We start from the raw sequence: 57671 nt of genomic DNA on the forward strand, positions 1-57671 counted from the left end.
GCTGCAAATTCCTGACAAAACAACCGCCTTTCCTATCCGCATGATTCCCAAAAAATGGTTCCTGAATCTGGATTCTCTAATGCCTTGATCAGCGTCATCTCAGCGTCTCATCAGCGGTTAAAATCCGGGCCTTTCATCCTCTGCCATGCTTTGGACTCCGGCGAAGTTCTTTCTCTGCCCCCTCTGCCCATCCCGCTCCTCTGCGGCAAAATCGAACGTTCCTGCGACCTCCATACATTATGGCGCATTCCAGAGTCCATCATTCCCATTGCCGAAAACAAACACCCTCTTTCGCCCAGCCTCCCCTCAGGAGCTTTAAACTTTAAACCTCAAACTTCTAACTTTAAACCACGCAGCCTTTCCCTCACCAACCCCGCAATCTCCTCCGGCGCCGCACACACTTGCGGCCCCACCTCCGCCGCCCGCCCGCCACGCTTGCCTCGCCTCCTGTCGCTCACACCATAGAGCCTGCCCATCTGCCTCAGCGCCTTGAGCCGCACCGACACCAAGGCCATCGACGGCGGCTCAGGCACAGCCCCGTCACCACCCTCGCTCTTCCCCGGCCCCTCACCAAACGACGCCACCACCGTCTCCCACAGCGCCAGCCCAACCCGCTCCCGCAACGCCACCACATCCTCCTTCGACCGGGGCAGCGGCGGTAAAATCCGGGGCGGCTTGGCAGCCTGCGCCACGCCCGCACACTCCGCACGGTGTTGCCGCCAGTATCGGCGCACCTCCCTCAGGCTCACCCTCAGCATCACGGCCACCTCCGGAAGCGGCAGCCCCCGGCGCACATGCAGCTCATACACCAGCCCCGGTCCCGTCACCCCGCGTCTCCTCGCCGCCCTCACCCACCGCCGCACACTCGCCTCCTTCACCGGCCGCCGCAGCACCTTGGCCCGGCTCTTGCGGCCCTTTTTCGCCCCAGAAGAAACAGCAGTCATCATCTCAAATAAAATGCAGTGTCATAATCTGGTAGCCATCGACCAAAAGCCCGGCCACCACGTCATACCACAAGCCTTGGGTCCGCATTTTCAAATTCAACCCCTTTTTTCAAAGAACCTCCTTCCCACTCACACCGTGCCTGCCCGGATGGATTGAAGTACGACAGACACTCCTGTCTGTCGATCAGCGCATCGCAAGCACCCCGGACCCACGAACCAAGTCCAGCACTCTTGGCAGAGTCTTACGACAGGCCTCCTCAACATTAAAAAAACTCAACTCAACGAAAAATGAGAACGGCCCATTAACCCGCCCCTCTCTTCCCATTCCTTTGCCAAAAACAACACCACCAAATCCCCCCAACAAAAAGCCCCGAGCCCCCTCTCAGGAACTCAGGGCAAACAATCGTCAACAACCGTCAAATCTCACCGCAGATTCACCGCGTCCCCGTCAATCGGGTAACTGCTTCCGGTCACAAACGACGCCTCGTCACTGCACAGATACAGCGCCAGCGCCGCAATCTCCTCCGGCTTCGCCATCCTTCCAATCGGCTGCGCCTCGCTCAGCTTCTGGAACATCTCCGCTTCCTGGCCCGGGTAGACCGGTTCTCAAAAAGATTGTCACTTTGATCCGGCGAGCGCAGCGGCCCCAGTGGCAAGGAGAGTGCGCCGCCTGCTATTAGAAAATAACAGGCAAGCGCTCGACGCCGCCAATGGGGCCGCTCCGCCGCCGGGCAAGGTGGCAAGATTTTTGAGGACCGGTCCAAGTCTTGGCCAGATACCCGTCCACAAACGGCGTGTGCACCCGCGCCGGAGCGATGACCTCGTTATCGCAGATTCACCGCACCACCGTCGATGGGGTAGGAGGAGCCGGTGACAAACCCGGCTTCGTCGCTGCAAAGGTAGAGGGCGAGGGCGGCGATTTCATCCGGCTTGGCCATGCGCCCAATCGGCTGCGCCTCGCTCAGTTTCTGGAACATCTCCGCTTCTTGACCCGGGTAGGTTTTGGCCAGATACCCGTCCACAAACGGCGTATGCACCCGCGCCGGAGCGATGCAATTGCAGCGAATGCCCTGCTTGATGAAGTCCTTGGCGATGGAGTAGGTCATCATGAGGACGGCCCCTTTCGTCATGGAGTAGGCGAAGCGATCCGCCAGCCCCATCTGGGCGGCGATGGAGCACATGTTGAGGATCACACCGTTGTTCTTCGCGGTCATGTGCACGAGCGCCGCCTGCGCGCACGCATGCACCCCCTTGATGTTCACCCGGTGGAGGCGGTCCATGTCTTCCTCGGCGGTGGTGAGGGCGGTGCCGATGTGGGCGATGCCCGCGTTGTTCACCAGCACGTCGATCTTCCCATGCGTCTTCGCCACTTCGTCAAAAATCGACTTCACCTCCGCATAGTTCCCCACATCACAGGCCGAACCCCGCGCACTGCCACCGGCAGCCACAATCTGGTCCACCGTCACCTGCGCCGCCTCCTGCTTGAGGTCCAGCACTTCCACATGCGCGCCCTGCTTGGCGAAAAGAATGGCGATGGCCTGGCCGATGCCTGAGCCGGCTCCGGTGATGATGACGGTTTTATTTGCGAGTGAGAACATGAGCGGGAGTAAACAGAGATGGAGCGTGCTTTTTTACCGCTTTCCTTCTTTTCAGCCAGTCAATTTTGAATTCCTAAGCGAAGGGGCCTCAGCCCTGCGCCATCCTGAAGCCGGAATTCAAAACGCGAATGATCGCGAACAGCCGCGAATGACCACGAAGCAGAATCACACCCAGCGCCCTTCGCGAGAGTTCGCGGACATTCGTGAACATTCGCGTTGGAAGCACCGGCTCAATCCTCCGATGTCCCATGGAGGGGAGTGATGCCTCAGGGCTGGTAGGGACGCGTTGTGCGCGTCCGTGGAATCCTTCGTCCCAGCGCTGTCTCGCGGCCCCTGCGCAGCGCATCCCATCTAGCGCTCCACCTCCCGCCGCGTTCTTTTTCATCCCACGGCCAGCGCGCTGCAGAAGGCGGCAAGGACGGCGCACCTTTTTGGATGGCCTGCGGGTGCCACAGACCCGAAAAGTGGGACGCGCACAACGCATCCCTACCATCCCTGAAGCCGGGATTTCAAACGCGAATGACCGCGAACAGCCGCGAATGACCACGAATCAGAATCAAACCCAGCGCCCTTCGCGAAAGTTCGCGGCCATTCGTGAACATTCGCGTTAGAAGCACCGGCTCAACAGCCGCCAGTCCTCTCCTTTTTTTGCATCCCTTTTTGCGCCTCTTTGCGGCCAACCATTCCGGCGCCTCTACTTCTTCCCCTTCTTCTTCCCAGCCTCGGGATCCACCGGCAGAAACGCCGCAAACCGGCTCTCAAACCGCTTGGGAATCACGCACTGAATCTCCGCGCGGCCCGTCTCATAATCCTCGCTCAGCATCTTCCCTTCCTGATGCACCAGCGCGACGAGATCCATGCGATCCAGCGGCAGGCTCAACGTGAGCCGCACGACGCGGTCGATCATGAAATCATGCAGCCGGTGCAGCAGATCCTCCATGCCCTGCCCCGTCTTCACCGAAATCAGCACCGCCTCCGCAAACTCGCGCTTCAGCTCCATGAGCCGCGCATCGTCGATCAAGTCCACCTTGTTGAGCACCAGCAGCACCTTCTTTTCCCCCGCGCCCAGCTCCGCGAGCACCTTGGACGTCGTCTGGTAAAACTCCACCGCCTGCGGCGAGCTCGCATCAATGACATGAATGAGGAAATCCGCCTGGATCGCCTCCTCCAGCGTCGCCCGGAACGACTGCACCAAATCATGCGGCAGATTGCGGATGAACCCCACCGTATCCGTCACCAGCAGCGGCTGACCGTCCGGCAGCTCCATGCGCCGCGTCGTCGTGTCCAGCGTCGCAAACAACTTGTCCTCCACATAGGCCTCCGCCGCAGTCAGCTTGTTCAGCAGCGATGACTTCCCCGCATTGGTGTAGCCCACGGTGGCCGCATGCGGCACCGGCACCCGGCTGCGCTCCTTGCGCATCGTCTCGCGCTGCTTCTTCACTTCCTCCAGATCCGCCTTCAGCTTGTCCAGCCGCTTGCTCGCCAGACGGCGGTCCACTTCGAGCTGAGTCTCCCCTTCCCCACGCGCCGCGCCCGCCCCGCCCCCCCCCCCGCCCGCGCCCCCCCCCAGGCGGTCCAAGTGAGCCCACATCCGCGTCAGCCGTGGAATCGAATACTCCATCTTGGCCAGCTCCACCTGCAGCCGCGCCTCCCGCGTCTTGGCCCGCATGTTGAAAATATCCAGAATCACCTCATGCCGGTCGATCACACAGATGTCCCCCTCGCTCTCCCACGCCCGCTGCTGCCCCGGGCTCAGCTCATTGTCCCAGACAATGACGTCCGCGCCCAGCTCCTTCGCCTGCTTCATCAGCTCCGCCGACCTGCCACTGCCGATCAGGTAGCGCGCCGTGTGCTCCCGCGCAAAAACCAGCTCCTTGCCGATGATGTGGATGCCCAGCGTCCCGACCAGCTCAGCGAGCTCCTCCAGCAAATCTGAAGCTTCCTGCTTCTGCCGCCGGTCAAAGTACGCACCGACCAGAAACGCATTCTCAACGGCATTGGGTTTTTCGCGGATGTCAAACATGGGGTTGCCAGTATGGACCACGCCAGCGCATTGCCAAGCTGCGTATTCCATGCCATGAACAGTCACATGACACGCCGCCTCCTCCTGCTCAGCCTCTGCCTCGGTCTCGCCGCCTGCGATTCCTCAGACACCGCCCCCCTGCCGCTGAACCTTTATGAGTGCGATGCCGGCGAAGCCGCCGTGCGCCATCTGATCACCCTGCTGCCCGATCTGAACCCCGGCGTGGCCAAAAGCTACTCCATCGTGCTCGGCGAGATCAACCGCGACGGCATGACCCCCGCCACTGACGACTTCACGAAACGCTTTGCCGATTTGAAGCTCAAATTCGTCAACGCCCAAAACCTCAAGGACATCGAGCCGGACCACACCATTGCGGATCCCGACACACGCCTTGCCGCATTCATCCTCCAGCTCCGCAAACTCCAGCCCACCAGCGCCAACACCTGGGACGCCGAAGCCGGCTGGAGCTACAAGAAGGAATACGCGCGCTACAAGCTGCAGCTCGAAGTCAAAGACGGCAAAACCCGCGTGGTGAAAGCCGAAAAGACCGAAAGCTCGTAGTCGCGGGCATCAATGCAGGGCGGTGCCGCTGTCATCCACGCTGTCCACATCCATTTGCCGCACTCGCTTGCGATCCCGTTCATTTTGAACGGCATTACGCAACTTTTCACGCACCCCCTCGACACCCGGAATGGCACGCATCGCGACCGTGGGAGTCGTGGCATCGGTCGTGATCATGGTCAGATTGCCAAGCCCGACCATGCGCAGCAGCAAGGGCTGCTCCATGGTGTAATCCCGCACCCGGAAAAGCTCCAGCTCATCCACTTTTTTATTGAGGATGCCTGCACGGATGCGCAGGCGCTGGGTGGTCAGCTCATAGGTGGTGGATTTGGTGACCCACCAGCGGATGAGCCACATGAAAAATGGAATGACGAGCGCCAGGTAGCCCAGCATTCCTACGCCCGCAGTCGCCAAACCGAACACTGTCGCGGCGAAGCTGATGCCACCGGCAAGCAAGATGCAGAAGAAGTAATACCAGAAGTGAACCCACTGGGAGGTATGGCCGGACCAGAGGGTGGTTTCCGCTGCCGCGGAAGGCATGGGGGCGTCGTCAGTGGGCATGTTGTGCGAGGGTGTGTGAGTTTGTGGATGCGATTGGAAAATCAGAGCATCGACCTGATTTCATCGAGCGCCTGCTTGGTGCGCTTGATGCCTTCGATCTCGGTGTGCTTGTCGCCTTCGTATTCGATGCCGATGTAGCCGTTGTAGCCGGCCTTGACGACGATGTTGATGAGGCGCTCGAAGTCGAGGGTGATCTCGCGGCCTTCGCGGCGGTCTTCGGTGTAGAACTTGCCGGCGCCGGTGTCCCAGTCGTAGGCCTTGGCGCTCATGCCTTTCTTGACCCAGGGCATGAACTCACGCAGGCCTTTGTAGGGGTTGTAGAGCTCGCCTTTGACGCGGTCGGTGTAGAAATTGCCGAAGTCCGGCAGGATGCCGACGCGGGCATGGTCGGCCGCTTTCATGACCCCCGTGAGCCAGAGGCCGTTGCTGGAGAGGCCGCCGTGATTTTCCACGACGACGAAGAGTCCGCGCTTGTCGCCTTCCACGCAAAGACGATGCAGGCCGTCCGCTGCGAGTTTCATCTGCTCGTCCCAGCTCAGCTTGTGATCGCTGGCGGCATTCACGCGGATGCTGTGGCAGCCGAGGGTGGCGGCGGCATCGAGCCACTTGAGATGATTTTCGATGGTCTTTGCGCGCTTGGCTTCATCGGGATCGCCGAGATTGCCCTCGCGGTCGCACATGATGAGCAGGCCTTTGACGCCTTCGCCTTCCTGGCGCTTTTTCATTTCGCCGAGGTAGGCGGCGTCTGTGGCCTTGTCGAAGAACATCTGGTTCACATACTCGACGCCGTCGATGCCCAGGCTGCGGGCGATTTTGCAGAAGTCGAGATGCTCATGGCGCTCGGCGCTGCCTTTGCCAAAGATGCCTTTGTTCAGCGACCATTCGGCCAGTGAGATTTTGAAGGGCGGCTGCTTGTCGGCGGCGATGAGAGGGCGGGAACCGGCGGCTGCAAAGGCGGTGGAGACGAGCTGGAGAAAGTGGCGGCGGGAAGTCATGGGTGTGATGGCACCCATTATGACGTGCGGAGCCGCCAAAGCTCCAGAAGAATTTTCGTCCCGGCTTTGTAACAAACTGGCTAGGCCGCCTTGCGTTCCACGCGCTTGCGCAGCATGGCGGCGCGCTCGCCTTTGACGACACCTTCGTTGATGGTGACGCCGCGTACGTCCATCCGGCTGGGCACGTCGTACATGACGTCCAGCATGATGCGTTCGAAGATGCTGCGGAGTCCGCGTGCACCGGTGCCACGTGTCACCGCCTCCTTGGACATGGCAAGCATGGCGTCCCGCGTGATGGAAAGCTCCACGCCATCCATGTTCATCAGTTTTGCATACTGTTTGATCAAAGCGTTTTTCGGTTCGGTCAGCACGCGCACGAGTTCCTGTTCCGTCAGGGACTCCAGGGAGCAAACCACCGGCAGACGGCCGATGAATTCCGGAATCAGGCCAAACGACAGCAGATCCTCAGGCTCGACTTCAAATCTGGATTTGGCCGTCTCGGGTTTCGCTGAATGGGAATTGACAAACCCCATGGTCTTGCCGCCACGGCGCCGTTCCATGAGTTTGTCGAGGCCCACAAAGGCCCCGCCGCAGATGAACAGAATGTTTTCGGTGTTCACCTGGATGTACTCCTGCTGAGGGTGCTTGCGCCCTCCCTGAGGTGGCACATTGCACACCGTGCCTTCGATGATTTTCAGCAGCGCCTGCTGCACGCCTTCGCCTGAGACATCGCGCGTGATGCTCACATTCTCGGTCTTGCGGCCGATCTTGTCGATTTCGTCGATGTAAACGATGCCCATCTCGGCACGGGCGACATCGTAATCCGCCGCCTGCAGCAGGCGCAGGACGATGTTTTCCACGTCTTCGCCGACGTAACCGGCCTCCGTCAGTGTCGTCGCATCCGCAATGCTGAAAGGGACGTTGAGAATGCGAGCGAGAGTCTTGGCGAGGAGCGTCTTGCCACAGCCCGTGGGGCCCATGAGCAGCACATTGCTCTTTTCGATCTCGACATCATTGGGGTCCGGCAGGGTTGCCGTCAACTTGCGAGGGGCTCCGCTGCCGGCACGTGTGGCCTGCTGCTGGGTGTGCAGGATGCGCTTGTAATGATTGTGCACCGCGACGCTGAGAACCTTCTTGGCCTGGGACTGGCCGATCACGTGCTGATCCAGCAGCGCGGCGATGTCCGCCGGGCGTGGCACCAGGAGTGCCGGCCCGCCCTCGGAATCGACCGAGCTTTCTTTGTCGAGAATGTTTTTACAGACGTGAATGCAGTTGTCGCAAATGTACACCCCCGGACCAGCAATGAGTTTTTTGACCTCTGCATGGCTTTTGCCGCAGAAGGAGCAGAGAGTAACATTGGAGCCGCGTGCCATGGTTTTTGGGGGTGTTGTAATGTCGCACGGAAGCGGGATGCACGTCAAGGTGCTGCTTCTTTAGAACGCAAAACAACCTGTTCTTTGTCATTCCGCCCATACCATGCTTTGAGTACTACGCCTGAAGCCGGTCGTGAGGTCAAAATGCTGTCCAGCGAAAGGGAACGATTTGCGAGCACCTGCCCCTTTGCGTCTTGGATTTCCCACTCCTGCCCCCTCAATTGCGGGAGCCGCTCCCAAGAAACCGCGTCCAAGCCCTGAATCACTGCTCCGGGTGGAACCTGAGCCGAGTCCATCAGCCAGGCCTGCGGGACGAGCGTTCGCAAAGCCACAAAGTGCTGCAGGCGCAATTCCTGGCTCCAAAATGAGCGCAGCGCCGGTAGATGCAGGAGTGCCTGCTCCAACGGAGCATGGGCGAGCGTTGGACTGCCCCCCACGAGTTTCAGCTTTGCTTGATCCTGTGTATAACTGAATGACAACCAAAGATCTGAGACAGCACCCTTCGCAGGGGCCAGCGACAGCCAGTACGCCAAAAAAGCACCTAATGGCCCTGCGATACGGCCCTTGGCAACACGCGCCTGCAAGACATCGCGTGCCGCCATCCAGCGCATGACGCGATAGCCGGCAGAATCGACCGCTTCGCGCTGTGATCGAGGTAGTTGTTCGAAAAAGTCTGGTATCATGGATGCTGCAGCCTCTGTCTAAATGCAGACAGTCACCCGTGAAAACGAGAGATTGCGGCGAAAAGATGTTTATGATAATTATATAACTCGTGTTGCTCTTCCCCGCCAGCCACCTCCGTCCGCAACCCCAGCCGAAGACCTGGATGTCTGCGGGCTTTTCACTTTTGGAACTGCTCACGGTTATCTGCCTGGTCGGCATTCTCAGCAGTATTTCACTTGGCTGGTACGGCGGGAACCAAAAGAATGTGATTGAGCGTGTGACCCACCAGCGGAATGCGCAGGAAATCGTTTCGCTCGGGGTCTATGCCACCATGGGAGGTGCGGATTTTGTGGTGCCAGGGGACAAACTGGCCACCGCCGCCAAGCTGATCGGCGGCGTCACCGGCCGGCAAGGGATGTGGAAGGACAAACTTTTCAGCCTCAGCAACATGCGCCCAACCGATCTGCCCGGAGCGCTGCCTTTTGTGAAATTCGAGTCCGACCTGCTGCTCTATGACCCCGAAGGGCTGCAGCCTTGATCCGCTGAATTAATCAACACTCACTTCCACATTCAAAGTGGCGGGCAGCTTCGATGCTTCGACTGGATTGGCCGCAGCCGGTTCATCAGGAAAAATCACCACGATCTCGCGGATGCCTTCCTGATCGTGCCGTTTTTGTTCCTTGAGCACCCAGTGCTGGACAAACTTGGCCACCGAGGTGCGGCTGGCTTCGCGCACATGCTTGATCTTGCCCGGCACCGCCGCACGGCGTTCAAGCATCGGAGTCAGTCCTTTCTCCAGTTCGGCCATGTTCTCCGCCGCATTGAACCGCAGCCAGCCCGCCTCGGACTTTTTCTCCATTGTCTCCGTGCGGATGGCCGGCGGCAGCGAAGGCCGGATGGCGGGCGCTACCACCACGCAGCGTCCGTTTTCGACCGTGAGCTTCCATTCGTCGGACAGCTTCAAATGGTAACGATAGACCACCATCGCGCGGATTTCCGCCACGGTGGTGCCGAGGTAAACGGCATCGTTGAACAAGGTCTTGGTGTCATACTTCGTCACCGTCTCCTCGGTGTCCAGCGTCGCCAGTTCCAGCACGTCGCCCTGAGTTGAGGCGATGCGTTTCACGTTTTCATGAAAACTCTCGGTGATGGTCCGCTTCTGGAAGTGCTCTGCCAGCCACTTCATGCCAAAGCCCGAATCCACCACCTTCCATGCGACGACTCCGCCGGTGACCACCACCGCCAGAAAGGTCAGGGCCAGTATGGAGAAGCATCCAGGCCCGCGTCGCTGCGCGGGTGCTGGAGCAGAATTCGGTTCAGCCATGGAATCAAGAGTGAGTCAAAGACACCTGAACATGCCGCCTAAGGCTTACGCTGCCAATTACGAATCTGGTAAAAAGCTCACCTTGACGATCTCCCGCAGTCCCTGCGAGACTGGCGACGCATGAAGTCCTCATTTCTCTCACGCGCTGTGCTGCTGGCCTGTCTGGCGGTTTTCTCCATCTCCCAAGCGCAGCAGCCGGAGGCATCAGCCCCTAAGCAGCCGACGGCAGAGGAGATGAAGCAGATGATTCAAAAGCGCATCGATGAAATCGAAAAGCTCGGCTGGACGCGTCAAGGCAAGGGCAATCTCGGAGGCAAAGCGGAGGTCGCCATTCCGCCGGGCTATCGTTTCACCTCCGGCGAAGGGACGCGGCAACTGATGGCCATGTATGGCAACCCACCGACCCAGCGCGAACTCGGCATGCTGGCGACCGAGGGCCTGGGCCCATGGATCATTTTTGAATTCGATGAGTCCGGCTATGTGAAAGACGACGAGAAGGACAAGATCGACGCGGATGACATGCTGGCGAAACTGCGCGAGGGCCAGGAGCAGGGGAACGAATACCGCCGGGAGCATGGCATGGCTGAGCTTGAGATTCTGGGGTGGGTGGTGCCGCCCCGTTACAACGAAAAAACCCACAACCTGGAGTGGGCCACACGTTTGAAGTCCGTCGGCAGCGAGGGGATTTCCATCAACTACAACACGCGTCTTCTTGGACGCACAGGCGTGATGGAAGTCACGCTGGTCTGCGAACCGGAGGAAATGGAAAAGATGATTGCCGAACAGGAAAAAATCCTCACGGGCTTCAGCTACATCGAAGGCCAGCGCTACGCTGAGTTCCGCGAAGGAGACAAGGTGGCCAAATACGGCCTCACCGCGCTGATTGCCGGCACCGGCGCCTTTGCAGCCGCCAAGATGGGTCTGTTTGGCAAGCTCGGGCTGGTCTTCGCCAAGCTGGGCAAGGCGGCGATCCTGCTGGTGGTGGGGGTGCTGGCCGGCTTGAAAAAACTCTTCAGCAAAATCTTCGGCTCGCGTCAGCCGCCAGGCGAATAGCGCATGACCGACGGCCAGACGCTTCTCGCAGTCTTCGTGCTGCTTTATCTCATCGAGTGCCTGCGCCTCGTGCCATCCAATGCCTGGATGGCTGCGGGCACGGGCAAGTCGGGCTGGAGTCCACTGCGACCATGGATGCGGCTGCAAATCGGCAGCGGCTCGCCCCTGCTGCTCTCTCCTCTGCCGCCCATGCAGGCGCATGCTCTGGCGCTGCCATGGCTGTTTGTGCCCGAGCAGGATTCGCTGCGTGTGCGACTGACCGACAGCATGAGCGTCAGCATCGCCTGGGACAAGCTGGCCCCGCGTGTCGAGGAAAGCACGCTGCATCTCGATACCGTCACCCGTGTGCGCCTGCCCTCCAAAACGCTGGCTGAACTCTGGCAGCAGCGGCTCGCTGAATGGCGAGGCCTCACACCCGAGCAGCGCCGCAGCGCGTTTCTCAAGCACGCCCGCACGACACTTGACACGAAGTCTGCCAACACAACCGCCACGGCCACGGCGCAGTTCACCCGATCCCTGCGGCTGTGTGCCACGATCCACTTCATGTGGTGCTTTGGCGTGATGAGTGTTTTGTATCATCGCTTTGGCGACAGTCTGATCGTGCTCGCCGCTGCGGGTGTGCTGCTGCTGGTGCAATTCACTCAGTCCTGGCTCTTTCTGCGCAGCACCCGGAAAAGCCGCGTCCTTGTTCCGCATCGCGGCTGGCGCGCGCTCGGGATCGCCTTCCTGCCGCAGCTGTCGATGCGTGCCTTTGATGTCGTGAATCTGACCACGGATGCCGAACCGCCGCATCCGCTCGCCTGGCGCGGGCTGCTGGATGACAAGCGCTGGCTGGAAAGTGCGCGACTGTTTTGGCGTGAGTCACGGTACGTTCCCGGCTGGCCGCAAGACGAGTCGCTGCCGCTCGAAGCCGAGGCACTGGAAAAATTCTTCCGCCATGAAGGCATCGCAGAAGCTGATTACGATCCGCTCCCAGCGGCAACTCTTCCTACCTGCCCGCGTTGCGGTGCGGAATACCAGAAGGGCATCACCGCCTGCTCCGACTGTGGCGGCGTGGAACTGCGGCAGCCGGCGGTGTAATACCACGCGCAGTTGAAAATGGGCCTGCGCAGGATCAACAGCAGAGGGTCATCGGATGAAAAAATGCCATGCAGCCGCAGGTGTCGTAGGACGGTCGTGGCGAAAGCCCGCCCGTCCGTGAGCGTATTGCAGACACCCCGGCATGCGAATGTCCTCGCAGTCGGGCGGTTTGGCGGAGAACGTGACAGAGCATCAGAAGGCCTTCGACGCCAAACACGACCAACCTACGGCCGGAGCGCCGCGTTTTTCGTCTGCGTGAGAACCTGTTTGCAGCAACAGGAATGCAGACCTGTTTACAATGACTCTTAGCATAAGCTGCATCAAGGATTGGTAACGTGGCGCAGCATCCATTCCGACATCTCTGCGTAGATGGGGAAATCAGTGATCAGCACATTGTCGTGATCCGCGCCGGGGATTTCAATCCAGCGTTTTTCGATGCCGGATGGCAGCGCGTCATAGAGACGACGTCCACACTCGATGGGGATCACCCGGTCTGAAGTGCCATGCGCGACAAGCACCGGGCATTGGAGCTGGGGAACCAGAGCCAGGGAGTTGGCCGCACTGACGTCCATGTGCGCCTTTCTTTGATAAAACCAGCCCGTCATGTGGCTCCAGACTGAACCCAGCCAATCCCCCACCCAGCCGGAGGTCTGATGACGCACCACGTGGTCCAATGAATCGAAGGTGGAAACCAGCACGGCCGCGCGCCATGGCGCATCCTTCCCCACGGCTGAGCGGATGCTGACCGCACCGCCCATCGACAGCCCCATGATGCCTGCGGGTTGCGGATTGAAGCCGAACTTCGACGCGGCCTCATGCAACGCCAATGCCGGAAGGTGGGCCTCCCGCACGCCATAGCAGGCGGTTGTTCCTGGATGGTCCCCATGCCCTGGCATGTCGGGCAGAATGCAGCGAAAGCCCACGGCGCAGAAACGCTCTGCGATGAGCAGGTAATCCTCCTTTCGACCGCGGCGGCCATGCACGAGCACCAGATTTCCCACCAGACTGCCGGGCGCTGGCAAAGGGAGACCTTTCAGCGTGAGCTGCTCACGAATGACCTGCCCGCGCTTTCCAAGTGCGCCCTGCGGATCCGGCTCACAGACGAGACAAGGGGTGCCATCAGCACAGGTGAAGGATTTCAAAGCCACGCCATGCAAGGCCGGATGGGACAGAAACTCATGGTGATAATCCTGGAGCGGCCTGCGTGGCGGATGCGCCAGCTGATCCGCCGCCAGCCAGCCGGCGAGCGGTGGCACCAGCAGAAGTGCGGCTCCCAGGATGACTCGTCTTCTTTTCACGGGCCGATGATGAGCAAGATTGTGCCGAGTGCCAATCTTGTTATGTTCATAAAAGCAGAATATGAACCTTTCCAAACTTCTTCAATTCCTTGCCATTTCGGTGCCCGCTCTGCTGGCCAGCTGCGCCAAGCCTGCGTATGAGATGCGAGGATATGCCTCCTACATCGCGGATCAATATGCAGGCCAGTACACCACCTCGGGGTCCATCTATCACCCCCAGGGCTGGACCGCAGCGCACAACACCCTGCCCTTCGGCACGGTGGTCAGGGTGAAGAACCACAGCAACGGCCGCACAGTGAACGTGACAGTGACCGACCGCTTTCCCTATTACCCGAACCGCGTCATCAATCTCTCCCGCGCCGCTGCTGAATACATTCAAATTCCCCATCACCAGCTCGGTGATGTGACTGTGACGGCCAAAACGATTGCTGGTGGCACGGCCCCGGCGGCAAATTACTCCTCTCCACCAGCATCCAGGCATGGCGGAACAGCGCCAGCCACCTACGGGGCTCCGCCACCTTCACCCCGTATGACAAAACCTGCGGTCAGACCCTACTCAAGGCCCACGTCGGTTCCACCCGCAGGATACGGCACCAGCGCGCCGCCTGCGGGCATCCCGCCTCCGCCGCCCGGTTATCGTTAATCGGCTGAAGGCTCCTCCGTCTTTGCACTGCGTTCGATCCAGTCATAGAGCATCGGCAGCAGCAGCAGCGTGAGCAACGTGGAGCTGATGATGCCGCCGATGACGACGGTGGCGAGCGGGCGCTGCACCTCGGCTCCCGCTCCATGCGCGAGGGCCATGGGCACGAAACCGAGCGCGGCGACGAGCGCGGTCATCATGACGGGGCGCAGTCGTGTGGCGACGCCATTGAGAACGGCATCGCGGACGCTCATGCCTTCCTCACGCAATTCGTTGAAGTAGTTCACCAAGACGAGGCCGTTGAGCACCGCGACACCGCTCAAGGCAATAAAGCCGACGGCGGCAGTGATGCTGAAGGGCATGCCGCGCAGTTCCAAAGCAATGATGCCGCCGGTCAGCGCGAGCGGGATACCCGTGGCGACGAGGAGTGTCTGGCGGATGCTGCCGAAGGCGAAGAAGATGAGCATCAGGATGAGCGCCAAGGCGGTGGGCACCACGATGAGGAGACGAGCACGGGCTTCCTGGAGATTTTTAAAAGTGCCGCCGAATTCGAAGCTGTAGCCCTCGGGGAAGGTCACTTCTTTTTTGATGCGCGCCGTAGCCTCGTTGACGAAGCCTTCCATGTCGCGGTCTTTCACGCCGACGAGCAAGGCCGCGCGGCGTTGCGTGCGGCTGTGGCGGATGGGTTCCACAGTTTTCTCCGTGCGAATGTCCACCGCATCTCCCAGCGAGAGCATGCCGAAGTCGCCAACACGCAGGGGCAGGCTCTTCATGATCTCCTCCTTGGCACGATCCTCCTCGGGCAGGCGCACGACGATGTCACGCTTGCGATTGCCTTCGACGACCTGACCGGACACCTCCCCGCCGAGGCCGGCTGAGACGGCATGATTGAGCTCGGCAAGAGGGACGTTGTACTTGGTGAGGATGTCGCGCTTCACCTGCATGACGACGGTGCTGGTGCGACCATCTGTTTCAAGCTCAGCGGATCCGCCCGGAGTGTTGTTGATGATGTCACGAATCTGGCTGGCAAGCTTTTCGAGCAGGTCAAAATCGATGCCATAGATGCGCACGGTGAGCTCGGCCTTGGAACCTTCCATCATTTCATTGAAGCGTGTCTCGATCGGCTGGCCGAATTCGATGCTCTGGTCTTCGTGCTCGCTGAGCGCCTCCTTCTCGATGGCGGCGCAAAGTTCGGCCTTGCTGGTGGGAAGGCCGGGGCCTTTGGGCCACTCGGAGACGGGTGTGTAGAAGACGTAGAAATCCGTTTCGTTTGGCGGCATCGGGTCGGTGGCGACTTCGCTGGTGCCGCTTCGGGTGAAAAAGCTGGTGACCTGCGGAAACTTTTCACGCACCATCTTGCCAAGCACAAGGTCCTCATGCAGCGACTCCTTGAGGCTCATGCCGACTTTGCGGTAAATCATCCCGGCAATGGAGCCTTCGTCCAGCTTGGGCACGAACTCGGCCCCCAGAGTGCTGAAGCGCCAGCCGCAGAACGCAAAGAAGGCGACGGCCAGAAGCACCACCGCCCAGCGCATTTTGATGGCGGCGCGCAGCATGGGCTGGAACACGCGATTGAGAGCTGAGATGATCCAGTTGTCCTTTTCCGCGACATTGCCGCCGAGGAAGAACGAGCACATCGCGGGCATGAGCGTCAGCGCCAGCAGCAGGGCACCGGCGAGCGCAAAAATCACCGTCACCGCCATGGGGCGGAACATTTTTCCTTCGGTGCCCGTGAGCGTCAGAATCGGCAGATAAACGATGGTGATGATGAGCACCCCGAAAAACATCGGGCTGGCCATCTGCTTGCTGCCGGCGAGCACTTCGCGTGAACGCTCTTCTTTGGTGAGAATTCGTCCGAGGTGATGCTGCTTGACCCCGATCCTGCGGATGATGTTTTCGACCATGACCACGGCACCGTCGATGATGAGACCGAAATCGACCGCGCCAAGACTCATCAAATTGCCCGACCAGCCTCCCTGCACCATGCCACAGATGGCGAACAGGAATGACAGCGGAATGGCGAGCGCCACGATCAAGGCCGCACGCCAGTTTCCAAGCAGGATGAGCAGGACGACGATGACGAGCACGGCCCCTTCGAGGAGGTTTTTTTCCACGGTACCCACAGTGGCTTCGACGAGATCAGAACGTTCGTACACGACAGTCACATCCATGCCTGCAGGCAGCTTCTCCTTCAGCTCCTCCAGCCGTGGTGCCACACGATGGCAGACCACTCGTGCATTCTGCCCCATGAGCATCATCACGGTTCCGAGCACGACCTCTTCACCGTCCATGGTGGCCGCACCGCCGCGAAATCCGGCGCCCCACTGCACCTTGGCCACGTCCTTCACCCGAAGCGGCTCGATGGCAGCACCGAATTTGATCGGCAACATGGCGATTTCCTCCGCTGTGCTGACACGGCCCACACTGCGAATGGTGAGCTGCTCGCCGCCGCGATTGATGACGCCGCCGCCAGCGTTTTCGACATTGCCACGGATGATGGCGGCGAGTTCGCCCACGGTCATGTTCGCCGCCTTTAATTTATCGAGCATGGGCTCAACGGTGACCTGCCGCTGGTGACCGCCGTTGCTGTTGATCTCGGCGACGCCTTGAACGACGCGCAGGTGCGGTTTCACGATGTATTCGTGTGTCTCCCACAGACGCATGAGGCCCTCATTTTCATCAGCGGGCTTCTCCTTGGCCCCCTTCTTCCAATGGAGTGTGTAGTAGAAGATTTCACCGAGCCCCGTGCTGATGGGGGCGAGGCTGAGCGAACTGCCCGGCGGGAGATCGCGCATCACGGCGGTCAGACGCTCGGTGACGAGCTGGCGAGCACGAAAAATGTCCGCACCGTCTTCAAATTGAACCGTGACCTGGCTGAGGCCAAACTTCGTGATCGAACGCGAGTCGAGTACGCCGGGCATGCCGGAGAGCGCCATTTCGATGGGGCGGGTGACGGCGCGTTCGGACTCCTCAGGAGCCAGGGCTGGCACGGCCACGTTCACCTGAACCTGCGGGCCGGTGAGATCCGGCACCGCATCGATGGGCAGGTGCATGAGTGAATACAAGCCCGCACCGAGCAGGCCGAAAGCCCCCAGCAACACGAGGGCACGCTGGCGGACAGAGAATTCGAGAATGAAATTGAGCATGATCGCAAAAGATGAGGTTCAAAATGCGATGCGGCCTATTTCACCAAAGTGCTGCCCGTGAGCTGCTCAAGCTGCAGACGTGCGTCCACAGCGCCGAGCTGTGAGGTGAGCACGGCTTTGACGGAGGCGATGTACTGACGTTGCAGCTCCGTGTAAGTCGCCAGCGGCAGCGCGCCCAGACGATAGTGCTCATCGGCTTCTGCTGCCGCTTTGCGAAAGCTTTCCAGCGTGTCAGCCGGCCATTTGGCAAGCTCCTCGGTATGGATGCGGTAATGGCTGGCCTGCGCAGCAACGTCACGCTCGAGCTGGCGCATCTGGGCAGTGAGCATGACCTCCGCCTGCACCTCCTTGGCTTTCGCGGTGTCGATGGCCCCCTTGTTGCGGTTCCACAAGGGCAGCGGAATGGAAACACCGATGCCCACCTGGGCTTCCCGCGTGAACGTCGTCTGCTTCTGGAGGTAAGTCTGCACGGTGATGGACGGCCAGCGCTCGTTTTTGGCAAGAGCCACATGGTAGCCCTGCTGCTCCACATCAATGAAGCGGGCACGCAAAGCGAAGTTTTTACGGCGTGCCTCGGCCAGCAGGAACTCGAGAGGCGGTGGTGGATTGAGCACGAGATCTTCCATGCGCAGCTCCAGCGGATGTTCGGCTTTTTCACCCAAAAGCTGGTTCAGTTCAAAGCGGGCGGCGGCCAGTTCATTGCGCGCGAGGGTGGCCTCCGCGCCGAGAGTGAGCGCGCTGGCTTGAATGATGCGAGCCTCCAGGCGCGGCGCGGCACCGGCAGGATCACGCTGCAGAAGCACCGAGGCGAGGGACTGGAAGCGCTTTGCCACTTCATCGGCGGCACGGGTTTGCTCCTGCGCGGCCAGCAGCTTCCATGAGATGGTTCGCACCCGGCCGGCAAGAGCCGCACGAAACTGAGCGATCCCGAGCTGGGCCAGCTCAATGTCTTTTTGTGCGATGGCCTTGCGCAGGGAAAGGCGCCCGGGCCAGTCGAAAGTTTGCGTGAGCTGCACCGCCCAGGTGGGGCCATCGGTGACTTGGTTCGTGGCGAGATCGCGAATATGCCAGTTGCCGACGCCGACCATCAGGTCCGGGTTTTTAATTTCGCCCGCCTTGGTTTTACCACCTTGGGCGACATCGATCTGGGCCTCGTAATAACGAAGCTCCGGGTGTGTGGCGAGAGCCTTGAGAACGAGGGAATTGACAGAGACGGGCTCCGTTTCGCCCCTGGAGGGCAACTGGAGACAAACAAGCAGAGAGAGAAGAAGAGAGGAAAGTTTCATGCGCGTGATTTGAGAATAGATGATGAGTCATGGGCCAGGCGGATTCATCCGCAGCATGTGCCCGCTATGTCCGCTTTTGCGGCCCCGGAGATTCAATCCATTGCTCAACAACGCATGACGGTCCGGCCAGCCTTCAGGGCAAGGCCATGCGACCATGAGGTTCTCTGCGAGCGCCCGGCGGCAGCAGCCACCACAGGCTTTGCGAGGCGGCAGTGGGCCACGACATGCGCAGGGGCCGCTGCTTTGGCGATGCCTTCCGTGGATGTCATGAGTCGCTGCGCACGTGAAGCGTCATCGACTTGTTTGAATGCCAGGACGTGGTCCGCCGCATTGGATGCAGGCGCTTCGGCAAAAGCCACCAGCACTCTGCAGAGGGCGTCGTGCTCATGAATCGTGAGCTCAGCGGCGGACTTGCCTGCATGAGAAAGCACCACCGTCAGGGCTCCTTTGTTGGACACACCCACCTTCACAGCGTGATCACCGTCAATCATAGCCGCCGCCATGCAGATGGCCGGTGCGATCCCATGAGAGGACAGCATCCAGCCAATCAGCAGCAGCAAATGCACCAACCGGACGAGCGGCTTGGAGTCATGGCGGTGAGATTTCATGCGTATATGTAGGACAATAACGCACAGCCCGGCAGTTTCCAGCATGAAAAATTAACCAAGCCCGTGCCCTTCAGGCGGGTCTGCGGGCGTTTCCGGTTCATCCAGCTTTTTTTTCTCATGCAAAGATAAGAACGGCTGGTGATCCGGGCCTTCGATGAGAACGTACTTGCTGTGCAGGCCTTCTTCGCCGGCATCAAAATGGGGGTAAAGTACCGGAAGAATGAAAAGGGTGAGCAGGGTGGCCGTGATCAACCCCCCGATAATGACGCAGGCAAAGGGACGTGCTGTTTCCGCACCGACGGCATGGGACAACGCCGCAGGCAGCAGGCCCAGGGCCGCCATGGCGGCGGTCATCACGACCGGTCTCACACGGCTGATGGCCCCCTCCCGAACCGCCTCGGCCATGCGCATGCCTTCCTTGCGCAATTCACGAATGCGCTCGACCAACAGCACCCCGTTCTGCACCGACACACCAAAAAGAGCGATGAAGCCGACCAAGGCGGAAACAGACATCGCCAGCCCCGCCAGCGGGAGTACAAGAATTCCCCCCACCGCCGCAAAGGGAACATTGAGCAGGATGAGGGTGGCGAGCTTCGCGGAATCAAACGCGGTGAAGAGCAGGAAGAAAATCGCCACGAGGGTGATGGGCACGACCAGAATCAGACGTCGCACGGCGCGCTGCTGGTTTTCGAATGCACCGGTCCATTCCAGGCGAAACCCCTTGGGCAGCACGACCTGCGCATTGACCTTCTGCTGCGCTTCAGCCACCAGGGTTCCCAGATCGCGCCCACGCACCGCGAGCTTCACCGCCGTCAACCGGGCGTTTTCTTCGCGATAGATGCGGGCAAACCCGGGCTTCACATCCACAGAGGCCAGCGCCCCGAGCGTGAGTCGTTCGCCATCGGATCCAGACACAGGAATGCGCCGGATGCCGTCTATGCTGGCAACGGAGCGCGGAATCATTTTGACCACGAGATCAAAGGTGCGCTCGCCTTCGAGCACCTTGGTGGCGACGGAACCGCCCATCGAGGTCTCGATGACAGACTGCACATCCGTCATCGACAATCCAACACGGGAGATGGCATTCCGGTCCACGGCAATCTGCACCTGAGGCTGGCCCATGAGGCGGTCAGTGCCCACGTCCGCGGCACCCGGGACGGTGTTGAGAATGTCCACGATCTGATCCGCAAGCTGCTGGAGTTTCTCGGGTTCATCCCCGAAGATTTTCACACTCAGCTCGGACTTCACGCCGGAGATGGCTTCATTGACGTTGTCCTCGATGATCTGGCTGAACTGAAACTGCACGCCGGGCACTTCGATGTTGAGCTTTGCTTTCATGGCTTTGACGAGGCCATCCCGCTCCTTGGCGGTCTTCCATTCCTCACGCGGATAAAGATCCACGGAGGTTTCACTGACATCGAAGCCGTTGACGTCCGTGCCATCGTCCGGGCGGCCATTTTGAGTGATGATGGATTTGGATTCCGGGAAGGAGGCGAGCACACCACGCATGCGGCGCATGATCTGGGCGGACTCGGAGGGCGAGATGGTCTGCGGCAGGAAAGAGCGGATATAGAGGGAGCCTTCGTCCAGCTTGGGAAGGAACTCCGTGCCCGTGTGAGAGGAGACCACACCCGCAAAGGCCAGCATGACCACCCCGCTGAGAACGACCATGCGGCCATGCTTGAGCGCCCAGCCAAGCGACGGGCGGTAGATGCGCAGGAGAAGGCGCACGAGCCATGACTCATGCTCTCCTGGCCCCTTCTTGAGCGCGTAACTGGCCAGCAGCGGCACAATGGTCAGGGCCAGAATGGTCCCGGCAATCAACGCAAAGGTCAGAGTGAGAGCCATCGGCTTGAAGATTTTCCCCTCAACACGCTGCATGGTGTAGAGCGGCAGGAAAGCGGTGAGGAGGATGGCTTTGGAAAAGAGGATGGGGCGCCCCATCTGCCCGACGGCCTTGGGCAGGAGTTTAAACAGGGACTCTTTTTTGTCCCGCCGCTCATGCATCATGCGCAGCAGATCTTCGATCACGACCACGGCGGAATCCACGATGATGCCGAAGTCGATGGCCCCCATGGAAATGAGATTGGCTGGAATGCCGCGCAGATCCAGCATGAGGAAGGCGCCCAGCAAGGACAGCGGCACCACGGCGGCGACCACGAGCGCGGAGCGGATGTTTCCCAGCCCCAGAAACAAAATGAGCACGAGCAGCACGAGGCCGATGCCATCCGCCATGTTTTTATGCACGGTGTGCAGGGTGCGGTTGATGAGATTGGTGCGGTCGTAATGCATGTGGATGTGCACTCCGGCAGGCAGAAACTTGGTGTTGATGATGTCGATCTTTGCCCGCACGCCTTCGAGCACATCCGTGGCGTTCTCCCCTTTGCGGAGCATGACAATGCCCTCGATGGCGTCATCCAGTTCGTAATTTTCAGCAGGGATGCTGCGCCCCACACGCCCGAGGCGAAGCTGTTCGCCGATGAGGACGCGGCCCAGGTCTTTGACGCGGATGGGCGTGCCACCGCGTGTCTCCACCGCGATCAGCCCGATGTCTTCAAGCGACTGCACAAAACCGAGGCCGCGCACAATGAACATTTCAGGCCCATGCTCGATGTAGGCGCCGCCCGCATTTTTGTTCCCGGCGGAGAGTGCATCGAGCACCTGGCGCAGCGAAATGTCATAGGACAGCAGCTTCATGGGATCGATCAGCACCTGATACTGCTTGGTGGCACCACCGAAGCCGATGACATCGACGACCCCGGAAACCGTACGCAGCTGGCGCTCCACGATCCAGTCCTGAACGGCGCGCAACTCGGTGGAGGGCATGCTCTTCGGCGCATCCAGCGTGTAACGGTAAATCTCCCCGACGGGTGTGGTGTCTGGCGAAAGGCGGGTGTCGGCATCCGGCGGCAGATTCACGCTGGAAAGCAGCTGGAAAGCCATGTTCCGGCAGTAGGCGCGGTCGGCATCATCATCGAAAACGATGGTGACCTGCGAGAGCCCGAAGAGCGAAACCGAACGGATGGAGGACCGCTTGGGAATGCTGTTCATGGCATTCTCAATGGGCACCGTCACGAGACGCTCCACCTCTTCGGCGGCACGCCCCGGCAGCAGCGTGATGATCTGCACCGAAACATTGGTGACATCGGGATAGGCCTCAACCGGCAGGCGGTTGAAGGCCAGCGCACCGGCAAGCACAAAAAGCACCATCAGCGCAAAGGCAATGGGCCGGTGTTTAAGAACGTATTTGGTCAGCGTGCCCATGGTGTTTAGTGTTCAGCCTTCTCTGAGCTGGCGTTTGCGGTGCTGGTATTGGCATCAAGGAGGCTCTCCAACACGAGCGCCCCTTCAGAGACCACGGCTTCATCGGCATTGAGTCCTTTGCTGACGAAGACATGCCCGGCATCCTCCGCAGCGGTGGTGATCTGGCGCATTTCAAAGTCACTCTCTGATTGGCGCACGAACACGCAGGCCTTGCCCTCGCGCAAAAAGACCGCCTTGACCGGCACCTGTGGCATCCGGGGCACCTGGGTAATGACATTGACGTCCACATACATCTGCGCCTTGAGCAGCTTCTTGGGATTCGCCACGGAACCTTTGGCCACCACAGTGCGTGTTTCCGGATTCAGCGACTGCCCGATCACTGTGAGCACGCCCGGGAAGACCTGATCTCCATAGGCCCGGGAACGGATTTCCAGCTTCTGCCCCACCTGCAGGTTCGACAAATCCTGCTCGCTGACATCCAGATGCACCCACAAGGATTCAGGATCTGAGATGATGAACAGTGGAGCGGCCACCACAGCCATGCCTGCCAGCATCTGATCAGATCTCACCTCCTGCCCCGGCTGCACATTGCGATCCACAATGACTCCATCCATGGGCGCTTTGAGTGCAAAAGCACCGTTCACGTCGCCTCCGCGCCCGCCCCAGACGGCGAGGCGCTCCACGGCACGGTCGCGCTCTGATTGAGCGTCATCAAAAGCATTCTGTGCCGTATCCAGTTCTTTCTGAGGCAGCACGCCCTGCTTCAGCAAATCCCGGGTGCGATCCAGCACTCTCTTTGCCAGCGCCAGATCCGCCTCAGACTTCACCGCGTCTGCCTGGGCCTGGCCAAAATCCGGCGATGTGATGCGCGCCAGCTCATCCCCCACTTTCACCTTCTGCCCGCGCGCCCCTTTGATGCTGGCCACACGTCCGGCCAGAGGAGAGAAGACATTGGTGGTGACGTCCTCGTTCCACACCAGCTTGCCGGTGAGGTGCAGGATCACGGTGTCGTTCTCCTTCGCCTGCTGAACTCCGATGGACTTCAGCTGGGGATCACCCGCCGTGAAAATCAGATGGTTCTTTTCCACTTTGACCGGGAACCGGTCTATCTCCACGACCGGAGCGGGTTTGCAGGACGCCAAAAGCAGCGCCAAAAGCCATGAGTATTTGATGATTTGCATGAATGAGCGGGGGTCAGAAGTGGATGATCCAGATGCCGGCGGCGCGATGCAGTTCAATGACCGCGCGGGCATGGTCGCTTTGGGCGCTGTAAAAACTCTGCCAGACCTCGTTGGCCTTGCGCTGGGCATCCAGCAGCTCCAGCAGCGAGGAGCCGCCGCGCTTGTAGCTGACGACCCGCTTTTCCAAAGCGGCATCGACATCCTTCAATACGCCGCCTTGATAAAGATCCACCCGCTCACGTGCGGTGCCATAGAGGGAAAGCGCCCGGCGAACGTCCACTCCTGCCTGCACTTCTGCAGCGTCAAGGTCCAGCTGTGACTGGCTTGCCTGAGCTTGCGCAGAGGCGATCCCGGCCTTGTTGCGATTCCAAATGGGAAGCGGCAATGAGAACTGCATTCCCATCATGTTGTAATTCGGCTGCGGGGAGGTCGTGTTGCCCGAGTAGGTGCTGTTGGTCCAACCCACCCCCACGGTCAGATCGGGAACACGATTGGCCTTTTCCAGTTTGATGTTTTCGCCTGCTGCATCACGCCGGTGGCGCATGGCCACCAGATCCGGGCGGTTGCGGATGGCGCTGGAAAGCAGTTTGAGCAGATCCGTGCTCTGAGGTGTTACTTCCAAAGTTCCCACAGGCTGCCAGTGAGTGCTGGAAAACTGCGGCCCCAGAAAGGCATTGAGACCAAGCTCAGCGTTGGTGGCCTGGGCCTGCGCATTGAGCAGCTCGGCCTCGTACTGGCGAACTTCGACCCGTGTCTGCAACAGATCCACATCACTGATGTCTCCCGCCTTCTGACGTTCCTGCTGGGCCTGCAGCAGGTCCCGCAGCAGGGAGGCGGTGCGCTGGTACTGCGAAGCCACCTGCCCCATGGCAATGGCATCTGCATAAGCACCCGAGGCATCCAGGCGCAGATTTTGCAGGAAACTCTGCAAATTGGAGGCCACCGCCGCATAGTTTTTCCGGGCCACCAGCTGTCGTTCGCGCCGCTTGCCGCCGAGCTCGATGGTTTGTGATATATACCCGTTGTAAAAACCCGGGAGCTTTTGTCCGCCGCTGTTTGAAATGTCCCGCATGTTGCCGATTTGCAGCACCGGGTTTTGAAAAACCTTCGAGGCCATGATCGCCGCCTCGGCGATCGACACATTGTAGCGCTGTGACGCATAGCCGAGGTTTGAGGCCGCCACTTTAGCCAGGTAATCCTCCAGCTTGATCGGCGTGCGCCGGGAGGTGGATCGGGTCAGCTCCGCGAGACGCTCCGCCGAAGGTCCGCCGGCATCCTCCGGCATGGCAGGGGGATTCGCAGCAGCTGCCTGGATTTCCAGACCCAGCGTCAAGAGGAGAAGGTAAAGGCAGGTTTTCATGCAAGATGGACTCAAGAATGACATTTGAGAGGGGAAAGTTTGACCCATGGGATGCGGCGTCATGCGCGTATTCAATTCACTGAAGGAGTTTGGAGGGAGCAGAATGATCCATGACCGAAAATCGCGGCCGGTTTTTCAGGCAGGGTGCCGTGAGAGAAGACACCGCCTGTCCATGAACTCAAAGGGGTGGTGCAAAACAGCCACGCATCTGACGGCGGCAGCTTTGACAGCGGACAGTTTGCTTTGTGTTCTTGAAAAGGCGCGGCTCGATCAACCTCGGATTCAAAGGGTTACTTGAGTTGCTGCTTCCGCAATGCCTCATTGCTCCAGAGTTCCCCAAGAAGAACATCTCCATTCAGCACCTGCACATGGTAGCCATGGTAGCGATGTCCAGCCTCCTCGACGGTGATGGAAGACCTGCCTTTGCGCTCAGAATGCATGGGCGTATAGACAAAGGCCACCTTGGGAGTGGTCAGGTCTGCATACCTGCCGTTGGCATCCACACTGATTTTGATATCGCCAGATTTCTCGACCACAATGCTGTCCGCACCGCGCCGAAGGTTGGCGGCAAACAAGGTCCATTTCAGCGTCACTCCTTCCAGCCTGGAGCAAGAGGGGTTGGTGTCACGCACATTGAGCCAGAAAGCGCGGGTGACTTCGGCTTTTTTCTTGTCGGCGGTTTTGTTTTCGCTGGAAGCTTTAACGTTGAGCATGATCGAACCGGCAGACGCAACGCCGGTAAGAAGCAGGCTGAGAAGAATTGAAAGAATAGTGTTCATTAACAAAGAAATTGAAAGACATGATCTCGTGGAAAAAAGTAACTGCGGCATGGACTGACAGAGACCCAATCGGCCCGGCCGTGATGTGACAATGGAAGCTGAAGCAAACAATCTGCTCACCAGCCCGCGTATAGCATTCCCCATGCCTGTCTATGGCATTCCCGCTGCCTGTTTAGAGCACACCTGAGATCTGCTCTGCAGCATTTTCGTGCATCATCATCAACAGCATTCTTTGCACAACCACCGGTGCCGGCGGACTCCTGAGCAGACTTTAACGATTGCAACTCCTTCGAGCGACAAAACGAAGTCTGAAGTCAGACGTTGAATCACTAAATTCACTCCTGACAAAAGGAACGAGTCGCATTCCGTGAATGTATTTTCACGCTCAAAGTCCTGCTTCAATTCAACGTCGTCATCATCCAAAACACAGGCAAGGCTGGACGGCCCCTTTGCCTCTGAAGCACCATGCGAGGTGCACAACTCCACCCCAAGCGTGAGCAGGACGAGGATGGATGGGATGTACAGGTACCAGCGCATTTTAGGATCAACTTTACGAGTTAACGCGAGGTTGTCGTGGTGGCTATCACAAGCTTTTTATTATTTGCTTATCAAGTGTGAGCCAATTCTTTAGACTTCATTCATCAGGCAAGGCCCGCCAATTTGTTCCGCAGCTTGCTCATCAAGACAGCGTTTCCTTCCAGTTCTTCCATCAGCAGGGTGAGCACGTCCAGCGTCTGACGACTGATGTGGTGCTCCATTCCCTCCACATCCTCATGAACGGTTTGCGGATCAAGCCCGAAACCCGCCAGCAGTCGAGTCAAAACCTCGTGCCGCCGAGCGATTTCAGCCCCCACCTTGTGGCCTTCTGCGGTCAAAACCACGCCGCGATACCTCTCATAGACCACAAAACCCTCGGCATCGAGCTTCTGAATCATGTTGGTGACGCTGGCCTGTGAAATCCCCAGGTTTTTGGCGATGTCCACCACGCGGGCATACCCCTTCCCTTCGATGAGATTATGGATTTGCTCCAGATAATCCTCGATGGCCGGCGAGTGAACATGCGCGGTGGTTTCTTGTCGCTTGGCAGACATTTCTGAATTTTAGCCGGGCTGCCAGTGGAGGCAAAGCGAATCATCTCGCCGCAAAGTTAGCCCAAGCTAAAATTAATGCTTGCGCCTTAGTCGGACCCATGTTGTTAGTCCCACCTAACTTTTTTAATGCGCACAAATATAATTACACTCACCTGTCTCGCGCTCTCAGCGGCAATGCTGTGCGCCGCTGAACAGCAGCCGGTGCGTCCGCTGAGCACCGACCGACCAGACCAGACCGAGTCCGCTCACACGGTCCCGAAAGGCTGGTTTCAGGTCGAAAGCAACCTCATCTCCTTCACCCGCAGCCGGCAGGCGGGTGAGAGGTCTGATGACACCTCTTTCTGCGACTTCATTTTTAAATACGGCATCACTCACAACACCGACCTGCAGATCGGCTGGGCGCCCCGGCTGCTCCATCGCAGTGAAGACGCTGAAAGCGTGCTGATCGGTGAAAACAGCGGCAGCGGAGACTTGTACCTCCGCATGAAAACAAGTCTCGTTGGCAACGACGAAGGCCCCTACGCCCTGGCTCTGCTGCCATGGACCAAGGCCCCCACGGCCACTCAAGGCCTGGGAAATCAGCGTTGGGAATATGGCCTCACCATCAATCAGGAGCTCGACATCGGCGGTGGCTGGGAGCTCGGCTCTAGCATCTTCCTCTCCATGGCTGTCACAGACCACCAGACGCGCTATTTCGAGCCCGCCTTCACGATCGCGATCGGACGCGACCTGACAGAAAAACTCGGCTTTTATGTGGAGACCTACCAGGGCTATCTCACGGACGAAGGCCGCTACTGGCAGTCATCCCTGGACGGCGGCTTCACCTATCTCGTCACATCAAACCTGAAATTCGACGTCGGCGCAAACTGGTACTACAACGCCCAGGAAGCCATCAATCCCTTTGTCGGCGTGTCTTTCCGCTTCTAATTCTACACCCATACCCATGGAAAATACTCCTGACACAGGCTGGCGCTCACGCGGAGGTGATTCGTTGCCCGAAGTCTTCCGCTCCATCCATGTTCCGAAGGACGGTTCCTTCTGGCGCAAAATGCTCGCGTATGCAGGCCCCGGCTTTCTCGTCTCCGTCGGCTACATGGATCCCGGCAACTGGGCGACGGATCTCGCGGGTGGCGCACGCTACGGCTACACGCTGCTCTCGGTCATCCTGATTTCAAACCTCATCGCCATCCTGCTGCAACACCTGTGCGTGAAACTCGGCGTCGCCACGGGCCGGGATCTCGCGCAGGCCTGCCGGGATCATTACCCACGGCCGGTCGTGTGGGGCCTGTGGTTTCTGTGTGAGGCGGCCATCGCCGCGTGTGATCTTGCCGAGGTCGTCGGCTCCGCCATCGGTTTGCAGTTGCTCTTTGGCATCCCGCTTGTCTGGGGCTGCGTCATCACCACGCTCGATGTCATGATCGTGCTGCTGCTGCAAAACCGCGGCTTCCGCTACGTGGAGGCGCTCGTCATCACGCTCATCCTCACCATCGGCGGTTGTTTCGCCGCCGAGATGTTCTTTGCCAAACCGGACCTCGCGGGCATTGCCGCCGGCTTTGTGCCTTCTGCCTCCATTTTGAAGAACCGCGAGATGCTGTTCGTCGCCATCGGCATTCTGGGAGCCACGGTCATGCCTCACAATCTCTACCTGCACAGCTCCATCGTGCAGACGCGCAACTTTGCCCGCGATGATGAAGGCAAGGCCGAGGCCATCAAGTTCGCCACCATCGACTCCACCTTTGCGCTGATGTTTGCGCTCTTCATCAACGGCGGCATTCTCATCGTAGCCGCCGCCGCGTTTCATACCAGCGGACACAGTGATGTGGCCGAAATTCAGGAAGCCTACAAGCTGCTCAGCCCTGTGCTCGGCGTGGGCGTGGCCAGCACGCTGTTTGCCGTGGCTTTGCTGGCCAGCGGGCAAAACTCCACCCTCACCGGCACCCTCGCGGGCCAGATTGTGATGGAAGGCTTCCTCAACATCCGCCTCAAGCCCTGGCTGCGGCGTTTGATCACCCGCCTCATCGCCGTGGTGCCGGCAGTGTGCATCATTGGGTATTTTGGTGAGGATAAAACCACCGACCTCCTCATCTGGAGCCAGGTCATCCTCTCCATGCAGCTCAGCTTTGCCGTGGTGCCGCTGCTGCGCTTCACGGATGAAAAGGCCAAGATGGGCCGCTTTGCCAATCCGGTGTGGATCAAGATCCTCGCCTGGGCCAGCGCCGCCGTCATCATCGTGCTCAATTTCAAACTGCTCTTCGATTTCTTCGCCCCGCAGTCCTGGATCAACGCCCTCGGAATCTAACGCCATGTACCGCAAAATCCTCGTCGCCCTCGATACCGGCGCTTCCGATCTGGAACTGCTGCCCGCCGTCACCGCCCTCGCCAAGCTGATGCAAAGCGAGCTGCTCCTCGTCCACGTCGCGGACGGCTGGGCCGCGCGCAACTTTGACCAGCTCAAGCTCGCGGAATCCGAAGAGATGAAGCAGGACCTGAGCTACCTCGAAGCCACGGCTGAGAAACTGCGCGTGGAATCCAATCTCACCGTCAACATCCTCCTGGTGCTCGGGGAGCCGCCTGATCAGATCCTCAAAGTCGCTGCTGAAGAACGCATCGACCTCATCGCCCTCGCCTCCCACGGCCACCGCCTCATCGGCGACATCATCCATGGCAGCACCATCGACGCCGTCCGCCACAAGGCAAACGTCCCGCTGTTCGTGGTGCCGCCGAAGCGCGCATCTTGACGAAAGCGCAGGCCCCCGCCATATCAGCGGTCTTATGCGCATCCTTTCCGGCCTTCAACCCAGCGGCAGACTCCACATCGGCAATTTCTTTGGCATGATGGAGCCTGCACTCAAGCTGCAGCATGAAGGCGACGCCTACTATTTCATCGCCGACTACCACTCGCTCACTTCCGTTCAGGACGGCAAGGCGCTGCGAAGCTACGTCCGCGAGCTCGCCGTCGATTTCCTCGCCTGCGGTCTCGATCCAGACAAATGCGTCTTCTTCCGCCAGAGCGACGTGCCGGAGCATTGCGAGCTCTCCTGGATCCTTAGCACCGTCACGCCTATGGGCCTGCTGGAGCGCTGCCACAGCTACAAGGATAAAATCGCCAACGGCATTTCGCCTTCGCACGGCCTCTTTGCCTATCCCGTGCTCATGGCGGCGGACATCCTGATCTACGACAGCGATGTCGTCCCGGTGGGCAGAGACCAGAAGCAGCATGTCGAGGTCACCCGCGACATCGCCATCAAGATGAATGAAACCTTTGGCGCAGGCCTCTTCAAACTGCCCCAGCCGCGCATCCAGGAAACGACTGCGGTCGTCCCTGGTCTGGATGGCAAGAAGATGAGCAAGAGCTACAACAACACCATCCCGCTGTTTGAAGAGCCCGGGCCGCTGAAAAAGAAGATCATGGGCATCCAGACCGACTCCACGCCGGTCGAAGCGCCCAAGCCCATCGAAGGCAGCAGCATCCTGGCCCTCTACAAACTCGTGGCCTCACAGGCTGACTACGATGCGATGGTGGCGGATCACCTCAAAGGTGGCGTCGGTTATGGCGACTTCAAAAAGCGCCTCCTGCAAGGCGTGACCGACTACTTTGCCCCTTTCCGCGCCCGGCGTGACGAAATCCTCGCCGACAAAGGCTACGTGGACAAAGTACTCGCTGAAGGTGCTGAGAAAGCCCGCGCCGTCGCACGCAAGACTCTCAGTCGTGTGCGCGATGCGGTGGGCCTGGGTTGATATCCTCTAGCGTTTCTTTTTCTTCTGCTGCGCACGCTTGTGGCCATGCCCCGGCTTGCGCGGCGCCGCCGAAGGCCGCTTTGGATCACGGCTTGATGGCCCACGCCGATCCTGACGTTCCGAATCATTGGAACGCGTCGGTTTGCCACGCTGCGGCACGGGCATGAAATCCACCTGCTTCTTGATGGTGTCTACCTTGTAGATCTGCACGACGAGGTTGTCGCCGACGCTAATGACTTTGCGCGTGTGACGCCCCGTGATCTGGCGAGTGGCGGGATCAAAGACATAGAAGTCATCCTGGATCGCGGAAAGCGGCACGCCACCGCTGAGGCCGAGATCAGGCACATCAACGAAGAAGCCAAAGTTCCGCACATCGGTGACGAGCGCGACATAGGGCTGCGGCTTTTTCGAGACCAGCTGCGCCTTCAGATAGGCGTAGAGTTTGACCTCCTTGCTGTCGCGTTCGGCATCCGACGAATTCTTCTCAGTCGTACTGATGTGATCCGCAATCTGCTTGGCAATGCCCACCTGCAGCTCGACCTTGTCGAACAAGGAGCGGTGCACCACGAGATCGGCGTAACGACGAATCGGCGAGGTGAAATGCGTGTACTTCGTCTTGGCAAGGCCGTAATGACCGAGCGGCTCCACGGCGTAACGCGCACGCATCATCGAGCGCAGGAAGCCGATTTTCAATGCTGGTCCAATCGGCAGATCATCCAGCCGGCTCAGCAGCTTCTGCACCTCCGGGCGATGCGTGAGATTTCCGCACGGCACGCGATGGCTCAGCACATCTTCGCGATAATCATTGAGCCGCTTTTCCTTGGGCGATTCATGCACGCGATACACAGAGGGCCGGTCCAGGCCCATGAGGCGACCCGCGACGGCCTCATTGGCCAGCAGCATGTACTCCTCGATCAACTGATGCGAGACATCGTTCTCAATGCGTTCGATGCGCAGCACCTTGCCGTGTTCGTCGAGGCGGATTTTGTTTTCCGGGAAATCGAGATCCAGCGAGCCGTTCTTGAACCGCAGGTGGCGCACCTTCTGCGCCATCGCATGCGCATCGTGCAGCATCTGCTCGGTTTCATTGTTTGGCGGCACCTGGATGGCGGCAAACGCCTCCTTGTAGGTGAAGCGTCGCTTTGAGCGGATCACGGCGGCGTAGAATTTCGAGCTGACGACGTGGCCATCCTTGGACAGCACAAACTCCACGCACTTCGTCAGACGATCCACGTTCGGCTTGAGCGAGCAGAGCTCATTGCTGAGCGCTTCAGGCAGCATCGGGATCACACGATCCACGAGGTAGGTCGAGTTGCCGCGCTTCCGGGCCTCGATGTCCAGTGCGCTGCCCGGCATCACATAGTGCGACACATCGGCGATGTGAACCCAGAGCAGCCACTGATCGCCCTGCTTCTGAAGGCAGATGGCATCATCAAAGTCCTTTGCATCATCCGGGTCGATGGTGATGACGTTGTGCGAACGGCAGTCAACGCGTCCGGCACACTCCTGCGCGCTCGGCTGATTGTCGGGCCGAGATTTGGCGATGGTGCTGGCTTCATGCAGCACGTTCTTCGGAAAGTGCAGCGGCAGATCGTAATGACGCAGCACGGAGAGCATGTCCACGCCCTCTTCATCCGGCGGACCGAGCACCTCGATGATCTCGCCCTCAGGCGCAGTTTGCTTGGAATCCCATTGGGTGATTTCCACCACCACTTTGTCTCCCACGTTGGGCTTGCGGCCCACATCACGCGGCTCCGAGACATAAATCGCTCCGGGCAAACGCGGATCATCCGGCGTCACATGCAGGAACTGCTTCGAGCGCTGCAGGGTGCCCACGAACTGTGAACGCCTGCGCTCCAACACCTTCACCACACTGCCGATCTTGTCCTGCTGCCCCGGTCTGACGTCGAGGCGAACCAGCACACGGTCGCCATGCATGGCGGTGCCGGTATTGCTTTCCGAGATGCCAATTTCAGAGATCCCCGCTTCATCCGGCTGCACAAAGCCACGGCCGCCCCGCGTGATCTGAATCACCCCGGGCACCAGATCAGCTTCCTTCGCCACAATGTAGCGATTGCCTTTCGTGCGTACGATTTTACCCTGTTTCTCCAGGCTTTTGAGCAGGCTTTGCAATACCTGCTGTTGATTGGGCTTCATGCCCATTTGGGAGAGAAGCTCTGGCACATTGGAGGGTATGTATTCCTCACTGCCGAGCAACCTCAGTAGTTTCTTATCCATCTTTTTCTTAACTATCTAATCAGGCTACATTCGCATGCCGAATGATTCCGTCAATGAGAATTCGGTGGCAGCCGGAATTCACGGTTCAATCGCAGCTTCAATTTCCGCATCACTTCATCCAATTCCTCACGCACCGCGACCAGCTCTGGCTCCAGTGCTTGATTGACTGGTGTTGAAGCCACGCGCTCGTAGCGTTCCACCAGCGCCTGACCATCCTCACGCAGTCCGCTTTGTTCGATCAATCCACGCACCCGCTCCACCAGCGCACGCGTTTCAAAGATCATCTTCATCGTCTCAGCCTCAGTGGTTTCACCGCGTTCCAAACGTCCCAGCTGCTGGCAGTTGAAGAGCCGGCAGCGCACCGGCCGCTGCTCATAAACGGTGCAGCGTTTCTCCCGCAGCGCGGAGCAGGGCTGCTCCATGTAATACTCCCCGCCCCGGCAGCGAATCTTCAGCCCCAGCTTTCCCAGCTCCGCCGGCACCTCTCCCGGCTGCATCCGCACGATCTGAAACATCGTCCCGTCACAGCACATGCCACACGCCGTGCACAGGCGGGTGGCTGCTGAGGAAAATTCTTCCGGGATCATGCTTAAGTGTTAAAAGCTTTTCCCTGATCAAATCAACCCCAGCTATTGCCAAACACCCGGACATTCCGGTAAAAGCATGACATGCCTCCTCGCATTGTCCTTTGTCTCCTGTTGTTAGGCTTCACTTCCTCAGCACAAACAGCGGCAGTGGTGGTTCCAACGCCAGCCCAACGTTACCTGGACATCCTCATCAAGCGCCCACAGCCAGGCACGATCTTTGAGCGCTTCTACGCCGCGTGGCTGGAGGAAAGCTCGACCGCAGAACTGGGTGCCTTTCTAGAATCCACGACGAAACTGCCTGCGGCAACGGCGGCAGATCATCTGCTGCTTGCCGTTTTTCATTCGCATCGTGGTGATGACCGTGCGGCGCTGACGGCCTATGAAGCGGCGTTGAAGCTAGATCCGGCCAACACTTCCGCATGGATTGAGCGTTCACGGCTGGAAGCGCGTGCGCTTGATTTCGCCGCCGCTTTGCAATCCCTCGATGAAGCCGTGAAAGCGAAGCCGGATGCCGCCGGCACGATGGAGATCGGCAAGCTGCGCGGCCGTGCGCTGCTGCGTCTCGGCAAAAATGAAGAGGCCTTGCGCACCTGGAAGGGACTGGCCGCCGCACACGCGGGAGATGAGGATCTGTCCGAAGAGCTGATCGATCTGCTGGCCGATGAAGGCCAGTATGAGGCCGCTCTCGAAACTGCGCAGGCCTTGATCAAGCGTTCCCGTGATCCGGTGGCGCGGACTTTGCGCCAGCTGCGGCTCACGGACATCCTGCTCCTCGCGGAACGGCGCGACGAAGCCCTGAAAACCCTGAGCGAAACTTTGGCCGCCACCGGCTCCGACTCCTGGGTGGAGGGCGATGTGCTGGGCCGCATCAGCCGCGTGTTTCGCATGAGCGATGATCTGGCCGGATTTGAGAAATTCATGGCCGACCTCGTGAAGGAAAACCCGCAGCGTGTGGCCCTGGCCTGGCAGCATGCACAATTACTCGGGGAGACCGGGCAGAAAGACGCCGCACTGAAAGAGGCACGTGCGCTGCTGCAGTCGAATCCGGGACGGCGCGATCTGCAGGAGGGATTTCTCGACCTGCTCGAATCACTCGATTTAGTCAAGGAGGCGGTCGAGCAGGCGCAGGCGCTGACACAACAGAACACCGCAGACAAAGAAATGCTCGTGCGGCTGGCCAGCCTGCAGCACCGCGCCAAGGATGATGCCGCCGCGCAGTCCACGCTGGAGCGTTTTCTCAAGCTGCCAGGAGCCGCAGAGGCGGATCATCTGCGTGCGGCACGACTGCTGGAAAACTGGGAGGATGCACCCGCCAAGCCCGGCAGCCCTGCGGCCCTGGCGTATGCGCGTCTGGTGGAGAGCTTCCCCGCCAGCCTCTCCGCGCAGGAAGCCCAGGCGCATTACCTGCACCGCAATGGCCAGCGTGATGCCGCGCTGGCGATCTGGACGCGCCTGTCAAAGTCCGCTGCGCTGGAGGACCTGCTGCGCATCACTCAAGCGCTGCAGGCCAGGCAGGAGTCACGCACGGCGCTGGATCTGCTGGCACCGCGTGAGCAGGACTTCACCCAGGAGCCGCGCTTGTATGCGTTGCTGGTGCAGCTGGGCATCGCCAACAAGGAAGTGGAACGTGCGCTGCCCTGGGCGCGCAAGCGCCTGCGCCTCGCACAGGATGCGGAGAGCATCGAAACGGCCGTGAAGGACATCCTGCTGGTGCTGCGCAGTGATGAGTCCGGCAAACTCTCCGCAGCGGTGCAACAGGAACTGCAAAGCGAGGGCTCCGCCCCCATCCAGCACCGCTGCCTGCTGGCGGCACTGCTTGAAAATGCGGGCAAAAATACCGAGGCGGAAAAGACGCTGAACTCGGCACCGGCAGAGGACCAATTGATCGCGCTGAACCAGCTCGCAGTGTTGTTTCAAAACCGGCAGGAGTGGGAAAAAGCAGCGCAGACACTGCAGAAGGTGATCGCGCTTCCAGGAGCACGCACCACGGCCCGTGTGCAGCGCATGGTGGATTTTTACCGCCGTGCGGAAAAGCCGGAGCAGGCCCTGACCTGGATCGCCGAATGGAAAAAACTATCTCCCAGCGCCGTGCAACCATGGCTGGATGAATCCCGTCTCTTGACCGCGCTGAACCGCACGAAGGACGCGCAGGCCCTGCTGCGCGGTGCTTTGCGCAAGTTTCCTGACTCCATCGAGGCGGCATCCAGCTATGCCACGCTTTGCCTGGAAAACGGCCAGCCGGATGAGGCGGAGCGCACCTATCTGGCGCTGTATGAAAAGACCACGGATGCGACCGCACGACTGCGCTTGATCGGCCCGCTGGCGCTCGCGGCACAGCAGCACAACAGCCTGCCGCGTCTCATCGAAAACTTCCAGCAGCGCCAGAAACAGAACCGCGCCAGTGCGCAGCCCTGGCTCGCCCTGGCGGAGATCCACCGCAGCACCAGCAGCGATGAAGAACGCCGCCGCTGCCTTTACGAGGCATCGCGCCTGCGACCGCAGGATCTGGCACTGCTGCTCGAAATCGCCCGCAGTGAAGAGGAGATCGGCCTCACCGCTGAAGCCCTGCGCACGCTCGAAAGCGCCGCCAAACTCGACAAGACCAGCAAGACCCGTGAGAACATCGCGCGCCTGCAAATCGACAGCGGGGATGCGGATCTTGGCTATCGCATGCTGTTTGAGATCGCGGGCGGCAGTCAGATGGACGCGCGCGCCATCGAACAGATGGCGGACACGATTGCGGAAAAGGGCGAGTGGGAACGCGTCATCTCCTTCTTGGAAGCGGTGCTGGAGAAACATCCGAAGGACTACCGGCTGCATTACCTGAACGCCGTGGCCTTGGAAGAAGCTGGGCGCGAAAAAAAGGCCGTGCGTGCCTTCATCGAAATCATGGGTATGCACGAGGAACTGCCGGGAGTGCTCAGCACGGGCCGCAGCATCGGGCTGCGCCAGCAGTATGATTCCATGTCACTGCCACCAGGCACCGAGGACTGGCTGGTGCTGCCAGCCATGGTGCAGGCGGCTTACATTCACCGGCAGAAGCAGGGCGGCCGTGCGAACTACGGCAGTTACAACCCCTTTGGCAGCACCGCCACCAATGGCCTGCCGGCGAATGGATTCATTCAGCAGGCACCCGGCGTCACCGAGTCTCCCGTGCTCGCGCTCGCCCATGTCCTGCAGATGGTTTCCATGTGGGATGTGGCGGAGCGTGAACCGACATTGCGCAGCCTCAAGCAGGCCGGTGTGAGCGATGCTCCGCTGCTGCTCATAGCCGCGGAGAATTCGCCGCAGCTGGTCATCACGCCCGAAATGCTGGCGGATCAGCCACAAAATGCCGCGCTGCATGCGGCGTGGCTGATGCAGAATCAAAATGGGGATCCCTCCGAGCTGCGGCCGATTTATGAGAACGCCTTCAAGCTCTTCCAGACCAGCCATCCCATGCTTGCTCTGCGCACAGCGGCGCTGGCATGGCGCACCGCCGGAGACCAGTCCCCTGCCTGGGTGCGGCGCATCCTCGCCATCTGCCAGGCCCAGCCAAAGGCCGATGCTGCGGAGATGCAGACGCTCATCAGCATGTTGCGCACCCAGTCTGACCTCTTTCCCCAGGAGGCTCAACGCGCCGACGTGATCAAACTTGGCAGGGAGGAGGTTGCAGCGATCATCACCTTTTTGAAACAGTGGCTGCGCTCCATTGACGACCAGCAGCCCTATTACATCGCCGAAGTCATCTATGCCTTGGGCGCTATGAAAGACTGGGAGGGCGTGGTGGAAATCATCCAGCATCGGCTCAGCCTGCCAGACAAGCCGCAGGTCCAGAACCCGGCGGTGACACCCTCAATGCTGGCAGGCCGGGGACGTGGTTACTATCGTAATTTTCAGCCGTCCCCCATGCCGGTGCCTGTCGCCTCGCTCAAGCTGCCGATGGAGGCCCTCGCCTGGTGTTCAAGACTCTCGGCACAGCAAGTGCACGAAGAGAACTCCATTAACGAAGCACAGAAGAAATGGGTCCAAGAATTTCAGGACGGCTTGAAGCCCTTCATTGAAAAGACCCGGGAGCCGCGGCTGAAGCTCGTTCTCCGGCTCATGGCAGGCGAACAGCAGGCCATGCTCGATGAACTGAAGCCGCGTCTCGCCACCAATCCCGCGCTGGATGATCTGCTGCTCGCCGGCTGGCTCTCCGAGCAGCTGAACCAGTCCGATCAAGCACTCGCCTTTTTCCAGCAGGCCCAGCCGCTGGCCACCGATGCGGCACAGACCTTCCAGCTCGACCTTGCCATTCTTTTTCATGCGCAAAGCCTGCTGCAGCAGCCGGACAAAGTGGAAGTCACAACACTCCTCCCCAAGGTGAAGCCGGTGATCGAACATCTCTCCCAGACCGCCGCCACCCAGGAGGAGAAGTACCAGCTGGCGCAGACGATGAACTCCTTTGGCATGGAGGAGGAAGCAGAGAAGATGGTTCAAGCGGCGCAGGGGAGCAGCGTCAGATCGCGCCAACAAAGAATGCCGGTGGTCGCCAATCCCTACTCACGCAGCTACTCCTACCGTCAGCAGCAGCAGAAGCGGCAGGTGTCCACCGAGGAACTGCTCAAGAAAGGCGACCAGGCGGGTGCCATCCAGGAAATCGTCAGACAACTGCGCCTGGCGATTCAGGGCTGTCTGAATCCGCAGAACAGTTCCAGCGCCCATCACCAAATTCATGAGGTCATCAATCTGTTCACCAAGTACAAGCTGACGGATCAGGTGATGGAAACCTTGCGAACCGGTGCAGGATGGAAGCCCCGGCAGGAATACGCGGTGCTGCTGGAACATACCGGGCTCGAAACCAAGCCCGCCATTGACGCGCATCGCGCCGTGATCGCTGCCAATCCGCGTGCTTTTGCCTCGCACGCGCGTCTGGCCAGCCTGCTGGCCAGGGAGGGGGACTTCAAGACTGCGCTGCAGCATTGGAAGCTCCTGCCTGAAGTCACCCAGGCGATGTATCTGCCTGCGCTCATCCATGAGTTCAGCGAGAGCAGCAGCATCTCCATTCCACGGCCCGCCGCACTTTCCGGACTGCTCTCCACATGGCTGCGCTCCCTGCCAGCGAATCGTCCACTGCCCGCCAGTCTCACGCAGCATTTCATTCAGGCATTGAACAGCATTCAGAACAATGATTCCGGCCAGAACCTGTCCTTCCCCGCCCTGTGGGATCCCTCCACAAAGGAGAACTCCCGCAACAATCGTCGTTGGGCCTTCAATGACGATGGCACGCTCATGCTCACGGCTGAAAGCCAGAAGGCCAGGGACGAGCGGCGTGCAGCGCAGGACCAGCTCTGCCAGGCCATGCTGCAAATCCCCGAACTCGCAGTCATAGGTTTCGCTCCGCTCGGAGGACTGGCCATGTTTGAAAACCGCAGTCTCGTCGAGACAGAAAAAATCGCGCTCGATCTGCTCAGCCTGCGCGCCATGCCCAAGGTGAAACGGCGGCTCATGGCGCAGGGCGGCTATCAGGGGTACAACGGCGGCACCGATCCCATCTCACCACTCGGCAGCCTGTTTGCCACCGCCGAGCGCATCGCCATGCCGGTGCCTGCCGTGTTCGCGACTTACAGCGCCGCGCTGCGCGGGGATCAGCACACGCTCGATGGGGTGATCTTTCCCGCCATTCTCAAAGCGGAGGGCAAATCCATCGCGGAGTACTGCCGTGCTTATGCTGCTGTGCTCATGGCGGATGAAGCACACTTTGTCTCTGCTGCATCTGCCTGGCTCAAACCACCGGGCAAAGGCAATTACTCTCACCGCAGCCAGCAGCATGGCGGGCCACTGGATGAAATCGTGCAGCAGTGGCAGAGGCGGAAGATCAAAGAGTCTTTGAACGAGCTCATCCTCTCTCAATATGCCCTGCCGACCAACGGCTACTTTGGCTACTCGCTCCAAGTGGTGAATGCCTACATCTTTGCTCTCGGTGAGCGTGATCCGGAGGCATTGCGCAGCTTTGTCCACAGTCTGCGTGACCGCTGGATTGGCGCCACACCTGAACTACGCGCCAAAAACATCGCTGACTGGCGCGAATACCAGCGGCAGCAGCAGCGCGGCGGCAGGCTTTCCGCTCAGTCTTCCCGCACCCTGCAGGTCGTGCAAGGTTACATCCAATGGCTGCAAAATCTGCTGCAGGACCGCCGCGGCCTCGGGCTGATTGAATTCGCCATGGAGGACGGCCTCGACAACTCGCCAGAGTGGTTGCGCCAGATCGCCGCCAATCATGCTGGAAGCGACCGCATTCGCTCAGCGGAGGAATTTCTGCACAGCGCCGCCGCCGTCGGCTTTCTCGGGGATGCCGCCCATTTCCGCGCCTATGATTTGAGCGAGGACCAACGGCACAACACTTGGCTGGGCAATCTCATCCGCCAGTGGCGCGAGCGCTCGAGCGACGAGCTGCTCAACGCCACCCTGACCCTGCTAGGCAAACGCAAACCCAGCTTCGGCGCCGATCTCATGCAGGCGTTGCTGCTTAAAAACAGCCGCACGATGCTGCAACTGGACGGTAAACCGACTCCGTTCGAAGTGGCGCAGGTCACCAAGTTCCAGTCACTCAATGATGAAGGCGGCTTCGCCTTGCGTGGTGCCGCGCTGCAGGTGGTCCTGCCACGGTATGCGAAGGAGATCGCCACGATGAGCGCCGTCAGCCAGCTCGATCTCTCCCTCCTCCTGAGAGACGAGTTGCGCGGCTATCCGCAGCCGGATCGGCTGGGAGAAGAACTTACCCGCGTCCTCGCGCCGCTGCTCAAGATCGAAAACATCGAACTCACACGCAAAGTCGACGAGGTGCTCGCCGCCAAGACCTGGAGTGATCTGCATCAGCAGGAATACCAGTTCACCCAGCAGTTTCCAGCCCTGCTGCGTGACTTTGCCGAGATCGACAGCGCCAAAGCTGACACCGCAGCGCGTCACGCCGTCGAACTCCTGCGCAGCAGTCCCGAGCAGAAGCAGGCTGTGTTGCAGAACAACCGTGAAACATCTGTACACCGCCTGCTGACAGCACTCGCCCGAGTGCCGCAGATGCTGCACACCACGATCGCTCTCGCGGAGCAGGAAGGCTTCTCGCAATCGAGCAACTGGACCTCCAACCTTCACAGTTTCGTGCTACAGTCACTGCATCAGCGCGAAAATATCCGCTTTATATTTTCCGGTACTCCTTGGGTCGCTGAGGCTGCGGAATTTCGTGATTTTAAATCCGAAAACAACCAGGAGCCGACGCTGCTCTCCAGCATTATCTACCGGATCGAAACGAGCAGTGAACTCCAGCCTGTGGTTCATGACATCCTGAAGAAACAACCTGCCACCTTTGGCACCGAATTGCTCGTCGCGTTTCTGCAAAGATCCCCGGATGATGACACGGACGCCCGCAGTTTTCACAGCAGCAGGCACCCGGATGCCTCGTTCATTCTCTCCTTCATCCAGAAGCGCCGCGATGATTTCGCCAGACTCAAACCCGAATCAGCCGCCAATCTTCTGGCCATGCTCAATGCCCGCATGCCCGATTTGGATCAAAAGCTGGAGCAGGACGCCGCGCTCAAAGAAGCTCTGCAACCATTGATCAGTGCAAGTGCGGCTCAATTGGAGACCGACATCGCCCGCTGGATGCAGATGACTAGTCTGAAAAGCTCCGGCAGCCAGGGCTATGAGGCCATCCAGCATTGCCTGCCATTGCTCGACCGCCTCGCTCAAAGAGACAAGCCGCGCACCATCGCCCTGCTTGATCAGGTCAGCAAACTCGTCGCGCAGCAGGATGCGCTGAACAACCGCGGCGGCAGCCGCATGCAGCCCCATCAAACCCAGGTGGCCCAATGGCTGCAAAATGCCGCCGCCGTGCCGGAGCTATATCGCGAAATCATGCAGCGCGCCGAAGAAATCGGTGCGGCCAAGGATGCTTCATGGATGGAAAACATTCGGAGCCACACACGCTACATTCCCAAATACCGTGACAAGCCAAAGCGGTTCATTGCCCTGCTGGAAAACCTGGGAATGCTTGATCCTGCCGCCACCTTCAATCCACATCTGCTGCCAAAAGCGGCGGAAATGCAGGCTCAGCAGCAAAGGCAGCTGCAAAACCGGCCCATGCCATATCAAATGGTTTCGCCCCCGTTGAGCCTGCTTGAAACGTGGAGGGATGAACTGGGCCATGGACACTTGTTTCCCAAGCTTGCGGAAGAACTCCAGAAAAGAGAGCCCCGCACCCTCGGCACCGGCGTGCTGATGCTGATGTGCGGCACCAGCAAATCCAGCGCTGACATCTCCGCCTTTGCCAGTGCCCATGCAGATGAAATTGCCACTGCCTCTGCCGAGCAGAAGAAGATGCTCGCCGCCTTTTTTGAGCGGCTGCAGTGGGCGGAGATTCTAGCGCCTCTGATTCCGGCGCTGCACGAAGAGTTCGCCCCTTTGATCCGGCAGCAGGAGGCGCAGCAGCTCAGCTTTTTCGAGGACCTGATGAAAACCACCCAGTGGGTGCAGATCGAAGAGCTGTATTACAAGTCTCTCCAGACTCGAGGTCCTGGAGCCATGCCAAATGGTTTTCCGGGAGGCCCAGGAAGGATGCCCAGCAGCTTTCCTCCCCAGCCTTTTGGCTCACGCAGAGCCCCTGGATTCTACCCGCCGGGAGAGCGCAGCATGGCCATGGATTACCTATCCAAGCAGTTGGAGCAAATCGCCAGAACCGCACCAGACAAGGCGCAAAAAGGTCTGCAGCACGTCTCCGACATTCACTACACCGAATTCATCTCTGACGGATCCCCCTTCCGCACGCCTTCGCTGTCACCGCTGCTTCAGGCACTTGGCGCCTTCCCCCGGCTGGTGCCCACCGTTTTGATGGGCACCGCAAGGACAGGCAACCGCATTTTCAGGCGGATGGATGAATGGGACGATTTCAGACTGATCGAGTCAGTCCTCCCTGATGCCTCGCTGACCAGTGCCTCAAAAATCGTCAGCACCATCGAGGAAATGGGACTGCTGACTGACGCAGCGGCCTTCGATCCAGTCCCGACTCAGTTTCCTTCCAAAGGCAGCGTGCTCACGCTGATCTCATGGCGCATGATGCATGACACCACCGAGGAGCGGGAGAAGGCCAAGGCCAGTCTCCTGACGCTTGTCACGTGGCGGCTGCAAAAGGCCAGCCCCGAGGTGCGGGAGCAGGCGGCACGAATGTTCGCGGAGAAATCAGAGGCGCGCTTTGGCCATCAGCTCATGTCGGCTCTTCTCACTGGCAAAGACTCTCCTGACATGCCTGCCCGCATGCAGCTTTGCTCCGGCCAGTTTGCCAAAGTATCTTCGCGATCCGCTGGCCCGATCCTGCTTGCCTTCGCAGGCTGCCATCCCTCACTAGCAGGTGCTGATAGCGCCGAAGATGGCCTGGCTCCATTCGCCCCGCTCCTTCAACTTCGCCATGACGAGGAGCGCGCCAGCCTCAAGGACATCATGGAAGGCAAAGCAGCGGTCATGCCACCCTTCCGGGGCTTCATGGCCGTGGTCTCAGAGGAGCTGGTGCGGCTGATGGAAGCGGGAAAAACGGACGAGGTGGTTGGCCTCATACGCGCCCTGCGTCTCCAGCTTGAACCCCGCGATGCCGCCACCACTTTCGGTACAAGTTCCTACTTTCGCGATGGCGAAACACTCAGCGAATTTCTCCGCGCCATCCTCCTCAACAGCGACAAGGCAGCCACATTGCTCGCCTGTGAACTTCAGGCCGCAGCTCGTTTGCCGGAAGTCCGTATCCCGCATGACCGCATGTCACTTCAAAAGAACAACGCCATCAAAGGCCAGTTGATGATCGAATGGGAAAACCGTGGCGGCTGGGCTGCACCGGCTGTGGTCTTTGACGCACTCCTCAAGGACATCGCCAAATGGGCTGACCTTGGCAGCACCCGCGGCCTCTGGCTGCCGCTGCTCCACGACATGCTCGCACGCATGGGGCCAGTGGAGCAGCGTGAAATGGCGGCATGGGCTGCCAAGCAGAATAATCCTGGCATCAAAATCGTGACTGCTGAACTCGCCATCGCCCAATCTTTGCTCGATGCCACTGCACCCGCGTTCGCAGATTCTGCAAGCACTCGCCTGCCGGCCAAAACCCCGCAGGCAGGCAAGACATTTGCCAGCGCTGCAGCATCCTCCACAGCCTTGCTCAAGAATGAATCCATCCCCTCACATGTCCGCCTTGCTTTGGCAGCATTCCTGACTGCCACCTACCCCGGACTTCTGGACAATGACACCATGCAAACCTGGGGCCAGGGAGCCGCCCAGGCCTGGCATGACGGCACACCAGTCACCGTGTTTGAGCTGGACTCCTTGCTCAACGCTGTCTCCGTGCTTCCGGTCAATGAAAGCTGGAATCGCATCAGCAAACTGGTGCTCGAACGCTGGAAGCAGCGTGAGGAGATCATGCAGCAAAAGAAGACTCGCTACACCGAATCGGCCTTTCACCCGTTCGTTTTGCGTTTTGCCGCCCGCTCAGGTGATTCAGCTGTTTTAGAGTCCATGCTCAGAGGAAGCCTCGGCCAGGAAACTCGGCGCTTTACCAGCATCCTGCTCGAATGCGGCGACTGGATGCGCTCGATCGAACCACTTTTTCCCCAATATTTTTCAGGCATTTTATCGAAGACCCAAGATTCCATCGGCTGGCTTCCAGCGAGCGCGGAAACTCTCACAAGCTTGCAGCACCACGCCATCGAACACGCCCTGCTTGCAGAAGTCGTCGCCTTGGACGCCGATGACATCGCCACCCGCTGTCTTTACCCTCATCAACAATGGCCGGATCGCGGCAAACGTTTCGATGCATTCGTCAAAAAACTTCCTTCCGCCCCAAAGCCGGTCAAGCCTGAAAGGATGGCGCCTGTGCTGGTAACTCTGGGCGTTGAAAACACTCCTGCGGCACTCGATCTGCTGCCTCAGTTTGACGAGCTGGCGAAGGTGCTCATGCCTGATTCATTGCCTCAGCAGCAGTCAGGCATACGCATTTGGACAGGCTTCCTCGCCGTCCACGCAGCGCTTAAAACGGCACGCGGGGATGCCTCCCTGGCTGACATCTATTATGAGCGTTTGAAAAACGATCCCACCGTCGCACGAAGCGGCAATTCGAACACCGCCCGGTCAGATTTCCGGCACACGCTTTTCTACTGTCTCGCACAGCTTTGGCGTGTGGGTGAGGCCCGTGATCTGGCCAAGATCTCCCGCCTCTCCCTGCTTGCGGACACCGCCACGAGCCAATCTTCTTCCAATCAATTCACAATTCCACAGCTCACGTTTGCACTCAAATCCTGGCAATCCGCCCTCAAAGGCGAGCCACTTCCCAGTGCGATGATCTCCGACATCAAAGACTACGGACTGCTGCTGGATTTGGCCACGGCCATCGCCGGCTCAGGCAAGACCCGTCTCTCATTTCAAGAACGGCTGCATTTGTTCACTCAGTTTTCCGGGCGCACAGACATTGCCACTTATACCAGTCAAATCTGGGACCATTTGGTTCTGCGTCATTACTTCACTGCCGAGGAACTGCTCAAAGAGCGGGCCTCCATCCTGAAAGTCGCGCATTTGCTGGCCCCTTCTCATCTGAATGATTTCGCCATGTACATGCGATGCCACAACGTCGAGGACGCGGCCGAGGAGGCATGGGCCATCGCCACCAGAAAGCCTTCCACCTCCAAGGGAGCCACCTATTTTTCCAATCGCTGCCTGCTGGATCGTGCCGCCACACTGATTCACCTGAAGAAATTCAATGAAGCCCAAAAATGCCTCAGTGAGTTGAATGAAAAGAACCAGAAGGCCTCCAATCGCTTGCTTTACGCAGCGCTGCTCAGGCTCCTTTCGCAGCCAGCTCCAGCACCTGCAAAGTAAGCGCCACATTCAGCTCCAGATCCAGCGGAAGCCGTGTTGTGACAGGCGCGGCACTGCCGCGCGCACGCCAGTGATTGATGCACATGCCCAGCGTCGCCAGATCACCCGGATCGTTCAGGACATGGCCGTTGATGCCGGGGTCGATCAGTTCACCAGCCCCGTTGAAACTCGTCGTGATCACCGGAATTCCGCTGGCCAGCGCCTCGCTCACCACATTGGAGCAGGGTTCATAAATGGGCAGGAAGGTCAGCACATCCGCGGAGGCATAAGCGGCTTCCACATCGTTCAGCGGCCCGGTGAGAATGACGTTCGGCGGAACCTTGCCTCGCATGCGATCCCGTGTGACGACAAGCAGTTTGAGCTGCGGATCATCGCTGCGCCCGGCCATGAACTTCAGCAGCCAGGGCAACCCCTTGCGCTCCCAGCCGGAGCCGACAAAGACCAGTACGAAATCATTTTCTGCGAGTCCAAAGCGTTTCCGCGCCGCAGCCCTCGACACGTTTTTGAAGCGCTGCACATCCACTCCGTTGCGGATCGTGTGCACGCGTTCCTGCGGAAAGGCGGGGAAATGCTGCGCGATCTCCCCGCGCACCATTTCAGAGTTCACGATAATACGCTGCGTGTTGGCCGGATCAAAGGTTTGCGCCTCAAGCGCCATCATGTTGCGATGAAACGCACCCAGCCCCACCAGCGGGCGCTTCCACCAGGGTGAGAACTGTTTACGCCTCTGCAGCCACACACGGTGCAGGCCGTCTCCTGCGCGGTAGACGTCCTGCTTCAGCGTGCGCTCCAGGCTGAACACACAGTCAAACCTCTCGTGCTGCAAAGCCGCGTTCACGCCTTCTGCAAAACGCTGCGGACGCTCCGCGCGTGATCCATCCACGGGGACGCTGTGAAACTGTACACCCGCCGCCTGTCCCTGCCACTTTTCCGCAAACAAATGCGTCTCATGCCCCGCAGCAGTCAAGGCCCCCAGCAGCCGCTGCACGTACAGTTCCGCGCCTCCGGTGGCGGAGAACTGTCGGCGAATGAGGGCAAGTTTCATGCGAGTAGCGCAAACATCTCGTTTGCGGTGAGTCATGCAAGCGGGACGCTTGCACTACGACTGCTTGGACCGCCACTGCTCAAAGCTCTCCTTCGGCGTGCGAAAGACCGCACCGCAGCGCGGGCAGTGAATCTGCGCCACACCGTCGGCAAAAATATGGTCCAGATCATCCTGGGGCAGGCGCATGATGATGGGCATCAGGCGCTCCACGGAGCAGCCGCATTCAAACACGTAACCTCGTGTCTCCAGCAGGGTGAGATGTTCGGACGTTTCGAGTGCCAGCACCTCCTCCAGGGTGAGTTCAGACAGCCAGATTTCGTCGCAGTCCGGCTCGGCGGAAATTTGTACAAACTCCTCATCCTCCAGCCGGAAAAATCGCGTGAGGCGTTGTTCGCTGGTGGTGTAAAACGTTTCCACCGCCTTCAGCATGTCGTCGCCGTGAAACTCGATCATGCTCTGCCGTGGTGCCTGATCCGGCCGCGTCGTTTGCGCGATGAACATCGCCTCGCCCTCCTGACGCACGTCTTCGGTGAAAACCCGGCCTGCCACACGGCCAGGGCGTGAGCTGCCGGTGACGAACACGTTCGCGCGCTGCGGCTCTTTGACGTGGATCGTCCACGCACAGCTTTCATCCTGCGGACGTGAGCAGAGGTGCAGCGCCAGCGCGGCCAGCGCCTCCTTGAGCATCAGGTCCAGCGGCTCCGCATTCTGCAGGCCGTGCTGCATCAGGTGCAGGTAGTAATCGAGATAGAGCGGGCTGAAGCGCCCCCGCACCAGCAGGGCATTGCGCTTCCGCACGAAGTAGGAGCGGAGGTCCACCACGGAAAGATCCGGTTCAAGCATCTGACTCATGCACAGCCTATCTCACCGGATGAAAGAGGGCGCAAGTGGCGCGGACGTCACTTCCCCGCCATGCCGCGGAATTTTTGCCGGTAGGCGCTCGGGGTCGTTCCCATCACCTCACGGAAGCGGCGGTTGAAGTTCGCCAGGTTGCGGTAGCCGCAGTCCATCGCGATGTCCGTGATGTTTGACACATCCTCCGCCAGCATGCCGCAGGCACGGCCGATGCGCACCTCGTTCACATACTGCGGCACCGTCTTGCCGGTGCGCGAGTGGAAGAAGCGGCTGAAGGCTCCCAGGCTCAGGTGCGCCAGCTTCGCCAGGCGCTCACGGTCGATTTCTTCCGTCAGATGAGTGTGAATGAAGTCGATCACCCGCTCCATCCGCCCCTGGTCGGCAGATTCGAGCTTGGGCTCAAAGTTGGAGCTGGCCAGCGCCTTCAAATCTTCGGAACCAGCCAGCGCATTGAGAATGGCCAGCAGTTCGATCACCCGCGCCAGCCCTTCGCTGCCCGCAAGACGTTTCATGTGCTCCGTCACCACCGCGCGGGCGGTGCCGCGCACCTCCAGGCCGCGCGCCGCACGCTGCAGCAGCCGCTTCACCGGCTCCATCTCCGGCAGCGCCATGAAATCGCGTCCCAGAAAGTCTTCGTCGAAACGCACGATGATGGCATTCACCCGCCGCGACTTCGCGCTCGTGTCCTGATGCCACACATGCGGCAGATTGGAGCCAATCAGCACGATGTCTCCGTCCGTGAGCGCGCTGATGTTGTCCCCCACCACCCGATGCCCGCGACTCTCGATCGCCAGCGTGAGCTGATACTCCGGATGAAAATGCCAGCGAGTCCCATAGTCCAGCGCACGCACCGTCTCACAGTGGAAGGACTCCCACTGACGCTTGGGGACTTTCTCGAAAACAGGCTTCATGGAGGGGAAGTTTGCAGTTGTTGGCGATGGTTTGCAATTGCTGAACCACTGCAAACCACTGCCAACAATCGCAAACTCTGCTAGACGTCGTCGTCCTTGTCATTGTCCCCGGCCTTGCGGCCGCGCAGCTTGGCTTCCATGAAGGCATCCAGGTCACCGTCCATGACGGCCTGCACGCTGCTGGTCTTTTCGCCGGTGCGGTGGTCTTTGACCATCTGGTAGGGCTGGAAGACGTAGCTGCGAATCTGGCTGCCCCAGCCGATGTCGCTCTTCTCGCCATACTGGCGGTCGATCTCGGCCTGACGCTTGTCTTCTTCGATCTGGAAGAGCTTCGCCTTGAGCATCGCCATCGCTTTGGCGCGGTTCTTCGGCTGGCTGCGTTCGATCTGACAGGCCACAATGACCCCGCTGGGAATGTGCGTCAGACGCACGGCGGTTTCCACCTTGTTCACGTTCTGGCCGCCTTTGCCGCCCGCACGATAGGTGTCCACGCGCAGATCTTCATCACGCACGACGATGTCGATCTCCTCTTCGGAGTCCGGCGTCACGTCAATCGAGGCAAAGCTCGTGTGGCGCTTCTTCGCGGCATCGAAGGGAGAGATGCGCACGAGGCGGTGCACACCACGCTCGGTTTGCAGGAAGCCAAAGGCGTTTTCACCGATGATTTCGAGCGTGGCGGAGCGTGTTCCCACGTCATCCCCCGCTTCATGGTCGATCAGTTCCACCTTGTAGCCACGGCGCTGGCACCAGCGCTGATACATGCGCATCAGCATGTCCGCCCAGTCACAGGCCTCCGTGCCACCGGCACCGGAATGGATGGTGATGAAGGCATTGCCACTGTCAAAGGGGCCGCTGAGCAACTGGCTCAGTTCAAAGCTTGAAACATCCGCGCTGAGCTTCTTGTGCTCCTGCTCCACCTCATGCCACGTGTCCGTGTCGCCCGCTTCTTTGGCCAGCTCAATGAGCCCGTCAAAATCCTCGGCACGCGTTTCCAGCTCCTGGAGCGGTCCGATTTTCTTTTTGATGACATTCGTGCGGTCAATCAGCTTGCGCGCCGCGTTCGCGTCATCCCAGAAGCCAGGGGCCGCCATGCGGTCCTCCAGCATGGCCAGTTCGTCTTTTAATTTCGGGACGTCAAAGATACCTCCGGAGCTCCCCCAACCTTGCCTTGAGAGCCGTGGTGTCGAGGGATTGAAGGTCGGTGAGGATGGTCTTGCTGGTCTTTTCCATGCAGCGTAGATAGCGGCTGGGCGTGCAGATTCAACGCCTTTTGTCATCATGGAAAAAACCGAGGCCATCCTCATCGGACGCACGCGCTATGCGGAGAGCAGCCTCATTGTACAATGGTGCTCGCCGGAGGCCGGCCTCTTCAAAACCATCGCCAAAGGCTCCCTGCGGCCCAAATCACCGCTCTACGGCGTGCTGGACCTGTTTGTCTCCGCCGAACTCCGCTTCGTCCGCAGCAAATCCAGCGACCTGCACACCCTGGCCGAAGCCCGCTGGACTCATCCACGCCTGGGCCTGCGCGAGAGCTATGGCCGCGTGCTCGCCGCCACCTACCTCGTCAAACTCATCACCCTCGTCGCCGAGACCGACTCCCCGATTCCCGAGATTCACGATTTGCTGGTGAAAGCGCTCGATTACCTCGCGGCAAAAGATCCGGTGCCCGCGCTGATCACGCGGTTTGAGCAGCGGCTGGCTGAGATGCTGGGCATCATCCCCGAAGGCGAAACCGGCATGGCCGCAGCCGCGATTGAGGATAGCTTTCACCGCAAGCTGCCCGTGCAGCGCCGCCAGCTCGCGGATTGGATGACGAAGCATTGAATTGACCCCTCGCACCATGCGTCTGTTTCACTCCATTACACACGCCGTCGTCACCGCATTGTTGCTTGGCGTCTTTCTCGTGATTGATGCCTTCCCAAATCATGGCCCTCCATTTTTTCGCTACACCGGCTCGGACCCCGCTCACATTGTTTGGAACTTTGGCTGGCCGATCCCTTGGCTTATCTATGATGAAATCAATCCCCCCTGCTGGTTCACATGGATTGGATCTGGGCCGTTCTTGATCGCGTCATTCTTTCAGGCCGTCATCATCGTCGCATGTCTGGCTATTTCATGGATGATCCGAAAAAAGGATTCCTGATCCCATCCATGAACCGTTTCCAACTCTTCCCAGCCCCAAAGGGGCTGCGGATTCAGCCCAGGTCGAACCGAGCCTTGGCGAGGCAGCCCTGGGTAAATCGCGGGCGTTCTGGAAAGCAAACCCAACGCCTACTTTCAATACCGCTCCCACTAGCAGCGTCTCCCCGCCTCTCCGCAGCGTCGCGTTGCCCCTGCTCACTTCAGCGCCGCCTCGATCGCAGCCATCAGCTCCGGTGAATCGGGCGCCACGTCCGAGCCAAAGCGCTGCAAAACCTTGCCGTCCTTGCTCACCAGGAACTTCTCAAAGTTCCAGCCGACCTCACCACCCACCGCAGATTGCAGCGCAGCATACAGCGGATGCTTGGCATCTCCCTTGATCGCCACCTTGGCAAACATGGGGAACGTCACTTTGTAATTGAGCGAGCAGAAGCTCTTGATCTCCGCCTCGCTGCCCGGCTCCTGACCACCGAAATCATTGCAGGGAAAGCCCAGCACCGCCAGCCCCTTGCCGCTCATCTTCTCATGCAGCGCCTGGAGTCCGGCATACTGCGGCGTGTAACCACACTCGGAGGCGACATTCACAATCAGCAGAACCTTGCCCGCGTAGGCCTTGAGAGTGGTGCCTTTGCCGTCGATGTCCTTGATGGCGATGTCTTGGACGTTGGTGTCAGCTGCGAAGGCCATGGAGGTCATGAGGAGGGAAAGGAGCAGGGTTTTCATGTGGGAAAAGGAACGTGGCATCTGCCACCTTGGTTTCACCTCATTCCACCATGCTCAGGAAGATGTCTTCCAGCCGCCGCCCGCGCTTTTCGTGATCCCGCCGCAGCTCCTCCAGCGTGCCCAGGGCAATGAGCTTGCCATGATGGATGATGCCGATGCGGTCGGCCAGCTCTTCGGCGATGTTCAGCAGATGCGTGCTCATCAGCACCGTGGTCCCGGCCTGGCTGCGCTCCTTGATCTCCCGCTTAACCGTCCGTGCATGGATGGGGTCCAGGCCCACCATCGGCTCATCAATGACGAAAACTTTCGGATCATGCAGCAGCGCACTGGCGATGGCGAGGCGTTGCCGCGTGCCGTGGCTGAGGTTCTCAATGCGCTGCCGCGAGTACTCATGCAGGGCAAATTTGGTGAACAGCGCATCCGTCTGCGCCTCTGCATGGGGCAGATACATCTCAAACAGCTCGGCAATAAATTCCATGAACTCGATTGGCGTGAGTTTCTCATAAAACACCGCCACGTCCGGCACATAGCCGAGCAAGGACTTTGCCTGCATGGATTCCAGCTGAACATCGTGGCCGCACAGCTTCACACGCCCCGAGTCCGGCTTCATCAGCCCCGTGAGCAGCTTCATCGCGGTGGTCTTGCCAGCGCCGTTCGGCCCCAGAAAGGCAAACAGTTCACCGGGCTTGATGGTGAGATTCAAGCCATCCAGCGCCCGTAGCTCGCCGTAGTTCATCGTGAGGTCTTCAATCTCGATCATGCTTCAAAAGGGTTCGAATCAGTGCACGACTTTCTGCAGTCCGTGGATGGTGGGTTCCAGCAGCACGTAGTCGTCTGGAAGGTCGATGCGCGCAAGCTCACCCGCCTCGGTGAAGATCATTTTGACCTCGTACATTCCCATGATCGGCAGCGTCAGCACGAAGCACTTCCGCTGCCTGCCTGCGAGCATCATCATCCCCTCACGCGCCTGCAGTTTCGTGGCCTCCTTGTCCTTGTTATCCGGCTGCTTGCCCGTGTTGGGCATGCCTCCACCCAGCAGTGAGAGCATGGCCAGCGCACTGTCCTGACCGGCGCCCGCGCCCATGAGCAGCTTCACATCCTGCGAATTCATCAGCACACGTTCGCCCTGCTTCACCATCACTTCGGGCGCCGGCGCTGTTTCGCTCCAGGTTAGGCGCATGCTCGCATCACGCTGCGGGAAGCTGGCTTTGATGCCCAGATTTTGCCAGCGCTCGCCATCGGCCAGCGTGCAGCCCAGGCTCCAGCTTGCCAGGATGCTGCGCACCTGGTCCTCCGGCCCCACCTCCTCCACGGCCCCATGGGCGATCAGATCATACACGGTCTCCTGATTCGGCTTGGTGCGGCGGTTCACCTGCAGATTTGCATGCCCTATTTTTTCGTGCTGATGGTACAGATGCAGCGTGCAGCCAAAGCTGTCCGCCTGCCGCAAAAACAAATCCATCACCATCTTGGGCGGCACGATGGCAAAGCGTGAAGCCTCGGGAAAATAGATGTCACGCACCAGCAGTCCGGACATCACCGCCCAGAAAATCACCGCCAACACTGCCGCCACACGCCAGATCATGATTCGATAGTAGTCAGGAAACGAGCGTGCTGGCAAGCACTGCAGCATTTTGCTGTAAAAAATCTCGCCTCTTCAGCCTGCGTTTGCGACGATGCCTCCATGCGTCTGCTGCTTGCCCTTCTCCTCACCTCCCTCACTCTTTCCGCCGCCGATCAACGCCCGCCGAATGTGGTGCTCATTCTGCTCGATGACCTGGGCTACGCCGATCTCGGCTGCTTTGGCGCGGAGAAGATCAAGACGCCGCACATGGACCGCATGGCCGCCGAGGGCATGAAGTTCACCAGCTTCTACGTGGCTCAGGCCGTGTGCAGCGCCTCACGCGCGGCGCTGATGACCGGCTGCTACGCCAACCGTGTCGGCATGCAGGGCGCCCTGAACCACACGAGCAAGGAGGGCATCCATCCCGACGAATGGCTGCTGCCGGAAATGTGCAAGGCACGCGGCTACGCCACCGCCGCCTTCGGCAAATGGCACCTCGGCACCGATCTGCTGTTCAATCCGCTGCGCAACGGCTTCGATGAATTCCTCGGCATTCCGTATTCCAACGACAACAGCAAGTACCATCCCTCCCTGGCGCAGGAGATGCCGCCCCTGCCCTTTTACGATGGCTTGAAGGTCATCGAAACCGATCCCGATCAAAGCCAGTTCACCCGCCGCTTCACCGAAGGTGCCACCAGCTTCATCGAGCGGCACAAAGACCAGCCCTTCTTCCTCTACGTTCCCCATGTGATGCCCCATGTGCCCATCTTTGCCTCTGACGCCTTTCGCGGTAAATCCAACGCAGGACTCTACGGCGACGTGGTGCAGGAAACCGACTGGTCCGTGGGCCAGATCCTCGACACCCTCAAGCGCTGCGGCATCGATCAAAACACGCTCGTGATCCTATTCTCCGACAACGGCCCCTTCCTCAGCTACGGCAATCACGCCGGCAGCGCCAAACCCCTGCGCGAAGGCAAGCTGACCACTTTCGATGGAGGCGTACGCAGCCCCTTCATCGTCCGCTGGCCAGGCCATGTGCCTGCAGCCCGCGTCTGCGACGAGCCGGTGATGGAAATCGACCTGCTGCCCACCATCGCCACCTTGATCGGCGGAAAACTCTCCGACCGCAAAATCGACGGCCAAAACATCCTCCCTCTGCTGGAAGGAAAACCAGGCGCAAAGTCCCCGCATGAAGCGCTGGTCTTCTACGGCGGTGATGAACTCCAGTCCATCCGCAGCGGCCCATGGAAGCTGCACTTCCCGCACCCCTACATCACCGTGGATGGCGAGCCAGGCCGCGATGGCAAACCAGCCCGCTTTGGCCAGATGAAACCCAAGTCGATCACACAAAGCGGCATCGCAGGCATCGCCTCCCGTCACGGCTACCGCGTCGAAAACATCGGCTTGTCACTTTTCAATCTCAGTGACGATCCCGGTGAGACGCATGACGTCGCCAAAGATCACCCCGAGATCGTGGAGCGCCTGCAAAAACTCGCCGAACCCACCCGCAAAGAACTGGGCGATAAGCTGCTTAAAGTCAAAGGCACCCAAAATCGGCCGCTGGGACTCGCCCCATAGTTTAACGCCTCGCCCGCTCCTTCGCGATAGCCTCGCGAATACGCTCCATCCGATTCGCCGGATTCGGATGCGAACTCATAAAATCGGATTTGTTCCCGCCGCCGCTGACCTGGGCCAGGATTTCCATCACGCCAATCAGCGCTTCAGGATTGTAGCCCGCCTGCATCATGAACCGCACCCCGAGCGCGTCCGATTCCGACTCGTCATCCCGGCTGAACTTCATCACGCGCCATTGCGCCACCATGTTGGCAATCTGCGCCCCCGAGTTGCTGTGCCCGTCGGAGAGCAGCACGCCTAGCCCCTGCGCCAGACCACTCCAGAGCTGGGAATTCGCCATCTGCTCGTTGGAGTGGCGGCCCACCACATGCCCCATCTCATGCCCTAGCACACCCGCGAGCTGGTCTTCAGATTTCAGCCGGCGAAACAACGCCTCGGTGATGAAAATCTGCCCACCAGGCAGGGCGAATGCATTCACGGTTTCAGTGTCGGCCAGCAGATGAAACTTAAACTGATATGTGGTCTCCCTCGCCGCTGTGGAGGCGATCAAGCGTGCACCCACCCGGTCCACCAACGCCCGCCCTTTGTCATCACGCGAGAGCCCGCCGCTTTCCCGGATCATCTGCGGCGCCGATTGCAGCCCCAGCGCGATCTCCTCCTGCGGCGTAGCCATCGCGAGCTTTTGCTCCCGCCCCGTGAATTCGTTGTGGTAGGAGGTGGTGGCGATCCAGTGATAGAGCAATGAACCCACGATGATGAGCAGCCCCAGGATGATGCGCGGATTGATGCCCGGGCCGCTGCGTCTGCGATCGTCCTCGAAGACGGAGATTCGCTTGAGAAATAAGAGCCGCTGAATCGTGGAGATCATGGAATGCCTTATACTTCATGGAAAAATCTTGAGCCAGCAGGTATTTTGCGGCATGGCAGCTCATGTCGTTGTTTCAGGATCAGGATCAGACGGTGGATTGGGGTCGCAAAGGCTCGCAGGCGGTTGTGACGCTCGCGTGTCTGTTCATTGTTCTGACAGGCATGAAGATCGCGGCCAATGTGCTGGTCCCCATCGTCTATGCATTTTTTCTCGCAGTGCTGAGCTATCCCATGGTGCGCTGGCTGCGGCGGCACAGGGTTCCAGCCGGCCTGGCGCTCGGCATCACCATGCTGGTCAATCTGGGCGTGCTGGCAGGTCTGGTCACGGTGGGCGTGCGTTTGCTCATCAGTTTCTGGAGAGATCTGCCGCATTACCTCCGTGGCCTGGAAAAGTATTCGAATGACCTCGGAGCCTGGCTCGAACTCAAGGGCGTGGCTGACGCCAAGACAATGCTCGGCGGTGTCTTCGACTGGAACACCCTCATTGGCTACGCCACCAAGCAGGATGTCATGGGCAATCTCACCGGCCTGCTTGGCACCACCTTCGGCACTCTCGCCACCTTCCTCGCCAGCCTCATCATGATCACCATCGTCATGATGTTCATCCTCATGGAAGCCCATGGCACCCAGAGCCGTCTGCAGGCCGTGCATCTCTCCGGCGGCCCGGATTTCACCGGCCTCATGCGCAGCGCGGACGACATCCAGAAGTACCTCGGAGTCAAAACACTCATCAGCGCACTCACAGGATTGATGGCCGGCTTCTGGTGCTGGTTCTTCGATCTCCACTACCCGCTGCTGTGGGCGCTCCTGGCGTTCTTGTTCAACTACATCCCCGCCGTGGGCAGCACCGCCGCCTGCGTGCCCGCCATTGTGGAGGCCCTGGTGCAGCACGGCCCCGGCACCGCCGTCTTTGTCGCCATCGGCTACGGCGGCATCAATTTCTTCCTCGATAACTTCGTGCAGCCCACCATGCTCGGCAATCGCTTCGGCATCTCGCCGCTGGTGGTCATTCTCTCCGTCATCTTCTGGGGCTGGCTCTGGGGTCCGCTGGGCATGTTCCTCGCCGTGCCTCTGACCATGGTGCTCAAGGTCCTGCTCGACAACAACGCCGAATTCCAGTGGATCTCCGTCGCCATGGCCAAAAAGAAAGTGCGTCACGGTGAAGTGGAGGTTGCAGGCTATGACCTCCAAATGAACGACGACGAAACCATCGGCAGCGGCGCAAGCACGGAAATCCCCGGGCGGAAAAAATAAGGCTGGGCATGCATGCCACTCGGAGTGCTTCCCTGGGCAGGCATCCGCGATCAGAGGGGGACTTGCATCATGGCCAGGCAGCGTTTTTTATAGGACACACCTGTGCCACTTCGACGTTTCTACTGTGACAGTCATGCACTCAAAACATGCCCGTAAACCATGATAGAAAGTGCCCCAACCTAGGCAAATCAGGCGTAGCAGCCCATGCCAGGGCTGTGGCATGCTTCTAGCAAGAAAGACTGAGAAACAACCCTTCTCCCACCAACCATGTCTCCCGAAAAATTCACCGTTAAGCTGCAGGAAGCCTTCAATGCCTCACAGTCCATCGCCACCCGGCATGGACATCAGGAATTGAAGCCGAGCCACCTCATCCTCGCCCTGCTTGAGCAGGAGGGCGGCATCGCCACGCCCCTGTTTGAAAAGGCGGCGGTGAATCCGGCTGCGGCGCAAGGCCTCAAAGCCAGCGTCGAAGCCCTGCTCGCCCGCCAGCCCAAGGTCAGCGGCGGCACCAGCGGCCTGCATCTCTCCAATGAGATGCGCGAACTCATGACCAAGGCCGAAGACGAGCAGAAAAAGCTCAAGGACGAATACCTCAGCGTCGAGCACGTCATCCTCGCCCTCTTCAAAACCAAGACCGAACTCCCGGATCTTCTCAAGCAGGCCGGCCTCACCTACGACACCGTTTCCAAAGCCCTCACCGCCGTGCGCGGCAGCCAGCGCGTGGTGGATCAGGACCCGGAAGGCAAATACCAGACCCTTGAAAAATACGGCACCGACCTCACCGCCCGCGCCAAGCAGGGCAAGATCGATCCCGTCATCGGCCGCGACGAAGAAATCCGCCGCGTCATGCAGGTGCTCAGCCGCCGCACCAAGAACAACCCCGTCCTCATCGGCGAGCCCGGCGTCGGCAAGACCGCCATCGCCGAAGGCCTCGCCCGCCGCATCGTCGCGGGCGACGTGCCCGATTCCCTCAGAGGCAAACGCCTCATCAGCATGGACCTTGGCGGCATGATGGCCGGGGCCAAATTCCGTGGCGAGTTCGAGGAGCGCCTCAAAGCCTTCCTCAAGGAAGTCACTTCCAGCGAGGGGGAAATCATCCTCTTCATCGATGAACTCCACACCATCGTCGGCGCCGGCAAAGGCGAAGGCGCGATGGATGCTGGCAATCTCCTCAAGCCCCAGCTCGCCCGTGGCGAACTGCGCTGCATCGGTGCCACCACCCTCGACGAGTACCGCAAATACATCGAAAAAGACCCCGCTCTGGAGCGCCGCTTCCAGCCCGTGAAAGTCGGGGAGCCCAGCGTGGAGGACACCATCGCCATCCTGCGCGGTTTGAAGGAGCGCTATGAAGTCCACCACGGCGTGCGCATTCAGGACGGTGCCATCATCGCCGCCGCCACCCTGAGCAATCGCTACATCACCGACCGCTTCCTGCCGGACAAGGCCATCGACCTCGTCGATGAAGCCGCCAGCCGCATCAAGATC

The 57671-nt window shown here is 59.7% G+C and carries 42 protein-coding genes and 1 pseudogene (1 of these 43 running past the window's edge); 15 read left to right on the forward strand and 28 right to left on the reverse strand.

What is annotated here, in order from left to right:
- Window positions 1–329: 329 nt before the first annotated feature.
- The 4 genes and pseudogenes from ACILSL_RS11615 to hflX form a co-directional block, all read right to left on the reverse strand.
- A complete protein-coding gene (locus ACILSL_RS11615) occupies window positions 330–947 on the reverse strand; it encodes a hypothetical protein (protein ID WP_395732198.1) in 618 nt (205 codons plus the stop codon).
- A 420-nt stretch (window positions 948–1367) separates the two neighbouring features.
- Window positions 1368–1541, reverse strand: a pseudogene (locus ACILSL_RS11620) (SDR family oxidoreductase); the annotation flags it as partial.
- A 227-nt stretch (window positions 1542–1768) separates the two neighbouring features.
- Window positions 1769–2542, reverse strand: coding sequence for an SDR family NAD(P)-dependent oxidoreductase (locus tag ACILSL_RS11625; protein WP_395732199.1), 774 nt, complete (start codon window positions 2540–2542; stop codon window positions 1769–1771).
- A 694-nt stretch (window positions 2543–3236) separates the two neighbouring features.
- Window positions 3237–4565, reverse strand: a complete 1329-nt coding sequence (gene hflX / locus ACILSL_RS11630) for a GTPase HflX (RefSeq protein ID WP_395732200.1) — start codon at window positions 4563–4565, stop codon at window positions 3237–3239.
- A gap of 66 nt (window positions 4566–4631) precedes the next feature.
- Between hflX and ACILSL_RS11635 the strand changes: the two genes are divergently transcribed.
- On the forward strand, window positions 4632–5126 hold the full coding sequence (locus tag ACILSL_RS11635) for a hypothetical protein (RefSeq protein ID WP_395732201.1): 495 nt from the start codon (window positions 4632–4634) through the stop codon (window positions 5124–5126).
- A 9-nt stretch (window positions 5127–5135) separates the two neighbouring features.
- Here ACILSL_RS11635 and ACILSL_RS11640 read toward each other — a convergent pair whose 3' ends face one another.
- The 4 genes from ACILSL_RS11640 to ACILSL_RS11655 all read right to left on the reverse strand — a co-directional run bounded on the left by ACILSL_RS11640 (window position 5136) and on the right by ACILSL_RS11655 (window position 8738).
- Complete coding sequence (locus ACILSL_RS11640; RefSeq protein ID WP_395732202.1) at window positions 5136–5687, reverse strand: PH domain-containing protein; 552 nt, start codon at window positions 5685–5687, stop codon at window positions 5136–5138.
- A gap of 41 nt (window positions 5688–5728) precedes the next feature.
- On the reverse strand, window positions 5729–6682 hold the full coding sequence (locus tag ACILSL_RS11645; protein ID WP_395732203.1) for a sugar phosphate isomerase/epimerase family protein: 954 nt from the start codon (window positions 6680–6682) through the stop codon (window positions 5729–5731).
- An 80-nt stretch (window positions 6683–6762) separates the two neighbouring features.
- On the reverse strand, window positions 6763–8055 hold the full coding sequence (gene clpX, locus ACILSL_RS11650; protein WP_395732204.1) for an ATP-dependent Clp protease ATP-binding subunit ClpX: 1293 nt from the start codon (window positions 8053–8055) through the stop codon (window positions 6763–6765).
- Between the two features lie 44 nt (window positions 8056–8099).
- Window positions 8100–8738 (reverse strand): hypothetical protein, encoded by a 639-nt coding sequence (locus tag ACILSL_RS11655; protein WP_395732205.1) that lies wholly within the window; start codon window positions 8736–8738, stop codon window positions 8100–8102.
- 89 nt (window positions 8739–8827) lie between these two features.
- Here ACILSL_RS11655 and ACILSL_RS11660 point away from each other — a divergent pair, with 89 nt between their 5' ends.
- Window positions 8828–9256 carry a type II secretion system protein gene (locus ACILSL_RS11660; protein ID WP_395732206.1) on the forward strand — a complete coding sequence of 143 codons (429 nt, stop codon included), beginning with the start codon at window positions 8828–8830 and terminating at the stop codon, window positions 9254–9256.
- Window positions 9257–9265: 9 nt separating this feature from the next.
- Here ACILSL_RS11660 and ACILSL_RS11665 read toward each other — a convergent pair whose 3' ends face one another.
- Window positions 9266–10042, reverse strand: coding sequence for a hypothetical protein (locus ACILSL_RS11665; RefSeq protein ID WP_395732207.1), 777 nt, complete (start codon window positions 10040–10042; stop codon window positions 9266–9268).
- A 120-nt stretch (window positions 10043–10162) separates the two neighbouring features.
- On the opposite strand from ACILSL_RS11665, the gene ACILSL_RS11670 reads away from it, so the two are divergent.
- Window positions 10163–11095 carry a DUF2167 domain-containing protein gene (locus ACILSL_RS11670; RefSeq protein WP_395732208.1) on the forward strand — a complete coding sequence of 311 codons (933 nt, stop codon included), beginning with the start codon at window positions 10163–10165 and terminating at the stop codon, window positions 11093–11095.
- A 3-nt stretch (window positions 11096–11098) separates the two neighbouring features.
- Window positions 11099–12175: a hypothetical protein gene (locus ACILSL_RS11675; protein WP_395732209.1), complete on the forward strand. Its 1077-nt coding sequence runs from the start codon at window positions 11099–11101 to the stop codon at window positions 12173–12175.
- Window positions 12176–12495: 320 nt separating this feature from the next.
- Here ACILSL_RS11675 and ACILSL_RS11680 read toward each other — a convergent pair whose 3' ends face one another.
- On the reverse strand, window positions 12496–13473 hold the full coding sequence (locus tag ACILSL_RS11680) for an alpha/beta hydrolase (RefSeq protein ID WP_395732210.1): 978 nt from the start codon (window positions 13471–13473) through the stop codon (window positions 12496–12498).
- Between the two features lie 61 nt (window positions 13474–13534).
- On the opposite strand from ACILSL_RS11680, the gene ACILSL_RS11685 reads away from it, so the two are divergent.
- Window positions 13535–14116 carry a septal ring lytic transglycosylase RlpA family protein gene (locus ACILSL_RS11685; RefSeq protein WP_395732211.1) on the forward strand — a complete coding sequence of 194 codons (582 nt, stop codon included), beginning with the start codon at window positions 13535–13537 and terminating at the stop codon, window positions 14114–14116.
- Here the strand turns inward: ACILSL_RS11685 and ACILSL_RS11690 are convergent.
- The 8 genes from ACILSL_RS11690 to mntR form a co-directional block, all read right to left on the reverse strand.
- A complete protein-coding gene (locus ACILSL_RS11690; protein WP_395732212.1) occupies window positions 14113–17259 on the reverse strand; it encodes an efflux RND transporter permease subunit in 3147 nt (1048 codons plus the stop codon). The two genes, ACILSL_RS11685 and ACILSL_RS11690, sit on opposite strands and share 4 nt — an antisense overlap.
- A 35-nt stretch (window positions 17260–17294) precedes the next feature.
- On the reverse strand, window positions 17295–18545 hold the full coding sequence (locus ACILSL_RS11695) for a TolC family protein (protein ID WP_395732213.1): 1251 nt from the start codon (window positions 18543–18545) through the stop codon (window positions 17295–17297).
- Between the two features lie 104 nt (window positions 18546–18649).
- Window positions 18650–19153 carry a hypothetical protein gene (locus tag ACILSL_RS11700; protein ID WP_395732214.1) on the reverse strand — a complete coding sequence of 168 codons (504 nt, stop codon included), beginning with the start codon at window positions 19151–19153 and terminating at the stop codon, window positions 18650–18652.
- A 51-nt stretch (window positions 19154–19204) separates the two neighbouring features.
- A complete protein-coding gene (locus ACILSL_RS11705) occupies window positions 19205–22417 on the reverse strand; it encodes an efflux RND transporter permease subunit (RefSeq protein ID WP_395732215.1) in 3213 nt (1070 codons plus the stop codon).
- A 5-nt stretch (window positions 22418–22422) separates the two neighbouring features.
- Window positions 22423–23598: an efflux RND transporter periplasmic adaptor subunit gene (locus ACILSL_RS11710; RefSeq protein WP_395732216.1), complete on the reverse strand. Its 1176-nt coding sequence runs from the start codon at window positions 23596–23598 to the stop codon at window positions 22423–22425.
- A 13-nt stretch (window positions 23599–23611) separates the two neighbouring features.
- Window positions 23612–24958, reverse strand: a complete 1347-nt coding sequence (locus ACILSL_RS11715; RefSeq protein WP_395732217.1) for a TolC family protein — start codon at window positions 24956–24958, stop codon at window positions 23612–23614.
- A 290-nt stretch (window positions 24959–25248) separates the two neighbouring features.
- Window positions 25249–25788 (reverse strand): hypothetical protein, encoded by a 540-nt coding sequence (locus ACILSL_RS11720; RefSeq protein ID WP_395732218.1) that lies wholly within the window; start codon window positions 25786–25788, stop codon window positions 25249–25251.
- 590 nt (window positions 25789–26378) lie between these two features.
- On the reverse strand, window positions 26379–26828 hold the full coding sequence (gene mntR / locus ACILSL_RS11725) for a transcriptional regulator MntR (RefSeq protein WP_395732219.1): 450 nt from the start codon (window positions 26826–26828) through the stop codon (window positions 26379–26381).
- Window positions 26829–27002: 174 nt separating this feature from the next.
- Here mntR and ACILSL_RS11730 point away from each other — a divergent pair, with 174 nt between their 5' ends.
- Genes ACILSL_RS11730 through trpS form a run of 4 tightly spaced genes read left to right on the forward strand, consistent with a single transcriptional unit; the run spans window position 27003 to window position 30566 of the window.
- The gene (locus ACILSL_RS11730) at window positions 27003–27755 is read left to right on the forward strand and encodes a transporter (RefSeq protein ID WP_395732220.1); all 753 of its coding nucleotides are present in this window, start codon (window positions 27003–27005) and stop codon (window positions 27753–27755) included.
- A gap of 16 nt (window positions 27756–27771) precedes the next feature.
- Window positions 27772–29127 carry an Nramp family divalent metal transporter gene (locus tag ACILSL_RS11735; RefSeq protein ID WP_395732221.1) on the forward strand — a complete coding sequence of 452 codons (1356 nt, stop codon included), beginning with the start codon at window positions 27772–27774 and terminating at the stop codon, window positions 29125–29127.
- 4 nt (window positions 29128–29131) lie between these two features.
- Window positions 29132–29566: a universal stress protein gene (locus tag ACILSL_RS11740; protein ID WP_395732222.1), complete on the forward strand. Its 435-nt coding sequence runs from the start codon at window positions 29132–29134 to the stop codon at window positions 29564–29566.
- A 34-nt stretch (window positions 29567–29600) separates the two neighbouring features.
- Window positions 29601–30566, forward strand: coding sequence for a tryptophan--tRNA ligase (gene trpS / locus ACILSL_RS11745; RefSeq protein ID WP_395732223.1), 966 nt, complete (start codon window positions 29601–29603; stop codon window positions 30564–30566).
- Window positions 30567–30572: 6 nt separating this feature from the next.
- Here trpS and rnr read toward each other — a convergent pair whose 3' ends face one another.
- Both rnr and ACILSL_RS11755 read right to left on the reverse strand, forming a co-directional pair.
- The gene (rnr, locus tag ACILSL_RS11750; protein WP_395732224.1) at window positions 30573–32804 is read right to left on the reverse strand and encodes a ribonuclease R; all 2232 of its coding nucleotides are present in this window, start codon (window positions 32802–32804) and stop codon (window positions 30573–30575) included.
- 50 nt (window positions 32805–32854) lie between these two features.
- On the reverse strand, window positions 32855–33391 hold the full coding sequence (locus ACILSL_RS11755) for a YkgJ family cysteine cluster protein (protein ID WP_395732225.1): 537 nt from the start codon (window positions 33389–33391) through the stop codon (window positions 32855–32857).
- Between the two features lie 81 nt (window positions 33392–33472).
- Here ACILSL_RS11755 and ACILSL_RS11760 point away from each other — a divergent pair, with 81 nt between their 5' ends.
- Window positions 33473–45253 (forward strand): tetratricopeptide repeat protein, encoded by an 11781-nt coding sequence (locus ACILSL_RS11760; protein WP_395732226.1) that lies wholly within the window; start codon window positions 33473–33475, stop codon window positions 45251–45253.
- Here the strand turns inward: ACILSL_RS11760 and ACILSL_RS11765 are convergent.
- The 4 genes from ACILSL_RS11765 to prfB all read right to left on the reverse strand — a co-directional run bounded on the left by ACILSL_RS11765 (window position 45213) and on the right by prfB (window position 49294).
- Window positions 45213–46298, reverse strand: a complete 1086-nt coding sequence (locus tag ACILSL_RS11765) for a glycosyltransferase family 4 protein (protein WP_395732227.1) — start codon at window positions 46296–46298, stop codon at window positions 45213–45215. The two genes, ACILSL_RS11760 and ACILSL_RS11765, sit on opposite strands and share 41 nt — an antisense overlap.
- A 54-nt stretch (window positions 46299–46352) precedes the next feature.
- On the reverse strand, window positions 46353–47150 hold the full coding sequence (locus ACILSL_RS11770; RefSeq protein ID WP_395732228.1) for an Hsp33 family molecular chaperone HslO: 798 nt from the start codon (window positions 47148–47150) through the stop codon (window positions 46353–46355).
- Between the two features lie 47 nt (window positions 47151–47197).
- On the reverse strand, window positions 47198–48064 hold the full coding sequence (locus tag ACILSL_RS11775) for a helix-turn-helix domain-containing protein (protein ID WP_395732229.1): 867 nt from the start codon (window positions 48062–48064) through the stop codon (window positions 47198–47200).
- Between the two features lie 80 nt (window positions 48065–48144).
- A protein-coding gene (gene prfB / locus ACILSL_RS11780; RefSeq protein WP_395732230.1) for a peptide chain release factor 2 occupies window positions 48145–49294 on the reverse strand; the annotation gives its coding sequence in 2 pieces (ribosomal slippage) (window positions 48145–49206 and window positions 49208–49294; 1149 coding nt in all).
- A gap of 48 nt (window positions 49295–49342) precedes the next feature.
- On the opposite strand from prfB, the gene ACILSL_RS11785 reads away from it, so the two are divergent.
- On the forward strand, window positions 49343–49888 hold the full coding sequence (locus ACILSL_RS11785; RefSeq protein WP_395732231.1) for a DNA repair protein RecO: 546 nt from the start codon (window positions 49343–49345) through the stop codon (window positions 49886–49888).
- Window positions 49889–49904: 16 nt separating this feature from the next.
- A complete protein-coding gene (locus ACILSL_RS11790) occupies window positions 49905–50207 on the forward strand; it encodes a hypothetical protein (RefSeq protein WP_395732232.1) in 303 nt (100 codons plus the stop codon).
- 194 nt (window positions 50208–50401) lie between these two features.
- Here the strand turns inward: ACILSL_RS11790 and ACILSL_RS11795 are convergent, their stop codons facing one another.
- The 3 genes from ACILSL_RS11795 to ACILSL_RS11805 are packed head-to-tail and all read right to left on the reverse strand — an operon-like array spanning window position 50402 to window position 52547.
- Complete coding sequence (locus ACILSL_RS11795; protein ID WP_395732233.1) at window positions 50402–50926, reverse strand: glutathione peroxidase; 525 nt, start codon at window positions 50924–50926, stop codon at window positions 50402–50404.
- A gap of 40 nt (window positions 50927–50966) precedes the next feature.
- Window positions 50967–51686 carry an ABC transporter ATP-binding protein gene (locus ACILSL_RS11800; protein WP_395732234.1) on the reverse strand — a complete coding sequence of 240 codons (720 nt, stop codon included), beginning with the start codon at window positions 51684–51686 and terminating at the stop codon, window positions 50967–50969.
- A gap of 18 nt (window positions 51687–51704) precedes the next feature.
- Entirely contained in the window at window positions 51705–52547 is an 843-nt protein-coding gene (locus tag ACILSL_RS11805; protein ID WP_395732235.1) for a hypothetical protein, read from the reverse strand.
- A gap of 63 nt (window positions 52548–52610) precedes the next feature.
- Between ACILSL_RS11805 and ACILSL_RS11810 the strand changes: the two genes are divergently transcribed.
- Entirely contained in the window at window positions 52611–54068 is a 1458-nt protein-coding gene (locus ACILSL_RS11810; protein WP_395732236.1) for a sulfatase, read from the forward strand.
- A 1-nt stretch (window position 54069) separates the two neighbouring features.
- On the opposite strand, the gene ACILSL_RS11815 is transcribed toward ACILSL_RS11810, so the two are convergent.
- Complete coding sequence (locus tag ACILSL_RS11815; protein WP_395732237.1) at window positions 54070–54933, reverse strand: M48 family metalloprotease; 864 nt, start codon at window positions 54931–54933, stop codon at window positions 54070–54072.
- Between the two features lie 62 nt (window positions 54934–54995).
- Between ACILSL_RS11815 and ACILSL_RS11820 the strand changes: the two genes are divergently transcribed.
- Both ACILSL_RS11820 and clpB read left to right on the forward strand, forming a co-directional pair.
- A complete protein-coding gene (locus ACILSL_RS11820) occupies window positions 54996–56186 on the forward strand; it encodes an AI-2E family transporter (RefSeq protein ID WP_395732238.1) in 1191 nt (396 codons plus the stop codon).
- 267 nt (window positions 56187–56453) lie between these two features.
- Window positions 56454–57671 carry the start of an ATP-dependent chaperone ClpB gene (clpB, locus tag ACILSL_RS11825; protein WP_395732239.1) on the forward strand. 1368 nt of this gene lie beyond the right edge of the window, so 1218 of the gene's 2586 nt are visible here — the first part of the coding sequence; the start codon lies at window positions 56454–56456; its stop codon lies beyond the right edge, outside the window.

The sequence above is a fragment of the Prosthecobacter sp. genome, from assembly GCF_044222345.1.
In the GTDB taxonomy this organism is placed as follows: Bacteria; Verrucomicrobiota; Verrucomicrobiia; order Verrucomicrobiales; family Verrucomicrobiaceae; genus Prosthecobacter.

Bases quoted from the DNA above. Each gene is read 5' to 3' on its own strand.
- ACILSL_RS11615 (WP_395732198.1), bottom strand. From the start codon at position 947: ATGATGACTGCTGTTTCTTCTGGGGCGAAAAAGGGCCGCAAGAGCCGG.
- ACILSL_RS11625 (WP_395732199.1), bottom strand. From the start codon at position 2,542: ATGTTCTCACTCGCAAATAAAACCGTCATCATCACCGGAGCCGGCTCA.
- hflX (WP_395732200.1), bottom strand. From the start codon at position 4,565: ATGTTTGACATCCGCGAAAAACCCAATGCCGTTGAGAATGCGTTTCTG.
- ACILSL_RS11635 (WP_395732201.1), top strand. From the start codon at position 4,632: ATGACACGCCGCCTCCTCCTGCTCAGCCTCTGCCTCGGTCTCGCCGCC.
- ACILSL_RS11640 (WP_395732202.1), bottom strand. From the start codon at position 5,687: ATGCCCACTGACGACGCCCCCATGCCTTCCGCGGCAGCGGAAACCACC.
- ACILSL_RS11645 (WP_395732203.1), bottom strand. From the start codon at position 6,682: ATGACTTCCCGCCGCCACTTTCTCCAGCTCGTCTCCACCGCCTTTGCA.
- clpX (WP_395732204.1), bottom strand. From the start codon at position 8,055: ATGGCACGCGGCTCCAATGTTACTCTCTGCTCCTTCTGCGGCAAAAGC.
- ACILSL_RS11655 (WP_395732205.1), bottom strand. From the start codon at position 8,738: ATGATACCAGACTTTTTCGAACAACTACCTCGATCACAGCGCGAAGCG.
- ACILSL_RS11665 (WP_395732207.1), bottom strand. From the start codon at position 10,042: ATGGCTGAACCGAATTCTGCTCCAGCACCCGCGCAGCGACGCGGGCCT.
- ACILSL_RS11670 (WP_395732208.1), top strand. From the start codon at position 10,163: ATGAAGTCCTCATTTCTCTCACGCGCTGTGCTGCTGGCCTGTCTGGCG.
- ACILSL_RS11675 (WP_395732209.1), top strand. From the start codon at position 11,099: ATGACCGACGGCCAGACGCTTCTCGCAGTCTTCGTGCTGCTTTATCTC.
- ACILSL_RS11685 (WP_395732211.1), top strand. From the start codon at position 13,535: ATGAACCTTTCCAAACTTCTTCAATTCCTTGCCATTTCGGTGCCCGCT.
- ACILSL_RS11690 (WP_395732212.1), bottom strand. From the start codon at position 17,259: ATGCTCAATTTCATTCTCGAATTCTCTGTCCGCCAGCGTGCCCTCGTG.
- ACILSL_RS11695 (WP_395732213.1), bottom strand. From the start codon at position 18,545: ATGAAACTTTCCTCTCTTCTTCTCTCTCTGCTTGTTTGTCTCCAGTTG.
- ACILSL_RS11700 (WP_395732214.1), bottom strand. From the start codon at position 19,153: ATGAAATCTCACCGCCATGACTCCAAGCCGCTCGTCCGGTTGGTGCAT.
- ACILSL_RS11705 (WP_395732215.1), bottom strand. From the start codon at position 22,417: ATGGGCACGCTGACCAAATACGTTCTTAAACACCGGCCCATTGCCTTT.
- ACILSL_RS11710 (WP_395732216.1), bottom strand. From the start codon at position 23,598: ATGCAAATCATCAAATACTCATGGCTTTTGGCGCTGCTTTTGGCGTCC.
- ACILSL_RS11715 (WP_395732217.1), bottom strand. From the start codon at position 24,958: ATGAAAACCTGCCTTTACCTTCTCCTCTTGACGCTGGGTCTGGAAATC.
- ACILSL_RS11720 (WP_395732218.1), bottom strand. From the start codon at position 25,788: ATGCCGCAGTTACTTTTTTCCACGAGATCATGTCTTTCAATTTCTTTG.
- mntR (WP_395732219.1), bottom strand. From the start codon at position 26,828: ATGTCTGCCAAGCGACAAGAAACCACCGCGCATGTTCACTCGCCGGCC.
- ACILSL_RS11730 (WP_395732220.1), top strand. From the start codon at position 27,003: ATGCTGTGCGCCGCTGAACAGCAGCCGGTGCGTCCGCTGAGCACCGAC.
- ACILSL_RS11735 (WP_395732221.1), top strand. From the start codon at position 27,772: ATGGAAAATACTCCTGACACAGGCTGGCGCTCACGCGGAGGTGATTCG.
- ACILSL_RS11740 (WP_395732222.1), top strand. From the start codon at position 29,132: ATGTACCGCAAAATCCTCGTCGCCCTCGATACCGGCGCTTCCGATCTG.
- trpS (WP_395732223.1), top strand. From the start codon at position 29,601: ATGCGCATCCTTTCCGGCCTTCAACCCAGCGGCAGACTCCACATCGGC.
- rnr (WP_395732224.1), bottom strand. From the start codon at position 32,804: ATGGATAAGAAACTACTGAGGTTGCTCGGCAGTGAGGAATACATACCC.
- ACILSL_RS11755 (WP_395732225.1), bottom strand. From the start codon at position 33,391: ATGATCCCGGAAGAATTTTCCTCAGCAGCCACCCGCCTGTGCACGGCG.
- ACILSL_RS11760 (WP_395732226.1), top strand. From the start codon at position 33,473: ATGCCTCCTCGCATTGTCCTTTGTCTCCTGTTGTTAGGCTTCACTTCC.
- ACILSL_RS11765 (WP_395732227.1), bottom strand. From the start codon at position 46,298: ATGAAACTTGCCCTCATTCGCCGACAGTTCTCCGCCACCGGAGGCGCG.
- ACILSL_RS11770 (WP_395732228.1), bottom strand. From the start codon at position 47,150: ATGAGTCAGATGCTTGAACCGGATCTTTCCGTGGTGGACCTCCGCTCC.
- ACILSL_RS11775 (WP_395732229.1), bottom strand. From the start codon at position 48,064: ATGAAGCCTGTTTTCGAGAAAGTCCCCAAGCGTCAGTGGGAGTCCTTC.
- ACILSL_RS11785 (WP_395732231.1), top strand. From the start codon at position 49,343: ATGGAAAAAACCGAGGCCATCCTCATCGGACGCACGCGCTATGCGGAG.
- ACILSL_RS11790 (WP_395732232.1), top strand. From the start codon at position 49,905: ATGCGTCTGTTTCACTCCATTACACACGCCGTCGTCACCGCATTGTTG.
- ACILSL_RS11795 (WP_395732233.1), bottom strand. From the start codon at position 50,926: ATGAAAACCCTGCTCCTTTCCCTCCTCATGACCTCCATGGCCTTCGCA.
- ACILSL_RS11800 (WP_395732234.1), bottom strand. From the start codon at position 51,686: ATGATCGAGATTGAAGACCTCACGATGAACTACGGCGAGCTACGGGCG.
- ACILSL_RS11810 (WP_395732236.1), top strand. From the start codon at position 52,611: ATGCGTCTGCTGCTTGCCCTTCTCCTCACCTCCCTCACTCTTTCCGCC.
- ACILSL_RS11815 (WP_395732237.1), bottom strand. From the start codon at position 54,933: ATGATCTCCACGATTCAGCGGCTCTTATTTCTCAAGCGAATCTCCGTC.
- ACILSL_RS11820 (WP_395732238.1), top strand. From the start codon at position 54,996: ATGTCGTTGTTTCAGGATCAGGATCAGACGGTGGATTGGGGTCGCAAA.